The sequence below is a fragment of the Gemmatimonadota bacterium genome, assembly GCA_009692115.1.
In the GTDB taxonomy this organism is placed as follows: domain Bacteria; phylum Gemmatimonadota; class Gemmatimonadetes; order Gemmatimonadales; family GWC2-71-9; genus SHZU01.
Genome location: SHZU01000002.1, coordinates 228,505 through 286,175, shown reverse-complemented (window position 1 = coordinate 286,175; position 57,671 = coordinate 228,505). Strand labels below are relative to the sequence as shown.

Annotated in this window: 42 protein-coding genes (2 of these 42 only partly in view); 19 read left to right on the top strand and 23 right to left on the bottom strand. The window is 65.4% G+C overall.

Going from position 1 to position 57,671, the window contains the following annotated elements:
- The 10 genes from EXR94_03770 to EXR94_03725 form a co-directional block, all read right to left on the bottom strand.
- Positions 1–791, bottom strand: partial view of a 3-keto-5-aminohexanoate cleavage protein gene (locus EXR94_03770; protein ID MSR01847.1) — the 5' portion only. The gene continues 175 nt to the left of window position 1, outside the view; the window shows 791 of its 966 coding nt (coding positions 1–791); it begins with the start codon at positions 789–791; its stop codon lies beyond the left edge, outside the window.
- 26 nt (positions 792–817) lie between these two features.
- Positions 818–1,789 carry a 3-hydroxyacyl-CoA dehydrogenase gene (locus EXR94_03765; GenBank protein MSR01846.1) on the bottom strand — a complete coding sequence of 324 codons (972 nt, stop codon included), beginning with the start codon at positions 1,787–1,789 and terminating at the stop codon, positions 818–820.
- Positions 1,790–1,866: 77 nt separating this feature from the next.
- Complete coding sequence (locus tag EXR94_03760) at positions 1,867–3,642, bottom strand: hypothetical protein (GenBank protein MSR01845.1); 1,776 nt, start codon at positions 3,640–3,642, stop codon at positions 1,867–1,869.
- A complete protein-coding gene (locus EXR94_03755; protein ID MSR01844.1) occupies positions 3,573–5,705 on the bottom strand; it encodes a penicillin acylase family protein in 2,133 nt (710 codons plus the stop codon). The genes EXR94_03760 and EXR94_03755 overlap by 70 nt, the downstream gene beginning before the upstream one ends.
- Positions 5,702–7,462, bottom strand: a complete 1,761-nt coding sequence (locus tag EXR94_03750) for a CocE/NonD family hydrolase (GenBank protein ID MSR01843.1) — start codon at positions 7,460–7,462, stop codon at positions 5,702–5,704. Before EXR94_03750 ends, EXR94_03755 begins: the two co-directional genes overlap by 4 nt.
- Before the next feature lie 2 nt (positions 7,463–7,464).
- The gene (locus EXR94_03745) at positions 7,465–9,195 is read right to left on the bottom strand and encodes a CocE/NonD family hydrolase (protein ID MSR01842.1); all 1,731 of its coding nucleotides are present in this window, start codon (positions 9,193–9,195) and stop codon (positions 7,465–7,467) included.
- Entirely contained in the window at positions 9,176–11,338 is a 2,163-nt protein-coding gene (locus tag EXR94_03740) for a S9 family peptidase (GenBank protein ID MSR01841.1), read from the bottom strand. Before EXR94_03740 ends, EXR94_03745 begins: the two co-directional genes overlap by 20 nt.
- A gap of 182 nt (positions 11,339–11,520) precedes the next feature.
- The gene (locus EXR94_03735; GenBank protein MSR01840.1) at positions 11,521–11,850 is read right to left on the bottom strand and encodes a hypothetical protein; all 330 of its coding nucleotides are present in this window, start codon (positions 11,848–11,850) and stop codon (positions 11,521–11,523) included.
- A gap of 176 nt (positions 11,851–12,026) precedes the next feature.
- Positions 12,027–13,346: an amidohydrolase gene (locus EXR94_03730; protein MSR01839.1), complete on the bottom strand. Its 1,320-nt coding sequence runs from the start codon at positions 13,344–13,346 to the stop codon at positions 12,027–12,029.
- The gene (locus EXR94_03725; protein ID MSR01838.1) at positions 13,343–14,107 is read right to left on the bottom strand and encodes an SDR family oxidoreductase; all 765 of its coding nucleotides are present in this window, start codon (positions 14,105–14,107) and stop codon (positions 13,343–13,345) included. The genes EXR94_03730 and EXR94_03725 overlap by 4 nt, the downstream gene beginning before the upstream one ends.
- Before the next feature lie 23 nt (positions 14,108–14,130).
- Here EXR94_03725 and EXR94_03720 point away from each other — a divergent pair, with 23 nt between their 5' ends.
- Both EXR94_03720 and EXR94_03715 read left to right on the top strand, forming a co-directional pair.
- The gene (locus tag EXR94_03720) at positions 14,131–15,039 is read left to right on the top strand and encodes an MBL fold metallo-hydrolase (protein MSR01837.1); all 909 of its coding nucleotides are present in this window, start codon (positions 14,131–14,133) and stop codon (positions 15,037–15,039) included.
- 16 nt (positions 15,040–15,055) lie between these two features.
- Positions 15,056–16,300, top strand: coding sequence for a S58 family peptidase (locus EXR94_03715; GenBank protein ID MSR01836.1), 1,245 nt, complete (start codon positions 15,056–15,058; stop codon positions 16,298–16,300).
- Here EXR94_03715 and EXR94_03710 read toward each other — a convergent pair.
- The 3 genes from EXR94_03710 to EXR94_03700 are packed head-to-tail and all read right to left on the bottom strand — an operon-like array spanning position 16,297 to position 22,594.
- Entirely contained in the window at positions 16,297–19,935 is a 3,639-nt protein-coding gene (locus EXR94_03710; GenBank protein ID MSR01835.1) for an aminopeptidase, read from the bottom strand. The genes EXR94_03715 and EXR94_03710 overlap by 4 nt on opposite strands.
- A 9-nt stretch (positions 19,936–19,944) precedes the next feature.
- A complete protein-coding gene (locus EXR94_03705; protein MSR01834.1) occupies positions 19,945–20,823 on the bottom strand; it encodes an ABC transporter ATP-binding protein in 879 nt (292 codons plus the stop codon).
- Positions 20,824–20,866: 43 nt separating this feature from the next.
- Positions 20,867–22,594 (bottom strand): thiamine pyrophosphate-binding protein, encoded by a 1,728-nt coding sequence (locus EXR94_03700; protein MSR01833.1) that lies wholly within the window; start codon positions 22,592–22,594, stop codon positions 20,867–20,869.
- A gap of 255 nt (positions 22,595–22,849) precedes the next feature.
- Here EXR94_03700 and EXR94_03695 point away from each other — a divergent pair, with 255 nt between their 5' ends.
- From EXR94_03695 to EXR94_03660, 8 genes are read left to right on the top strand one after another with little or no spacing between them, the layout of a single operon-like run.
- A complete protein-coding gene (locus tag EXR94_03695; GenBank protein ID MSR01832.1) occupies positions 22,850–24,541 on the top strand; it encodes a methylmalonyl-CoA mutase in 1,692 nt (563 codons plus the stop codon).
- Positions 24,542–24,565: 24 nt separating this feature from the next.
- Positions 24,566–24,967: a cobalamin B12-binding domain-containing protein gene (locus EXR94_03690; protein MSR01831.1), complete on the top strand. Its 402-nt coding sequence runs from the start codon at positions 24,566–24,568 to the stop codon at positions 24,965–24,967.
- 2 nt (positions 24,968–24,969) lie between these two features.
- Positions 24,970–26,493, top strand: a complete 1,524-nt coding sequence (locus EXR94_03685; GenBank protein ID MSR01830.1) for a long-chain fatty acid--CoA ligase — start codon at positions 24,970–24,972, stop codon at positions 26,491–26,493.
- A 13-nt stretch (positions 26,494–26,506) separates the two neighbouring features.
- A complete protein-coding gene (locus tag EXR94_03680; GenBank protein MSR01829.1) occupies positions 26,507–26,890 on the top strand; it encodes a 3-aminobutyryl-CoA ammonia lyase in 384 nt (127 codons plus the stop codon).
- Positions 26,887–27,828, top strand: a complete 942-nt coding sequence (gene meaB / locus EXR94_03675) for a methylmalonyl Co-A mutase-associated GTPase MeaB (protein ID MSR01828.1) — start codon at positions 26,887–26,889, stop codon at positions 27,826–27,828. The genes EXR94_03680 and meaB overlap by 4 nt, the downstream gene beginning before the upstream one ends.
- Positions 27,829–27,844: 16 nt before the next feature.
- Positions 27,845–29,755: a CocE/NonD family hydrolase gene (locus tag EXR94_03670; GenBank protein MSR01827.1), complete on the top strand. Its 1,911-nt coding sequence runs from the start codon at positions 27,845–27,847 to the stop codon at positions 29,753–29,755.
- Between the two features lie 10 nt (positions 29,756–29,765).
- Complete coding sequence (locus EXR94_03665) at positions 29,766–30,542, top strand: enoyl-CoA hydratase/isomerase family protein (GenBank protein ID MSR01826.1); 777 nt, start codon at positions 29,766–29,768, stop codon at positions 30,540–30,542.
- A complete protein-coding gene (locus EXR94_03660) occupies positions 30,539–31,396 on the top strand; it encodes a LysR family transcriptional regulator (GenBank protein MSR01825.1) in 858 nt (285 codons plus the stop codon). The genes EXR94_03665 and EXR94_03660 overlap by 4 nt, the downstream gene beginning before the upstream one ends.
- A gap of 3 nt (positions 31,397–31,399) precedes the next feature.
- Here the strand turns inward: EXR94_03660 and EXR94_03655 are convergent, their stop codons facing one another.
- Positions 31,400–32,641, bottom strand: coding sequence for an FAD-dependent oxidoreductase (locus EXR94_03655; GenBank protein MSR01824.1), 1,242 nt, complete (start codon positions 32,639–32,641; stop codon positions 31,400–31,402).
- On the bottom strand, positions 32,638–34,707 hold the full coding sequence (locus EXR94_03650; protein ID MSR01823.1) for a S9 family peptidase: 2,070 nt from the start codon (positions 34,705–34,707) through the stop codon (positions 32,638–32,640). Before EXR94_03650 ends, EXR94_03655 begins: the two co-directional genes overlap by 4 nt.
- Before the next feature lie 69 nt (positions 34,708–34,776).
- On the opposite strand from EXR94_03650, the gene EXR94_03645 reads away from it, so the two are divergent.
- Positions 34,777–36,009 carry an MFS transporter gene (locus EXR94_03645; GenBank protein ID MSR01822.1) on the top strand — a complete coding sequence of 411 codons (1,233 nt, stop codon included), beginning with the start codon at positions 34,777–34,779 and terminating at the stop codon, positions 36,007–36,009.
- Here EXR94_03645 and EXR94_03640 read toward each other — a convergent pair.
- Positions 35,999–37,654, bottom strand: coding sequence for a class A beta-lactamase-related serine hydrolase (locus tag EXR94_03640; protein ID MSR01821.1), 1,656 nt, complete (start codon positions 37,652–37,654; stop codon positions 35,999–36,001). The genes EXR94_03645 and EXR94_03640 overlap by 11 nt on opposite strands.
- A 78-nt stretch (positions 37,655–37,732) precedes the next feature.
- On the opposite strand from EXR94_03640, the gene EXR94_03635 reads away from it, so the two are divergent.
- The gene (locus EXR94_03635; GenBank protein MSR01820.1) at positions 37,733–39,196 is read left to right on the top strand and encodes a class A beta-lactamase-related serine hydrolase; all 1,464 of its coding nucleotides are present in this window, start codon (positions 37,733–37,735) and stop codon (positions 39,194–39,196) included.
- A 4-nt stretch (positions 39,197–39,200) separates the two neighbouring features.
- Here the strand turns inward: EXR94_03635 and EXR94_03630 are convergent, their stop codons facing one another.
- The 3 genes from EXR94_03630 to bla all read right to left on the bottom strand — a co-directional run bounded on the left by EXR94_03630 (position 39,201) and on the right by bla (position 42,421).
- On the bottom strand, positions 39,201–39,554 hold the full coding sequence (locus tag EXR94_03630) for a hypothetical protein (GenBank protein ID MSR01819.1): 354 nt from the start codon (positions 39,552–39,554) through the stop codon (positions 39,201–39,203).
- Positions 39,555–39,731: 177 nt separating this feature from the next.
- A complete protein-coding gene (locus EXR94_03625) occupies positions 39,732–41,285 on the bottom strand; it encodes a serine hydrolase (GenBank protein MSR01818.1) in 1,554 nt (517 codons plus the stop codon).
- Between the two features lie 83 nt (positions 41,286–41,368).
- A complete protein-coding gene (bla, locus tag EXR94_03620; protein ID MSR01817.1) occupies positions 41,369–42,421 on the bottom strand; it encodes a class A beta-lactamase in 1,053 nt (350 codons plus the stop codon).
- On the opposite strand from bla, the gene EXR94_03615 reads away from it, so the two are divergent.
- Positions 42,403–43,683, top strand: a complete 1,281-nt coding sequence (locus EXR94_03615; GenBank protein MSR01816.1) for a sterol desaturase family protein — start codon at positions 42,403–42,405, stop codon at positions 43,681–43,683. The genes bla and EXR94_03615 overlap by 19 nt on opposite strands.
- Before the next feature lie 22 nt (positions 43,684–43,705).
- On the opposite strand, the gene EXR94_03610 is transcribed toward EXR94_03615, so the two are convergent.
- The 4 genes from EXR94_03610 to EXR94_03595 form a co-directional block, all read right to left on the bottom strand.
- On the bottom strand, positions 43,706–45,940 hold the full coding sequence (locus EXR94_03610) for a hypothetical protein (protein MSR01815.1): 2,235 nt from the start codon (positions 45,938–45,940) through the stop codon (positions 43,706–43,708).
- Between the two features lie 48 nt (positions 45,941–45,988).
- On the bottom strand, positions 45,989–48,154 hold the full coding sequence (locus EXR94_03605; GenBank protein ID MSR01814.1) for a multicopper oxidase family protein: 2,166 nt from the start codon (positions 48,152–48,154) through the stop codon (positions 45,989–45,991).
- Positions 48,154–48,633, bottom strand: a complete 480-nt coding sequence (locus tag EXR94_03600; GenBank protein MSR01813.1) for a hypothetical protein — start codon at positions 48,631–48,633, stop codon at positions 48,154–48,156. The genes EXR94_03605 and EXR94_03600 overlap by 1 nt, the downstream gene beginning before the upstream one ends.
- Before the next feature lie 71 nt (positions 48,634–48,704).
- Positions 48,705–51,140 carry a DUF5117 domain-containing protein gene (locus tag EXR94_03595; protein MSR01812.1) on the bottom strand — a complete coding sequence of 812 codons (2,436 nt, stop codon included), beginning with the start codon at positions 51,138–51,140 and terminating at the stop codon, positions 48,705–48,707.
- A 396-nt stretch (positions 51,141–51,536) separates the two neighbouring features.
- Here EXR94_03595 and EXR94_03590 point away from each other — a divergent pair, with 396 nt between their 5' ends.
- From EXR94_03590 to EXR94_03565, 6 genes are all read left to right on the top strand, one after another.
- Positions 51,537–52,277, top strand: a complete 741-nt coding sequence (locus tag EXR94_03590) for a GNAT family N-acetyltransferase (GenBank protein ID MSR01811.1) — start codon at positions 51,537–51,539, stop codon at positions 52,275–52,277.
- A gap of 42 nt (positions 52,278–52,319) precedes the next feature.
- Positions 52,320–53,165: a 1-acyl-sn-glycerol-3-phosphate acyltransferase gene (locus EXR94_03585; protein ID MSR01810.1), complete on the top strand. Its 846-nt coding sequence runs from the start codon at positions 52,320–52,322 to the stop codon at positions 53,163–53,165.
- A 347-nt stretch (positions 53,166–53,512) separates the two neighbouring features.
- Positions 53,513–54,163: a hypothetical protein gene (locus tag EXR94_03580; protein ID MSR01809.1), complete on the top strand. Its 651-nt coding sequence runs from the start codon at positions 53,513–53,515 to the stop codon at positions 54,161–54,163.
- 1 nt (position 54,164) lies between these two features.
- Positions 54,165–54,536 (top strand): hypothetical protein, encoded by a 372-nt coding sequence (locus EXR94_03575; protein ID MSR01808.1) that lies wholly within the window; start codon positions 54,165–54,167, stop codon positions 54,534–54,536.
- Between the two features lie 512 nt (positions 54,537–55,048).
- Positions 55,049–56,815 carry a D-aminoacylase gene (locus EXR94_03570; protein MSR01807.1) on the top strand — a complete coding sequence of 589 codons (1,767 nt, stop codon included), beginning with the start codon at positions 55,049–55,051 and terminating at the stop codon, positions 56,813–56,815.
- Positions 56,816–56,842: 27 nt separating this feature from the next.
- Positions 56,843–57,671: the 5' portion of a serine hydrolase gene (locus EXR94_03565; GenBank protein MSR01806.1), read on the top strand. 593 nt of this gene lie beyond the right edge of the window; the window shows 829 of its 1,422 coding nt (coding positions 1–829); its start codon is at positions 56,843–56,845; the stop codon falls past the right edge of the window.

The window sequence follows — 57,671 nt, the reverse complement described above, 5'->3', positions numbered from 1 at the left end:
TGCCCGCCCAGGAGCATCGCGAATGTGGTGATTGGGAGTTGGTTCGGCCCGACCCCCGATGTCAGCCATAGCGTGTTCTCCGGCATCTCGCGGACCAAGTGGACCACATTCTCAAACGTGGGCCAACTGGCGGTCTGATAGCCCATGACGGTCTGGATCCAGTAGGGCGCCTCGACGACGCCGTTCTTGATCAGGTCCCGCATGACCCAGCCACCGCCCGTATGATAGGTCTCCATCTCCGGCTTGACGCCGTACTTCTTCATCTCGGCGGCAAACCGATTGACCAACCCGTACGTGAACGGCAAACACTCGTCGAACTCTTGCTCCTCCCGCGGAAATGGCAACGGGGCTTTCCGGGCCGCCATCTTGAACTTGCTCATATCGGGCGTCAGGTTGAGCGAGGCCACTTCCGGGCGCGCCGGCAGGCACCGGAGCCGCTCCTCCATCGTCATGTTGGGCCCGCCGCCCGTCGTATTGTTGATGATGATGTCGGGGCACCGCTCCCGAATCTTCTGGTTCACGTCATGCCACGTCTCGGTCGTGGTGGCCGGCCGGGTGTGGTTCTTTGGGTCGCGGGCATGGACATGAACCATCGTCGCGCCGGCTTGATAGGCCCCCAAGACCGAGTCGGCGATTTCGTCGGCCGTCTCGGGCAGGTTCTCGTTGGCTTCTTTGCCCTGAACACCCCCGTTGCAGGCGCAGACGATGATGACCGGCGGCATCTTGCCGACCCGCTCCATGTATTCGTACGCGTCGGCGTAGCGCCAGAGGTAGTCGAATTTGTTTGCCATGTGAACGATCCAGGTGAATGTTGGAGTTACCGTTGCTGCTTGCGTTTGGCCGCAAGCGGCGTCGCGGCTTTGAGTTCCCGAATGCCGAGCACGAGCCGATCCCGCCACTCGCGTTGGGCGGGGAGCGTCGCGTTCATCACCGAGTCCGTTTCCCTACCCAGCCGGTCGATCAGCCCGTCGTCGAACTGAACGTTGGTATTGAGCGAAGCCCAAATGCCCTGGTAGGCACTCCCGTACTTGGTGAAGTACTGCCGGATGCCTTCATCCGCATTGGTATTGGCCACCCCGCACGGGCCCATCAGCGCCCAGCGGAGCCCCAGTCCATCACGGATGGCATCATCGACGGCCCGGACATCACACACGCCCGAGGCCACCAAATCGACGGCTTCGCGGACCAGGGCCGCCTGCATCCGATTCAGAACGAAGCCACCGACGAACTTCTTCATCAGGATGGGGGTCTGCCCCACCTCAGCCATGAACTTGATGGTCCGGGTCACCACTTTCTTCTCAGTGGCCGCACCACCCAGGATTTCCACCGCCGGCACCACGTGGGGAGGATTGACCGGATGCGCCACGATGCAGCGACGGGCCCCCGGTACACCCTCGGCAATGGCCGTCATATCCATGGCTGACGTGCTGCTACCCAGGATGGCCTTGGCCGGGGCATATCGGTCCAACTCGCGATACATCTCCTGCTTCAGATCGAGCCGCTCCGGGCCGCTCTCCTGGACATAGCCAACCCCTTTCAACGCCGCCGCGAGGTGCTCGGCCACGGTGACCCGATCCCAGCGGGCCTTGGCTTCCTTCTTTTTGATGGCCCCCCGCGCCCGGAGCGACTTGAGATCCTGGCGGAACCAGGCCATGGCCGACGCGATCATCTCCGGGTTGGAATCGAACACCCGGACCGTGCAGCCGGCCCGGGCAAACACCTGGATCCAACTCCGGCCGATGACACCGGTGCCGACGACCGCGACAGTCTTGATGCTTAGTTTCTTCATTGGATGGCGGATCCCACTGGCAGAAATCGGGAGACGAGAATGTATCCGAATACTCGGCTTCGCGCGACCCGCCCCGCCTACCGCCGCCACGACAAATCGGTCCCGGCCGGTGCCCTGCTGGCGATGTGTTCGGCCATGATGCCCATCAGATCGGCATTGCTCCAGGGCTGCCAGCCATGCCCCTTCATCGGCCGCCCATACCCAAACGCGCCGCCGTAGTAGGGGTTCGTGGTACTCTCGAGGAACTCCTCCAAGAGATAGACCGACGGGGCCAGGTAGAAGTGGTCCATGTCACCGGTGTAGACGTGGAGTTTGCCCACCAAGCTCGGTCCGACCTTGCCCCAGTTCTGCTTCAAGTAGTAGCCGAGGTCGTACCCGTTATCCCGCATGTAATGAGCAACCTCCCGGTCGAGGTCACCGGTCGACAGGTCCCAGAGCCGGCGCGGATAGCCGTCCGTTCCGACCGGACCGTAGGTCACATTCCAGGCATCAATCTGCCCGGCGGAACGGCCCTTGGTGCCTTGGGTCTGCTCCATCCGCGAGAGCTCGCGGACGTTGCCCATTGGCTGCCCGAGCGGATTCATCTGAAACGGGCGTTCGGGCAAACCATACGGCGTGTTGGGGACCCGGAACGCGCTGGTGTCCTCATAGATATTGGCCAGCTGATACCGCCGGAAATCGACCGGATCGGGATAGAACGTCCAGGTCCCGCCATAAAACTCGGGATAGTGCACTTGAAGCGCCAACGAGATCCAACCGCCGGTCGATCCCCCGGTCATCACGCGGGCAAACGGTTGGCCGATCATCCGGAAGCTCCGCTCCAAGTACGGAATCAACTCCTGGTGGATCGCATCACCGTAGGGACCGTTGTTCGCCGAGTTGACGCCATAGGAGTCATCGAAGAACGGGGTGGGATGATTGAGTTTGACCGCAATCAGCCGCGGAAAGCTGTCGGTCCGCCACGCTCGGCCGAAGTCGTAGCCGCTTTCCCGCTTGCCGCCGGCTTCCCGGCCCATCTGGGCAAACAACTGGGGTCCGGGGTTGGGCGGCTCGGTCGTAAATCCAAACGGAGCGTCCAGGCTGAAGTGGTCCTGGTGAAACACGACCGGGTACCTGGCGCTGGGGTTCCGGTCATACCCGCGCGGGAGCAGTACGGTAGCACCGAGGTACATCGGGTGTCCCCACCACCGAGACAGGATCTCGCTCTTGATCTTGATATGCTTGACCCATTCGTTATCCAGCGGCTCGGCGATCGGACTTACGATCTTGGTCAAGCTGAGCCGAATCGGCCGAGGGCTCTTGGGGTCGACCCGGATCCGGATCGCTTCGCTGTAGAGGTTTCCCGGCGAGAACGCCCAGCGTTGGCCTTCCCATTGATCCATATGGGCCCAGATGGTGTGGCCATCTGCCCGGGCAAATTTGGTGTAGACGTTCACGATGGCCTGGACCCAGTACTCGCCGGCCGGCAGCTGCTTCAGGCGCTGGTAGGGAAAGCCAATGGCGCGGGCATCGACGACAGCGGCCCGCCCCGGGGCGAGTTGTTCGAGGTCGATTGCGAAGAACGGCACCCGCCCGTCCCGCTGCCGGGCCGAGTTGTAGGCGGCGATCCGGGGCTCGGGGTCTGCACTCGCGGCGAGCCCGATGAAGAGCCGCCCGGTCAGCGGTTCGCTGCGAACCCCGGCAGGTACCGACACTTCGAATCGGAGCCCGCCCTGCGCTGCGCCGGGTCCGGCCGTCATGGTGACCAACCCGCCAATCAGGGCCCATGCTGTCCGGTGACGCATCATCGTTTCTCCTCGCCGGGCCGGTAGGCCTGTTCCAGATTGGTTTGAATGTCTTTCATTGACAACCATGCGGGTTTGAACTGGCCCTTGGCAAAGAGCGGGGCCTGGTCAAAAAAGTGCTTCGATCGAGCGTCGCCGCTTTGCCCAAACGGGGTGATCGACCGGGACCGGACCTTCGGCCCAAACTCGACCACGGAAACATAGGCCGAGCCATTGACGGCATAGCGCCGCTTCATGCCGGCCGGCTGCTGGGTGCCGATCGCGAAAATTGTCCCGACCAGCCCGCCGTCGGCTGAGGGCAACCCCAGACTCGGCCGGTCGTCGCGGTACGATTCGCCGTCCCGCTCCCGAGGACGTTGGAGACGCTGGACGTCGCCCATCGGGACCTCGGCCGTGCCAAAGTCACGGACCAAGCCCGCCCGGACGGCCTCGAGCGCGGCGATCCGAAACCACGTGGTCGTGTCGGCTCGGGCCGAGCGAGGAGCAGCCACTCGCTGGTAGAGCGTAAACCACAGCGCGGGGACCGACTCGACCCGCCCGTACCGGTCCCACCCGCCGAGTCCTGTCACCATCGACTGGATCACCGCGGCCCGGGCGGGGTCGACCGCAACCAGCTGCTGCCACTCGTGGACCAGCAGCGGCACCTCACGTTCCGCCGCGTAGAAATAGGTATCAAACGCCATGGCTGCCCACTGGTCGAACGTAAATCGCCCCGGTTGCGTCAGCAGGCGCCGGGAGGCCCGGGCTCGCCAGTTGTCCGGATGCATGGCGATGTAGCGGGGGTAGTCGGTCCGTTTCGGGTTGGCGTCCTCGGTGGTCGTAAGGAAGGGTGTCGAGTTGGTGTTCTGCATCCACCCGGAGGGCGGGTTCAGTACTTGCGGCATGTCGGCCGGCGTGTGGTATCCCTGCCAGTCGGTCCGGGGATCGGTGCCATCGACCGGTTTCGACCAATCGAAGGTCGGGTCCCGCTTCGGCACGGTCCCGGCATGAATGAAGAAAATGTTGCCTGCCGTATCGGCGTACATCACGTTGTGGTAGGTCAGCCCGTTGATGTCGAGGGCCTGCTTGAACTCGGTGAGGTTCCGGGCCTTTCCCATGGCATACCATTGCTGGAACAAGCCGCCGTGGTCGACGTTCCCGAAATTGACCGCCAACTGTTTGCCGCTCCGCTCGCCGAGGATCGGCCCGTGGTGGGTCTTCCGGAGGGTAACCGCTCGGGTTTCGAAGCCGGCTGCGGTCTTGACCCGGAGGGAGTCGCGCCACTCGATGGCCAAGCGGTGTCCGCTCCCATGCCGGTACGCCAGGGGACGGGCCGGGTCATCGAAGACCTCCTCCCAGATGTCGGCCATGTCCGAGCTGTTGACTGTGAGGGCCCAGCCCAGATGCTCGTTGTGGCCCTTCACCGGAATCGCAGTCTGGGCGTAGGCGGTCAAGCCGCTCAGGTTCCAGCCTTCGTCGCTGATCCAGTGGCTCTCGTACACGGGCAGCAATGGCGTATGGGGGTTCACGAACAGCATCGGATACCCCGAGGCGCTCTTGGCGGCGCTGACCGCCCACATGTTGGAGCCCTCCCCCTCGGGTCGGGCGGCCGGCAGGACGATCTTGGCCAGCGATCGGAGGTCAACATCGGCTGCCTCCGGCGAAATCGCGAAGGACCGATACATGGTGAACAGCATCCAACCCTGATAGCGGATCGAGACCTTCGGCGTGATCTCAGGGTGCTTGAACAGAAAATAATTGGTGCCGTCGGCCCAGGCGTCAGCCAGCGCCCGGATGGCCGGGGTGGCCGCCGCGTATTCCTCCTGGCCCAGCCGTTCAAACTCGAACGCCCGGAAGAACACGTCCCACCCGACCCCATCCTCACCGCTCTGTTCAGCCTGGCGGCCGAGCGACTGGATGTAGGCGGCTTCGGTCTCCTGGAACCGATCCTCCGACCGGGCGTAGGCCATCCCGAACATTACCTCCGCGTCGGTCTTGCCTTGGACGTGCGGGACGCCGTAGGTATCGCGATAGATGGTGACCCGACTGACCCGCTGGCGCCACCGGCCCCGGTCGGCCGCAGTCGGCTGGGTTGATTGGGCCGCCAAAGGCAGCGTCCACCAGAGGAGCACGAGCAGAAGCAGCGGCTTCATGGGCGCCTCGATCGGAGAATGTCCGGGCCGACCACCGGGAGCAGCAGCCGGGACGCCCGCTGGCCCTCATGCAGGACCAGTTGGCGGGCGACTCGAAACCCGGTATCGGTTGCGACCGGGTTACCGGTGTTTTGATTGGGATTGAACTCCGGAACGGCGGCGCTCGCCACCTCGAGTTGCACCCGGTGACCGGGCAGAAAGGTATGCCCGATGTCATAGAGGTCGAGTTCGAGCTTGGTTGGTTTGCCCGGAATCAGCGGCACCTCGCGGTCGAACCCATAGCGGTACCGAGCCCGGAAGATCGCGGTTCTGGGTCCGATCATGATGGAGCGACCATCCGGAAACACGTCGATCAGTTTGGCGGTGAAATCGGTATCCAGGGCGTCCGTCGCCATGTAGAGCTCGAGTTTCACCCGGCCCAGGACGTTTAAAGGCCGGTCCAACACCTCCGACGTATACACCAACACATCGTTCCGGCCATGGGTGGCCCTCTGGTCAAACCCGGCCTGCTGAGTGGATCCGGGGGTCGGGTTCCGAGGGTCGTAGCTATAGCGATCCGGTGGTTCGAGCCCAGGCGGCCGCCAGTCGAGCCGTCCATCACCTCGGCCGGAGTTGGCGTTGCCGCCGCTCCGGAGGTACATCGCGCGCGGCCGGGGCCGGGTCGGCGGGTATTCAGAAAAATCCGCCCACTGATTGGAGCCGGTGATGAAAACCCTGGCCCTCGGATAGTCGAAGGTTGGGGTGGCGCCCTTCAGGCAATACTCAAACCATGCCAACTGAATTGGCCGGTAGTCCACCACGCCCGCCGGGCCCCACTCCAACGCTCCGATCTTCTCGGCGCCGCCGGTCCAGGTCTGCTCATGGTTCCACGGCCCGACCAGGAGGTACTGCTGGTCTTTGACGCCCGACTTGGTTCGCATCCCCCGCCAGTAGAACAGCGCCCCGGGCTGGTTCGCGTCGAACCATCCGGTAATCGTGAGCGTCGGCACGGTCGCAGCCGCAAAATCGAGGTCGAAATACTGGAGTCTCTGCCAGTAGGCGTCGAGCGTGGAATGGTCCAGGAAATCCCGATAAATCGGCAAGCTCCGGCCCATCACGGAATCGAGGGTTCGCAAGGGCCGGTGCTTGGCGAGCTTGGCCCAATCAATCGAGGCCGGATCGATTCGCTCCTTGCCGAACCGGTTGAGCCAACTCAAGACCCAGTCGACACTGAACGCCCCGCCGACATAGGGGAGCTCGTTGAAGTAGAGTCCGCCCGCGGCGGTCGGCGCCATACACACCAAATGGGGCGGCTTGGTCCGGGCGGTTACCCATTGCGCTGCGCCCGAGTACGAGAGCCCCATGCTCGCCACCTTGCCATTGGCCCACGGTTGCGCGGCGCTCCATTCAATGGTGTCGTAGCCGTCGTTGATTTCCTGGAACAGGAACCCGAAGGTACCCTCCGAGTCGCTGGTACCCCGGACATCTTGGACCAGCACCGCATACCCCCGACCGGCGAAATACTCGCCGAGCCCCTTGGCATCCAGCCAGTCGGCCCGGCGGGAGTACGGCGTCCTGATGGTAATGACCGGGTACCGGCCGGGGGCAGCCGGCAACCACAGATCGGCGATCAGCTTGGTTCCGTCGCGCATCGGAACTCCGACGGCATCGCGCCGCCGGATCGGGGCCTGGGCGTCGAGCGCGCCCGGCACCAGCGCGAGGATCGAACCGAGCAACCAAGCCGCCAAGGCGGCCCGTCCTGGATCGCGGCCTTTCATGCCTACCTCGTCAAAGAGACTACCGGGAGCAAGAGCCGTGACGGCCGAGCCCGGTCGTGGTAGACGGATTGCGTAGCAACCCGCCAAGTCGTGTCCGTCGCGATCGGTCGGCCGGTATTGGGATTGGCATCGATGTAGGGGAAGGCGCTACTCGAGATCTCGACCCGAATCCGATGTCCGGCAAGGAAACTGTGCCCGACATCGGCCAACTCGATCCGCACCGGCGTGGCTTTGCCGGGTACCAACAGATCCTGCCGCTCGGGGCCGTTCCGGTACCGGGTCCGGATCACCCCGGTGGCTACTGGGCCCAAGAGCACCGCCTGCCCGTCGGGAGCCACGTCCACCAGTTTGGCCGTGAAGTCCGTATCGAGCGCGTCGGACGCAATCGTAAGTTCGACGAACACGCGCCCGAGCACGTGCACGGGATGGTCAAGGGCCGGAGTGGTATACACCAAGACATCGGAACGCCGCTCGATCTCCCGTTGATCGGTGGCCGGCTCGCTACTCGGCACCGGGCGTCTCGGATCGTACTCGAACCGGTCGGGCGGGTCATCGCTCGGCGCCTCGATCGACAGGGCCCCGTCGCCCTCGAGACTGTTGGCCCGCCCGCCGCTCCGGAAATAGTACGACCGCGTTTCGGTCCGCTCCAGCGGGTAGCGGTCGCTCTCGACCCACTGGTTGCTACCCATGACATAGACCCGAACTCGGGGCTCATCGAACCGCGGGCGCGTCTGCTTGAGGCACCAATCGAAGAACTTGATCCGGAGCTCTTGAGTCTTGATGATCGCGGCGGAGTCAAACCGGAACGCGCCCACGCTAAGTCCGCCGCCCAAGTAACTCCCGACATGGGTCCAGGGGCCGATGACGAGGAAGTTGTCCCCCGCCCCGCCGGGACGTCGAGACATCCCATCCCAATACGACAGCGCGCCGCTCTGATCGCCGTCGAACCAGCCGGTGAAGGTGAGGGTTGGAATCGTGATTCTCGCAAAGTCTTGATCGGTGAAATGGATTCGCTTCCAATACGCATCGAGGGTTCCGTGGGCCAGGAATTGTTGATAGAGCCGCATCGGTCGGCCCATCAACGTGTCGAGACGTACCAGCGGCCGCTGGACGAGGAGAGAGTCCCATTGGATCAGGCCGTTCAGGGCGCCCTGTTCAACCCGGCCCGACGTCATATTGAGCCACGAAAGGGCCCAATCCAATCGGAAGGCGCCGCCCTGATAGGGGATTTCATCGAAGAGGCGCCCCGAGGACACCGAGGGAATCATGCAGGACAAATGCGGCGGCCGTTCCCGAGCGGCCAGCCACTGAACGGTGCCCAGGTACGACCCGCCGTCGGTGCCGACTCGGCCGTTGGACCAAGCCTGGGCCGCGATCCACTCAATGGTATCGAATCCGTCTCGCCCCTCCGGGAAATAGAAATCGAACTGGCCCTCGGAGTCGCCGCGCCCCCTGGTATCCTGGACGACAACGGCGTAACCCGCCTTGACGTAGTTGGTCAGCCGATACCGGGTGAACTGAGACGTCTTGTCGTAAGGCGTTCGGAGCAGGACGGTCGGAAACCGGCCGCGACCATCCGGGACCCACACATTGGCCACCAATCGAACGCCGTCCCGCATCGGAATCGGGACCCCAAATCGATTGATCGTTTGCGTCGCGGCTGGTTCGGCGCCAAGGCCGAGACTCGCCGCGACAAGAATCCCACCCCAGATGCTATTGCCACAGTGCCGCACGACTCGCCTCCCAGCCTTCCGGCCGCAAGTGTTCCAGGAAATAACTGACCGTCGTCTTGAGCCCGTGGATCCCGTCCGCACCGCCGAGCACGTGGTCGCCGTTCGGATAGACCGCCATGTCAAACGGCCGCCCGGCGTCAATCAGTTTTCGCGCCAGTTGCATGGTATTGGCGACCACGGCATTGTGATCGTTGGTGCCATAGAAGATCAGGAGCCGGCTCCGGAGGGTTGCAGCCAGGCCCAACACATCACCCTTCTCGTAGCCGTCGGCGTTGGCGTCCGGCGTCCGCATGATCCGGCCGATATACTGTCGGGGTCCGTTCCGAAGATCGGTAATCGGCGCCCCGGTCACGCCCACCTGGAACACGTCGGGATACCGAAGCACCATCATCAGGGTCAAATACCCGCCGTGCGAAATCCCGGTCACGCCAATCCGCGTCGAGTCGACGTACGGGCGCCGCCCCAACTGGCGGACGGCGGCCGCTTGGTCATCGACATCGACCTGTCCCATCCGAAGGTAGTTGCCCGACTGGAACGCCTTGCCCCGGCCGAGGGTGCCCCGGGCGTCGACCTCGAAGACCAGAAAGCCAAGCTGCGCGAGTGCCGCCCGGAAATCGGTGGTCTCGAACCGATCGCGAATGGCCTTGGTATGGGGGCCGCCGTAAACCGACACGATGACCGGGTAGCGCTTGGCCGGATCGAAGTCGGCCGGGCGAAAGAGCATCCCCTGGATCGGGGTCACGCCGTCGGCCCCGCGGAGGGTCAGGAGTTCCGGGGGCGTGAGTCCGAGTGCCGTGAGCCGGGCCGGATCCGATGTCGCCATCGAGCGGAGCGCCGTGCCGTCAATGGCCCGCATCGTGACCGAAGGAGGGGTGCGGAGCGAGGAGTGCCGGTCGACGAACGCGGTCTGATCGGGACTGAGCGACACCTCGTGCCAGCCCGAGTCCCGGGTCACTTGGGTGAGGCCGGTCCCATCAAGTCGAACCCGGAACAGGTGCTGCTCGAGTCCGAGGTTGGTAACGCCCGTGAAAAAGACGATCCCGGCTTTTTCATCGATGCCCACGACCTCGTTTACGACCCATTCGCCCGAGGTCAACTGCCGGAGCTTCCGGCCCTGCCGGTCGTAGAGCGCGAGGTGACGCCATCCGGAACCTTCAGAGCTCCAGAGAAATCGTCCGTCGGCGAGGACTCGAAAATTATTGGGCGGATCGAGATAGGTCGCGCTGGTGTCGACCAGCCAGGTGCGGGTCACCCCGGTCCGAGGATCGAAACCGGTGAGCTCGAGCCGGTTCTCGAACCGGCTGACCACCTGGTAGGTCAACTCGGATCCGTCCGGCACCCACTCGAGATCGCGAAGGAACGGCATGGCCGGATTCCCCTGGGCTACGACGACATCTCGTTTCGTTCCGACGTCGTAGACGTGAAGCTCCAGCGGGGGGTCGGGGTCCACCGTAAACGGATACCGAAACCGTTCGACCGTGGCCTTCCGATCGAGGTCGCGGAGGATCGGATACTGGTGGAAGCCCCGTTGGTCGGCCTTGAGGTAGGCGATCCGCCGTCCGTCGGGCGACCACACGAACCACGGCCCCGCCCCCAGGAACCCGATCAGGTTGTCCTCCGAGGTCCCTCGGGCGATCTGTTCCTCGGCCCCGGTCTCGGTGTCGAGCAGAAAGAGATTGTCGTAGTCGCGGATGAAGGCGTAGTGTCGCCAGGTCGGCGAATACTTGCCGGGCTCGGCGGTGGCCAAATCGAGCGGACCGACTTTCGCGGGCACGGCCAGGCGGTGAAGCCGCAGGGAGTCGGTGGCAAACAGGTACGGCCGGCCGCCGGATTCGAAGCGGATCGCCGTACCGTTTCGTTCGAGGTCAAACCGGGTGAACGGCAAGTCGGGGCCCGGAAACTCCGCCCGGAGCTTGGCCACGACCGCGGCCGTGAACACCGGTGCCCGGGCCCCAGTCCGGGGGGTTATCGCAACGAAACCGCCCTGGCCGGACGCCTCATCGAGGTAACCCAGAGACCCCGGTAGCCAGCGCACCGCCTGCACCCCGGTGGTCCCGAGCACTTCCCCCTTGAGCATCGACCCGAACAGGGCCACCTTCGACTCCTGCCCCGAGAGGCCTCCCGGTTGGGTGCCAAGGAGCACTGCACCAATTACCCACGTTCTTGCCTTCATGTTCCCTCCCGAACGGATTGGCGCGAGCCCCGAGCGTGTGCCCCTTCGCGAGTTGGCAACGGGGTGGGCAGTCTGGAGATTAACGGGCCTGGGGGTGGGGTGGAAAAACCCCGCCATTGAGGCGGGGTCGCTGGGCAATGACCGGCGGGGGACTACTCCTCGGAGCCGCCTCTGACCCGGCTCCGGCGCCAGGAATGAGGCTTCTCCGCCGTCGGGAGCGACGGCCCCACCACCTGCGTGGCCCCCGCCGTGAACACGTTGTCATCGAGCCATCCGACCAGTTGGGCGTCGATCGACTCCGGGAGCTGCCCGAGCTCGTGCGGCAACACCGCCGTCCGTTTGCCCTCGTTCATCAAAAACCACATGGCGGGAAGCTCGGTTTCGCCCCGGCGATCGTTGGCGAGCCGGCCCTCATAGGCCACGAAATGGAAATCTCGACCATGGTGCCGGATTCGGCGCTGTTCGGATTTGAATTGGGACATCGGCGATCTCGGTGGGAGTCCTGCGGCGACCAGCCCCGGAAAAGCCGGCGTCGGTCCATCCACATCAAAGCCACGGGGATAATCTAACCCCGTCGGGGCCCGGCTCCCACCCCGGGCCATTCTCGGACCCCGCCTCCCGACGACCCGGCTCGCCGTTAGGCAGATTCGACCCGGGGCTATTCGAGGGTGATTCGATAGAGCCGCGCCGCGTTGTCCCGCATGACCAGGCGGGCGATGTCGTAGGCGCGGTCGCGGGAAATCTCCCCGTCGGCCATCATGCCGGAAAGGGCCATGGCGAGGCCCTTCCGTCCGGCCACACTCCCGAGCCAGCCCCACTCCTCCCACCCGACCACCTCGTCGTTCGGATACGCATCGGACCCAAACAGGATCCGGTCGGGATAGGCACTCAGCCATTCGCGGAGCACGCCCGCCAAGGTATGCGCGGTCAGCATGTTGCTCAGAAACGAGAAATCCGCATACACGTTAGGTCTGGCAAACAGCGACATCGTGTTCCGGGTATTCGGCCAGCCGCCGTGGACGATCACGAAGTTCGTCCGCCGAAGAGAGGAGTCGTTGAGCGCCGGCTCGAGCAACAGCGGATCGCTGCCGGCGGCCTCGAAGTATCCACCCGCGCCGTCCGCGGAGTGGATATGCACCGCCATCCCGAGCCGCCCGGCCTCGCGGCCGATGTACCGGAACAGGTAGTCCTGCAGCGGCCGGTACCGCGCCGGCGAGGGAGCCCCGCCGGTCCGGTAGCGGTCATACACTGCCCCCGCGTCCGTGGCGGACGCTGCGCCAAAATCGAGTTTCCGGAGATAGGCCGCCTCGAACTTCACTGCCACCGCGCCGCCCGCCGCCATCCGTTCAAGCGTCGGGGTCACCACTCGGCTGAGATACGCCCCGAACGTGGCCGGCAACGACTTGACGCCGAGATCCCCGAGGTAGCGCCGAAGGTTCTTCTCGGTTTTCGGAAACAGGTCGGCTCGGTCCGGCGTGGTCTGAAGGGCCTTGGTATCGAGCGGGAACAGCAACGGGTCGACAAACGACACCCACCGGAATCGGCGCGACGTCACGCCCCGGTCGAGCGCCATGCGGTTAGCCAATTGGACCCCGATCCCGAGCCGGTCGAGCACCCAAGCCGGGTAGTTGTCGCCCTGCTCCGCCTTGGCCTTGCTCTTCAGGGCCTTGAGCTCGGTCAGATGGGACTCCGATCGGTCGGTATAGCGGTACCCGTAGAGGTCCCGCCAGGCCTCGACCAACTCCGGATTGTCCGCCGACAAGCGGAGTGGAAACGCAAACGGCGGAAAGCCGTCGATCGGCAAAGCATCGAAATCCCGGTCGCCCGGCGCGGTCGACACCGGATGGGCATGATTGTCGATGGCCCTGAGACCGCGAACATAGGCGAAGAGCGCCGAGTCGATCGGCGTTTGGGCCGCCGCCCCGGCCACCGCTGCCGTCAGGAGCCAGCCCGTAACCAGCGCGGTCCGGCTCATCATTCTTCCCACTCCGCGTTCCCATCGACGGCGATTTCCTGGCCGGAGATGTGCTTGGCCTGATCGCTGGCCAGAAACGCGCAGAGATCGGCGATTTCGTCCATCTCAATCCAGGTCCGCATCGAAACGTATTGGAGGGCTTCCTGTTCCAATTGCGCCGCCGGAATGCCCTTGTCGGCCGCCACCTTGGCCAACACCCCCCGGCCCCGGGCGTTGTTCATGAACCCCGGCAACACCGTGTTGCAGCGAATGTTCCAGGGACCCAGTTCACGAGCGCAGTTCTTGGTCAGGCCCAGCACCCCGACCTTGCCGGCCACGTAGGCGGCACGCTTCGGGAGCATCGTCCGCGCCGAACTCGTCGACAGGTTGATAATGCAACCGCTCCGCTGCTTTTTCATGTGGGGCACGGCGTTCTTGATGGTGTAGAACATCCCGCCCAGATTGACTCGAATGCAGTGGTCCCACTCGTCGTAGTCGAGGTCCTCGATGAACCCCCTTGGGCCGGCAATGCCGTGGTTGTTGATCAGGACGTCGATGCCGCCCATCCAGCCGAGGGCTTCGGCGAACAGCGCCTCGACCTGCTTCGGCTGGCCGACATCGGCCACGCTGCCCCTGGCCCCCGGCAACGTAGCCCTGGCGGCTTCCACCGCTTGCGGATTGACATCGCAGATATGGACCTGGTGGCCATCGGCGACGAACCGCCGGGCAATCGCCAGTCCAATGCCTGAGGCTGCCGCCGTAATCAGAATCCGCTGCGCCATGATTGCCGACTCCTTAGATTTCTTCGATGACCCTCACTGACACCACGATCGACGTCCGCCACCTTGGGCGAGAAACGTACGTCGCCTCCCAGCTCTTGGCCACCGACGCCGGCCCCGTTCTTCTCGATACCGGGCCCGGATCAACCCTCGAGACCCTGACCGCGGAACTCGGCCGCCTCGGCGTCCGAATCCAAGATCTCCACGCCATTCTGCTCACGCACATTCACTTCGATCACGCCGGCGCCACCGGGCTCCTGGTGGACCAAAACCCCAACCTCGTGGTCTATGTCCACGAACTCGGGGCCAAACACCTCATCAGTCCGGCCAAATTGGTGGCCAGCGCCACCCGCGTCTTTGGCGCCGACATGGACCGGTTGTGGGGCCCGTTCTTACCGGTGCCGGCGGCTCAAGTCCGCCCCCTGGTGGGCGGCGAGACCATTCGAGTGGGGAACCGGCGGTTCGATGTCCTCCATACCCCGGGGCATGCCGTGCATCACGTGGCGTACTACGATGTGGCCGACCGCACAGCCTATGTCGGCGACTGTGGCGGGATCCGATTACCGCAGCTGCCGGCCACCATGCCGGTCACCCCGCCACCCGACTTTCACCTCGATGACTGGCTCGCGAGCATCGACCGGATTGAGGCCTGGGCACCTCGTCGGCTCTTCAGCACCCACTACGGCTTTCACGAAGATCCCCCGACCCAGTTCGCCGACCTCCGGCGAGGCCTCCATGAGTGGACTGAAGCAGCCCGCCGTCTGCTCATGGAAGATCTACCCGACGAGGTCCGGGCTGACCGGTTCGATGAACACGTCACCCACTGGCTGGCCGGCAAGGCCGACCCAGCGGCCGTCCAGGCCGCCCGGGAGTTCTCCGGGTTTCGAGCCAGCTACCACGGCCTGGCCTGGTACTGGAAGAAGAAGCTCGAATTGTAACGCCGAAAGGACCCCCATGAGATTCCTCCTCCTGCTCACGGTGCTTGTCGCTCCCCTCGCCGCCCAGTCCCGGCCTCGTGGTCGCGACCTCGGCATTCCCTTCCCCGGGCGCCCTGGTCCCGCCAACGCGATCACCGACGTACCCGGCGTCGCGGTCGGACACGCCACCATCATTCGGGGCTCGGGCAAGTTGATCCCCCACCAAGGGCCGGTCCGCACCGGGGTGACCGCGATCCTTCCTCGGCCCCGCGGCGACTGGGACTTCGTGATGGCGGCGACCTTCAACCAGAACGGCAACGGCGACATGACCGGGACCAATTGGGTCAAGGAATCGGGCTTCCTCGAGGGCCCGATCCTGATCACCGGGACCCACAGTGTCGGCACCGTCCGGGACGCCGCGATTCAATGGCAACTGGCCCGGGGCCGCGAGCTCCTGTTCACCTATCCGCTGGTGGCGGAGACCTTCGATTTCCTCAACGACGCCAACGGCGAGCACGTCAAGCCTGAGCACGCGTGGGCGGCCCTCGACAGCGCCCGGACCGGTCGGGTGGTCGAAGGGGCGGTAGGGGGCGGGACCGGGATGGGGTGCAACGGCTTCAAGGGCGGCATCGGGACCTCGTCCCGGGTGGTCCAGGTCGATTCGGCCACGAGTTTCACGCTAGGCGTCCTGGTCCAGTGCAACTTCGCCGGCGACCTCCACATCCTCGGGGCGCCGGTAGGCCGGGAGATCACCGACCTCCGGATCTGCACGGTGCTGGACGGACCGTTGAGCCGGCCGTGGACCCGGGGCATCCGCCGGTGCGACGGGGGTGGGGGTGGCGATGGGCGTGGGGCCGGTGACGAGCCCGCCGACGGACCGTTAGGCCGAGGCTCGATCATCGTCGTGGTGGCGACCGACGCGCCGCTCCTGCCGCATCAGCTGGAGCGGGTCGCTCGGCGGGTGGGCATGGGGCTGGGCCGGTTGGGGAGTTGGGCCGCCAACGGGTCGGGCGACTTATTTCTCGCGTTCTCGACCGCCAATCGGGAGGACGCAAGGGCCGCGGGCTACGCCGGCGGGATCGCCCCGATCGCGACGATCAAGATGCTCGAGAACGATCGGATCGACGGATTCTTCCAATCCACGATCGACGCAACTGAAGAGGCGGTCGTGAACGCGATGCTCGCATCGGAGACGATGACGGGGGCGGACGGGATCCGGCTCTACGGACTGCCGGGGGACCGGGTGGTGGCGGCGCTCAAGAAGTACGGCCGGATGCCCTAAGGCACCACGGCACTCTCCACCCTCGCCACGTTGTCGCTGGGATGGCGGTCCACGTACTTGTTGTAGGGGTCGACCCCCGCGAACTTGGGCTCCTGATCGACGACGACGGTGAGCGTCTGCCGACCGCTGCGCACGCGCCCTCGTTCCACCGACAAGACGCTCGCCTTGGTGTAGCCCGTCGTGCCCGGCTCGGCCGCGAATACTCCAATGTCGAAGGCTTCGTCGAGAACGGCCTCGGTCTCGACGCCCTTGCCGTCCGCGTAGAGCTTCCGGGCCTCGACCTCAATCTCCACGTTCCACTTGCCATCCGGCCGCTGGCTGGAACGCGCGCTGGCGACCTTGAGATCGTAGAGCGTGATCTTCTCAAACAGGTCCGTGATGAGCTGCTGATGCTCGGGCCCCGCCTCGGCCCGCAGGCGACTCACCAGTTCGAGCGACCGTGGATACGGCGGGCCCTTGAACGCAAAGTCACGGAGCAGAGCCTGCAGCGCGCGGTTGACCGCCGCCTCGCCGATCTGGTCCTTGAGCAGGTACATGACCAGCGCCCCCTTCTGGTACCCGATGTACGCCTGGCTCTGGCCGTTGACGCGCTGGAGCGGCAACTCCTCGACCGCCTCGCTACCCCGGCCGTTCAAATAGCCGTCGAGCGACCGTTTGAGAAATCTGCGGATGTTCTCCGGCCCATAGAGCCGCTCCATGATCATGAGCGCCGAGTACTGCGCGAGTGTCTCCGAGAGCACCGTCATGCCCTGCATATCGGCGCTCACGACCTGGTGAAACCACCACTGGTGGGCGGTTTCATGCGCGGTGATGTAGGTGACCAAGTCCGCGTTCTCCGGTCTCGACGTGTCGAAGATGAAGCCGGCGGCCTCCGAGTGCGCGATGGTACCCGGGAACGACTGGGCGAAATTGCGGTAGGCTGGGAACTCGACGACCCGGAGCTGCCGGAACTGGAACGGGCTGAAATTCTCCGAGAAGTAGTCCAGCGATTCCTTCATGAGGGCGATCATGCCCTCGACGTTGTAGGCGTGCGCAGGATGATGGTAGACCGCGAGCGCCACGTCCTTCCAGCGATCCTCGCGGACCGCGTACGCGGCCGACTGGATCGAGAAAAAGTTGTGGATCGGCGCCTCGGTGCGAAAGTGCGCGACCCGCCGGCCGTCAGCGACCTTGGTGTCGACCAAGTAGCCGGGCGCCAGGATCGTTTGATCCGCGACCGTGGACACTGTCAGGTCGGCGTTGACCCAGTCGCTGTCGCGCCTGAGGTAATGGAATCCCCGGGCGCCTTCATCCTCGAGCTTCGCCGGTCCGAGATCATCCGGCAGCCCGTACTTGCGGCGCTTGGAGCGACCGCTGATCCGATACTGGCGGTCCACCCCGAGCGAGGGCGTGATCTGCAGGTTATCGAGGAAGGTCCCGTTCGCGACGACCCGGGTCTCGTTGTTCGAGTTGCGGAACCCGTGCTGCTCGCGGACGGTCTCAAAGCGGATCTCGCGCCGCTTGCCGGGTGCGAGGGGTACGTCGAACGTATAGATCCGGTAGTTCATATCCGGCAGCTCGCGCGTCAGGCGGGCGCCGGTGACCTCGAGCGAGCGCATCTGGAGCGCGCCCACGTCGATCGGGCCGATGAATGACTTCACCTCGAGCGCGTGCGGCCATGACACGTGCACCTGGCTCAATGCCGAGTCCGTGCGGTTCTCGATGACGTAGGTGCCGCGGGTGACGACCCTGGGCTCCTCTGGAAAGATGTCGATCGCGAGGGTCACGTCCGTGATCCGCGGCTGCGGTGCGGATGCAAAGGCGGCTCGCGCCTTCTCGTGCGCCGCGAGCCACCGCTCACTGTCGAGGAAGGTCCGATACTCGTTGACGATGTTGGTGTTGTAGTAAATGAACCCGCCGAGGGCCGCCATGACGACGGCGGCGGTGGTCATGATCCACCCCGCCGGCCCGGCCAGCCGGGCCGGGACACCCTTCAGGCGGACGAGCAGTGGCGCAGACACGCCCCGTCGCCACAGCGCGTAGGCGAGTACGGCGAGGACCGTGGCGCCCGCCGTCCAGTACGCGTGGAACCAGGCGGCATACCCGGCGAACGGGCCCTGGCCGTTCATGTCCGAGAGCGGCACCGGCGGGGTCGAGCCATAACGGTAGAGGTTATGCTCGAAACCGAGCCCCGCGAGCGTCAGCTGCGCGACGATGAAGAGCAGCATGACCAAGAGACCCACGAACTTGTGCGGCACGAGGGTCTGGACGAACACCGCGAGCACGGCGTAGAGCACCATGTTGACGAGCCACGGCAGCACATACCACATGAGGTAGTGGCTGAATTCGAACGTGGTGTAGCCCTTGAGCGCCTGGACCGAGACCGCGGCGGCGACGCTGATGAGCGCCGTCGAGAACAGCACGATCGCGATTGCGAGGATCTTCGGCACGAAGAACGCCACATCCGACGCCGGCGTCGCGTCGACGATCTCGTGCACCCGTAGCTCACGGTCGCGCCAGACGAGTTCACCAGCGTAGTAGGCGGCGATAACCAGCGGGATGACCGTAAACTGCTCGATGAGGGTCTGAATCATGACGCGGGTGACCGGGAAGATCGTGCTCACCGAGTCATCGCCGGCCAGCCACAACCCGACGATCGCGTTGATGAACGCGATGCCGAGCATGATCACGTAGGCGGGGCTCCGAAGTGCGGTCAGCATGTCGAATCGGGTCAACGCGGCGAGGGGCCCCCAACCCAAGTCGCGATGCGAAGACGGTCCGGCGGGAAGCCGGCGCGCCGGCGCAACCGCCGGCCCGACGCCCTGCGCCCCGCGGTCCACCTTGCGCCCCTTGGCCAGCCATCGGCGCTCCGGGCGAAACACCCGCCACGCGAACCCGAGCAGGGCAAAACTCACGGCGAGCCAGAACGCGCGGTTCTGGAGCATCGCCCCCTGCATCGGCGGCAACAGCACGTTCCGCTCGCTCGGGGTCCAGTTCCGGGTCACCGCGCGCAGGGCCGACAGACCGAACGGATCGAGCAACGCGGCCGTGGAAGCATACTCAGCTCGCCGGAAGTAAATCACCGTCACGAGGTAGAGCATGATGACGACGAGCGCCCCGATGTAGGTGGCGAACATCGAACGCGCCGCCGTTGCCAAAGCAAAGAGACCCGCGCTCATGATGAATAGCGTCGGCACGCAGAGGACGAAGTACACGTACAGGTAGTCGCCGAGCCGGAAGGGACCGACCGTCTCGGGATCGAGCCACGGCATCGCGGCGCTGATCATGATGCCGAGCGGCACGCTCAGGAACGCGAGGCACCCGGCCCCGAAGGCACCGGTAAAGCGCCCGAACAAGTAGTCGAACCGCGAGAGCGGGGTCGCGTAGATGATCGGACCGAACTGGGTCTCGTCGTCGCGCACCACGACATTCGCCACGAAGGCCGTCACGATGAAGATCGCCCACAGCACCATGACGAAGGAGACCAGCGCGACCGTATAGGGCGAGTTTCGGACCACTTGGCCGCCCCACCCGATCTGGAGATTGTCGGCCCCGACAAGCGAGAAGGTCAGCAGGAAGAAGATCAGGCTAGTGATCCAGAATGCCGGCGACTTGAGCTGGTAGCGCAGCTCGAAGCCCGCAACGTGACGTAGCATGTCAGGGCCTCAAGCCGCGCGGCGCTTGGGCGACAGCGTCGAGAAGTACACGTCCTCGAGCCCGCCTTCAGCGGGCTCGAAGCCCTCGCCGGGATGCTCGTCCGCCAGCACGTGGATCAGGGTGCGGCCGCCAAACAGCCGGGTGGCGATGACCTCGTGGGCCGCCCGGTGCGATTCGAGCTCGGACTTCCCGATCGCCTTGCGCCAGACCCGGCCCCGGAGCTCCGCGATGAGATCGAGAGGTGCGCCTGCGCGCACGATGCGACCGCCGGCGATGATCGCGAGCCGCTGGCACAGGTCCGTCACGTCCTGCACGATGTGGGTCGAGAGGATCACCACGATGTTTTCGGCGGTCTCGGCGAGCAGGTTCAAGAACCGGTTGCTTTCTTCCGGATCGAGACCCGCCGTCGGCTCATCGACGATGAGGAGCTGCGGCTGGCCGATCAGGGCCTGGGCGATGCCAAAGCGCTGCCGCATGCCGCCGGAAAAGCCGGCCAGCGCCTTCTGCCGCACATCGAACAGGTTGACCTGGTGCAGCAGCGCTTCAACGACCTCGCGCCGCTCCCCCCGGGCTCCATAGCCTTTGAGCACGGCCAGATGATCGAGCATCTCGTAGGCCGAGACCCGTGGGTAGACGCCAAAGTCCTGGGGCAAGTAGCCGAGGGTGCGCCGCAGCAGGTCGGGTGTCGCGAGGACATCGATCGAGTCGAAGCGGATCGCCCCCGACGTGGGCACCTGCAAGCTGGCGATGCAGCGCATCAGCGTCGACTTGCCGGCGCCATTTGGGCCGAGGAGCCCGAACATGCCGCGCGGGACATCGATCGACACCGAGTCGAGCGCACGGGTGCCGTTCGGATAGACGTGGGTGAGCTTGTCGATCTGGAGCATTGGAGTCCTCGCAATAGTGGGTAGCGCAGAGCGACCGGGCTTTTCATCCGAGCGGAGGCCGCTCCAACATCCGTCGCTCCGCGTCGTCCCAGGACTGGGTTGCGTGAAGCGGCGGGACGTTTGCCAGTCCACTCCTCGTATCGGGTGACACGGCATCGCGGGTCACCGCGACATCGATGACCGCCGGCAGGTTGGCAAGGCCTCGCTCGAGCGCGTCCGCCAGGTCCACGGCCCGCTCCACGCGCTCCCCGTGGGCCCCCAGCGACCTGGCGAGCAGATCGTAGCGGCACGGCGATAGCTCAGTCCCGAGATCCTGGTCCGGATACTTCATCAGTTGATCTTGGCGTTCGATGTTCCAGGCGTCGTTGTTCGCGACCACGAAGAGCGCCCGAGCGCTCGTGCGTACTGCGGTTTCGACTTCCATCGCGCCAAACCCGAATGCCCCGTCGCCGATCAGGGCAATGGTCCTCCGAGAAGGGAACGCCAGAGCGGAAGCCACGGCGTACGGTACCCCTGACCCCAGACATCCAAACGGCCCCAGGTCAAGATAGGTCCACGTCCGAAGCCCAATCCGAGCGAACGACAGGATGTCTCCGCCGTCCACGATGCAGATCGTGTCGCTGTCAATGATTCGGTTGATCGCCTCGATGAGCGTCAGCGGATGCATCCGCCCGTCGGCGCCCGGCGGCCGCGTGGTCAGGCTCGGCGTCTTGATGCGCGTCTTCTCGACGTTCGCAGCGATAAGCTCATCCTTCCAGGCCGTATCGGCCTCCGCCGGTCTAGCGCCGGAATTCGCGAGAGCCTCCAGGGCTCGGTCCACGTCGGCGCAGACGGCGACGTCGCCACATCGGTTCTCAGACAGCTCCTCCGCACTGCGACCGATTCGAATGAAGCGCGCGGATTCGGAGAAGACAGCACCCGAGCCGTAGGCGAGCTCGAAATCCAGGCGTCTGCCAAGGGTAATCACCAAGTCCGCTTCGGCCATCGCGCGGGCCCGCAGCGCGGGTACGGCGTGAGGGTTGTCCGGAGGGACCACACCGCGGCTCTCTCTGGTGTCCAAATACAGGCACCCGGAGGCCTGCAGGAACCTCTCTAACACCGCTCCAGCTCCCAGCGCTCCCCGGCCGCCGATTGCGAGCGGCCGCCGACTACTGCGAAGAAGTTGCGCGGCAAGCGCGATGCTATCATGGTGAGGCAAGCGGGCAGGGCGGACCACCGGCATGAACCAATGCCGGTCGAGATACCAGTCCGGCATCTCCTGCGCGAGGAGGTTCGGGGCGAAGTCGACGTACCCGGGTCCCGGTGGTCCGTCGCTGCCCAACGCGATCGTCGCGGCCATGTGCAGGCCGGGCAGTACGTGACGCGCCTCGGAGATTTCCCGAACGTAACGGCACACCGGACGTACGAGGTCAGCCTGCGGAACCTCCTCGAGGGCTCCCATGCCCGCCTGCGGATCGGGTACCCGCGCCGACATGACCAGGAGCGGCGTCCGCGACAGATAGGCGCTCGCGATTCCCGTGACGGCATTGGTAAGGCCCGGTCCGGCCGTCACCAAAGCGATCCCGATTCGTCCGGTGAGGTCTGCTTCAGCGTGCGCCATGTGGACCGCGGCGCATTCGTGTCGCGCCGAGACGATGCGAATTCCAAGCCGGGCCAACTCACTGCAGATCGGCTTCACATGCGAGCCGGGCAACGTGTAGACCCGGCCGACGCCTTGTCCTGCGATGAAGCGGGCTATCGTCGCAGCGACCGTCGCAGGTCGAGCAGACATGAGAACCTCCGACAGCGGTGGGTCTGAGCGGCACCGCGGACAAGCTAGCGAAACCAGGCGGTAGGATCAAATGCTACTAATAGCTCTTATGTGAAGCATTAGACGCGCTGACATCCGCTCACCCTGAGAACCGACGTACAACACTTTCTAATGCCTCTCATAAGAGGTATTAGTAGCATTTGATCCTGTCGACCCCTTTCGCTACCTTACCCGAGTTGCCGTCCGACCCCCGTTTTGGGAGAAGAGGAGCGTGACATGAGCCAACCGCCCGAGCCGAAGTCGCACGGTGAGGCATCGACCGATGCCGCGACCTGGAAGCGCACCACCCTCGCCGCGAGTCTCGACCGGCTGCCGAAGCGGAAGGAAGCGTTCACGACGCTTTCGGGCCTTCCGATTGACGATGTCTACACGGCCGCCGATGTCCCGAGCGGCGATGCCGCCAAGGTGATCGGTCTTCCCGGTGAGTACCCGTTTACCCGCGGCGTGCACGCCACGATGCACCGCGCCCGCCCGTGGACGCTCCGCCAAGTGGCGGGGTTCGGGACCGCGGAAGACACCAACGGGCGATACAAGTACCTGCTCGCCCACGGCGAGACGGGATTGTCGACCGACTTCGATCTGCCGACGCTACTGGGCTACGACTCCGATCATCCGATTGCGGTGCCTGAAATCGGCAAGATCGGCGTGGCCGTGGACACGATCGACGATGTTCGGTTGCTGATGGCGGACATTCCGCTGGACGAGGTGTCGACCTCGTACACAGTCAATGCCTCGGCGTTCGTCCTGATCGGCATGTATCAGCAGGTCTGCCAAGAGCAAGGCGTGGCGAAGGAGAAGATCACCGGCACCTGTCAGAACGATATTCTGAAGGAGTACACCGCCCAAAACGAGTACATCTACCCGCCGGCCCAGGCGGTGCGCCTGGTCGTCGACACGATGGAGTATGCGGCCAAGACGATGCCGCGCTACAACCCGGTGAGCGTCTCGGGCTATCACATCCGCGATGCGGGCGCCAACGCGGTACAGGAGCTCGCCTTCACGCTCGCCGCGGGGCATTGCTACGTGACCGAGGCCGTGACACGCGGCCTATCGGCGGATGCGGTGGCGCCGCGGATTTCGTTTTTCTGGAACATCCAGAACGATTTCTTCGAGGAGATCTGCAAGCTCCGGGCATCGCGCCGGCTGTGGGCGCGGATCATGCGGGACTGGGTCGGCACCAAGGATCCGAGATCCTGGATGATGCGGGCCCATTGTCAGACCTCTGGGGTCAGCCTGACCGCGCAGCAGCCGGACAACAACATCGCGCGGACCGCGATCCAAGCGCTCGCGGCGATCCTCGGCGGGACGCAGTCGCTCCACACCAACTCGAAGGACGAGGCGTTTCAGATTCCCTCCGAGGGCGCGATCAAGATCGCGGTGCGCACCCAACAGATCCTGGCGCTCGAGACCCGGGTGGCCGACGTCGTCGATCCGCTGGGTGGCTCCTACTACGTCGAGAACCTGACGAACCGCCTCGAGGAAGAGGCCGAGGCGTTGATTCGGCAGGTCCTGGATCGCGGCGGCATGGTCCAGTCGATCGAGGACGGCTTCATCCAACGGCACATTGCCGACTCCGCGGCGGCTTTCCAGCACGATTTGGAGACCCAGAAGGAGTTCATGGTCGGGATGAACGTCCATATTGACCCCGAGGAGGCGCTGCCGTTCGACCCGTTCGAACTCGACCCGGGGCTCGGCGAACGGCAGATCAAGCGGACCCAGGGCATCCGGCGCTCGCGCGGCCAAGCCGAAACGACGAGCGCGCTTAAGGACATCAAGCAGGCCGCCACGTCCGGCGACAACGTGATGCCGGCCGTGGCGCGGGCCGTGAAAGCGCAAGCCACCGTGGGAGAGATGTGCGATGTACTCCGCGAGGTGTTCGGTACCTATCGCGGGCCCATCGTCTACTAATCGCGCTGAGAGGGGCAAGGACCCATGAAGCAACAGCCGTTACGTGTCGTGGTGGCAAAGCCGGGACTCGATGGGCATGACCGGGGCGCGAAGATCATTGCCCGAGCCTTCCGTGACGCCGGCATGGAAGTGATCTATACCGGAATCTTCCAGACCGCCGAGATGATCACCCGCACGGTGGTGGAAGAGGACGCTGACGTGCTGGGCTTAAGCATCCTGTCGGGAGCCCACTTGCACTTCGCCGACGAGATCTGTCGCGCCATTCGCGCCCAGGCGGTCAAGGACGTGCTGGTCGTGATGGGCGGGATCCTTCCGCCACCCGACATTCCGAAGGTCAAGGCGTTTGGCGTGGCCGAGGTGTTCGGCCCGGGCACCCCGACGGCCAAGATCGTCGAATACGTTCGGCAGTGGCAGGCCAGCCGGTGAGGATGGCGGAACGCGGTAGCGCGCCGCGGCTGGATGCCCTGCTGGCGCGCGCGGCGCTGTCCGAACCGAGCCGCGACGCGGTAATCTACGGCGGTACCGCGTGGAGCTACGCCGAGGTCTACGATCGGGCCCGCCGCCTGGCGGGGGCGCTGACGACGCTCGGCGTCGAGAAGGGCGACCGGGTCGCCTATTGGGCCCCGAACCGGCCGGAGTTCGTGGAGGTGCTATTCGGGGTTCCGATGTTAGGCGCGATCACCTCGCCGCTGGATCACTGGTGGACCTGGAATGACGCGTTGGTCGCGCTCGAGCAGATTCGTCCGAAGGTCCTGATCGTCGGGCCATCCCAGGCCGCCGCGATCAAGGGGTGCGGGACCGCACTCGAGGCCGCCGGCGTTAACTGCGTGCTTTCTCTCGAAGATACCTACCCGACCCACTTGGCCCGGGCGACGCCGCTCGATTCGCTGACGCCGGTCGTTCCAGCTGATCCCGCCGTCGTTTTCTTTACCTCGGGCTCGACCGGACGCTCCAAAGGGGCGGTGCATACGCACGGGAGCCTGCTGGCGGCGGCCCTGACCATGGGCCTCGAGCTCAGCCTCCGGGACGGCGAACGCACGCTCCATTTCCTCCCGCTGTTCTCGTCGTGCATGGAGCACCTGATTCCGCTGACGCTGGTGCGCGCGACCCATATCATCCTACCGGAGTTCAACGCACCCGCCGTATGGGAGGCCACCCGGATCTGGGAGGTCACTCACTTCGACGCGGTGCCGACGACCCTTCGCCGCCTCCTGGAGGTCGCTCCAACCGCCATCCCGCCATCGCTGCGGACGATTTCTTATGCGTCGGAAACGATGCCGGCACCGCTGATTGCCGCCTTGATCGAGCGGATGCCCGGCGTCGCATTCGTTCAGTTCTACGGCATGATGGAACACCTCTGCCTCACGGTCATGAGCCCGTCCGATCAGATCCGAAAGATCGGCACCGTGGGCCGCCCCATGACCGGTGCTCGACTCTATCTGCTCACCCCGGATGGCGGCGTGCCGGGGCCGCAGGAATCCGGCGAGATCGTCGCCGAGAGCCCGACCTTGTTTGCCGGCTATTGGCAGGACAAGTCGGCCACGGCGCAGGTCATGCGAGGGGGCGGGATGCGAACCGGTGATATCGGTCGGTTTGACGAGGAGGGGTTCCTGATCCTCGAGGGCCGGATCAAAGAGATGATCAAGACTGGCGGCATCACGGTCATTCCGACCGAGATCGAGAACGTGCTGTTGACCCATCCGCACGTGAGCGAGGCGGCCGTGGTCGGGGTTCCCGACGACCGGTGGGGCGAGGCGGTTCACGCGTTCGTGACGCTGTCGCCAGGCGCCACCACGCTCGCGGTCGAGTTGATGTCGTTTTGCCACGAGCGACTCGCCGGCTACAAGCGCCCCAAAGTGATTCATATCATGCCGGACCTACCGAGGACGGGGATCGGCAAGATTGCCCGGCGCCAGCTCCGGGATCAGGTCTTCGCTTCGAGGTCGGCCTAACATGAGTGCTCCAATGGAGAGTCTGATTCGGCTCCGGATGTCCACGGCCGACGGTCACTATGCCGGTGGCTTGGTGGATGGCGCGCGCATTCTTCAGCTGTTCGGAGACGCAGTGACGGAGGTGCTCATTCGGCACGATGGCGACGAAGGGCTGATGCGCGCGATGCAGAGCGAGTTTCTCGTCCCCGTGCGGAGCGGGGACTACCTCGAAGTCCGGGCCACGCTTCGGGCGGTCGGCACCACCTCGCGGACCTTTGAGTGCACCGCCTACAAGATCATCGAATTGGCCGACCCGTCCGATTCAGCCGCCAACGTGCTGGCAGAGCCGGCGCTGGTGGTCAAGGCCACCGCCATCGCCGTGGTGCCCGCTGGCAGGCAGCGCGTGGTTAGGCGATGAACGACGTCGGGCAGCTGCTCGAGGGCGCCCGGCAGGGCCGGATCGCGTATATCGCGAGGCTCCTGTCCATCGTCGAGAACGAGGAGCCCGAAGCGGCCGACATCATCCGGGCGACCTACGCGCAAACGGGCCGCGCCATCGTGGTCGGGTTCACCGGGCCTCCTGGGACCGGAAAGAGTACCCTCGTCTCGGCGATGACGGCGGGGTACCGACAAACGGCTGAGCGCGTCGCGGTCGTGGCCGTGGATCCGTCGAGCCCGTACACCGGCGGCGCCATTCTCGGCGATCGGATCCGGATGCGGGATCGCTACCTGGATGCGGGTGTGTTCATTCGGAGCATGGCGAACCGGGGCACATCCGGAGGCCTGGCGCGGGCAACGAAGCGAGTCGTCGGCCTGCTCGATGCGCTGGGTTTCGATGTCGTCTTGGTCGAGACCGTCGGGGTTGGACAGCAGGAGATCGAGGTGTCACGGGTCGTTGATACCGTCTGCCTGCTGACGATTCCAGGCGCGGGCGACGACATCCAGGCGATCAAAGCCGGCATCATGGAAATTGCCGATGTCTTGGTGGTCAACAAAGCCGATCGGCCCGGCGCGGACGAGACCGTCAGGGACCTGACGCAGATGCTGACCCTCGGTGCCTCACGGCTCGCGTGGAAGCCACCCGTGGTCAAGACCTCGGCGAAGGACGGAACCGGCATCGAGGACCTGATGGCCGCGATCGACAAGCATCGGGCCTGGGCCGCGGAGAGTGGCGAGGCGCGCCGGCGCCATGCGGACGCGATGCGGAATGAAATCCAGATCCTCCTCCAGGAGCGGGTCCTCCGGGATTTGGCGCTTCGGTTGGGCACGCAGCAGCTGGACGACGCGGTGCTGCAAGTCGTGGACAAGACCTGTGATCCATACGAAGCGGTCGAGGCACTACTGAAGGTCACCTGACCAAAAGGACCACCCCATGAGCCCGCAGCACATCCGATCCTTCGCCCTGGGCCTCGTCGCGGCCGCCGGCCTCAGCGCGGTGGCGACACCGGCGCGCGCGGCAGTGAGCCAGACCTTCAACGATGTCCCCAAGGCCTTCAAGAACAAGGTTCCCGATCTGGCCTACGCCAAGCGGATCGTCTTGATTCCGATGCGCGACGGGGTGAAGCTCCACACGATCATCATGATCCCCAAGGGCGCCAAGAATGCCGCCATCGTATTGGAGCGGACGCCCTACGAGGCCTCGGCCACCCCTGACTACCTCGTGCAGGCGGGCTACATCCGGGTCCACCAAGATGTCCGCGGCAAATACGGATCCGAAGGCGACTACGTGATGACCCGTCCCCCGCGCGGGCCGTCGAATCCCACGTCCGTGGACCACGCGACCGACGCTTGGGACACCATTGACTGGTTGGTGAAGAACACCCCGGAAACGAATGGCCACGTGGGTATGATCGGCGGGTCCTACGACGGGTTTACGGCCGTTATGGCCCTTCTCGAGCCGCATCCGGCGCTCAAGGCCGTGGTACCGCAGGGTCCGGTGGTCGATGCGTGGATGGGGGATGATTGGTTTCACTACGGGGCCTTTCGTAACCTCATGCTCGGCTATATCCAGATGCAGACCGGGCAGCGCGGCGCGGGCGCGGTGACGCTGAGCGACAGTTACGACAAGTATGATGAACTGTTGCGGGTGGGCTCGACCGGTGACTATGCGCGGGTCCACGGCCTCGAGCAGCTACCCTGGGTGGTCCGCACCATGGCCCATCCGGCCTACGACGAGTACTGGGAGAGTCAGGCGCTCGACAAGCTGCTCGTTGCCCGAGCGCCGAGAGCAGTCGCCACGCTCTGGACGCAGGGTCTCTGGGATCAAGAAGACATGTGGGGCGCCAATCACGCATGGCTGGCCCTGAAGGCGGCCGGTCGCCAGGCCAACAATTGGCTGGTGCTGGGCCCGTGGAATCACATCCAGGTCCACGGCGACGGTTGGGCCCTCGGCCCGTTCCGCTGGAACGGCAACACCGCAATCCAATATCGCCGCGACATCCTGATGCCCTTCTTCGACGAGCACCTCCGCGGCGGGCCTCCGGCCAAGCTGGCGCCGGTGACGGTGTTCAACACGGGGGAGGACCGGTGGGAACGGTTTGAGAGTTGGCCCACCGTGTGTGAGCGCGGCTGCGCCGGCGGGATGACGCCGTTATACACCACTACCGGCTTCAGTTTGTCCTTCGAGCAGCCCACCGTCTCGGACGGCGGCGATCCGTACATCAGCGATCCCGCGAAACCCGTCCCCTTCATGCCCCGGCCGGTGCGCGATCCCTTTGGCAGCATGACATCGGAAACGCTGGGCTCCTCCTATGACCCCTGGAGCAAATGGCTGGTGCAAGACCAGCGCTTCGTGGACGGCCGTCCCGATGTGCTGGCGTATGAGACGGCGGTGCTGACCGAGCCGGTCCGGGTCCAAGGCATTCCGGTGGCCGATATCCGCGCGATGACCACGGGCAGCGACGGCGACTTCGTCGTCAAGCTGATCGATGTCTACCCGGCCCAAATGCCCGCCCAACCTCAGCTGGGCGGATATCAGCTGCCAATTTCCATGGACATTTTCCGGGGCCGGTACCGGGAAAGCTTTTCGAATCCGACCGCCATCCCGGCCAATACGGCGCAGCGCTATCGATTCGACTTGCCCAACGTGAACCACGTCTTCAAGCCCGGGCATCGGATCATGGTGCAGATCCAGTCGACCCTGTTCCCGTTGTATGACCGCAATCCGCAGACTTTCGTGCCGAACATCTTCTTTGCCAAGCCGGCGGACTACCGGAAGGCGGAAATCACGATTCTCCGCTCCAAGGCCCAGCCGACCGCCGTGTGGTTACCCGTCGTGCACTAGAGGAGGTCGGATGGTGGTTCACCGCACTGGCAGTACCGTACTCACCGACGACCCGTTCGACGGCGTTCGCGTCGTCACCCTGAATCGCCCCGCTCGGCTCAACGCCGTCACGCCGGAGTTGGTCCTAGACCTCACCCGGGAGCTCAATCGGGCCAACCAGGATGACCAGATCCGTGCCATCGTCCTGACTGGGGCTGGCCGGGCGTTCTGCTCCGGTGACGACCTGAAGGAGTTCGAGTCGCAGTTGGCCGGCGATACGGCGCTCCCCGGCTTCGTCGACCGGATTCAGGACGTCACCCGCGCCATCGTCCTTGGCCAGAAGCCGGTCATCGGTGCGATTCACGGCTGGGCGGTCGGGGCCGGATTGGAGTGGGTCATCAACTGCGACTTTGCGATCGCGGCCGAAGGCACTCGCTTTTTCTTCCCGGAAGTGAAGCTGGGCCTGTTCGTCACCGGCGCCGTTACCGCGTTGCTTCCACGGTTGATCGGCCCCCAGAAGACCCGTGAACTGATCTACTTTGGCGAACGATTCGACGCCGCCCAAGCGCTGGAATGGGGACTGCTCTGGAAGGTCGTCCCGGAAGCCCAGTTGCGATCTGAGGCGATCACCTTGGCCCGGCGCCTTGCAGAGTTACCCGCGCAGCGCGTCGCGGACCTGAAGCGGATCCTGGCGCTGGCGCCGTCGTCCAGCCTGGAAGAGGTCATGGCTGCCGAGGCATCCGCAACGGTTCAGGGTTTCCTGGATCCGGAGAGCGCTCGGCGGGTGGCGGAAAGACTGGCACCGTGACGGCTCATCTGGAAATTGAGCTGCTCAGGACCTTCACCGTGATCGCGGAGACCCGGGCACTCAGCCGGGCCGCTCCCCGGGTGGGACGGACCCAAGCCGCCATCAGCATGCAGGTGAAACGGTTGGAACAGATCGTCGGTCAGTCCTTACTGAACCGAACCGGACGCGGCGTCATCCTGACCACCCAGGGCGAGCGACTCCTAGTTCACGCCCAGCGAATCCTGCGCTACCACGACGAAGCCATGGCAGAACTATCCGGCAAGGGTTTGTCCGGGACGATCCGTTTCGGGTGTCCGGACGACTATGCGGCGGTGTTCCTGCCCCACTTGCTCCGCGGTTTTGCGCGGCGGCACCCGCAGGTCATGGTGGAGGTGTTTTGCGCCTCCACGCCGCGGCTCCTCGAACGACTGAAGACCCATGCATTGGATCTGGCCCTGACGTCCTTTCCGGAAGACGAGAAAGGCGAAGCCATCATTCGCCGCGAACCGTTGGTGTGGGTGGGCTCCATCGGATCCAATGCCGTGAGCCAGAAGCCGCTGCAACTGGCCCTGGGAGACCGCGACGCGATCGACCATCAGGCCGCCCGGAAGTGCCTCGAGCGGGCGGGAATAGCCTACCGGGTCGCCTTCGCCAGCGGCAGTGTGGCCGGCCTGACGGCGGTGGTGAGATCCGGCCAAGCGATTGCGGTGCTGACCCAGACGGCGGTGCCAGCCGATCTGCACATTCTGCCCCTGGATAGCGGCCTACCCTCGTTGCCCAGTGTGAGCATTGCGTTGAAATTCGAGAGCGACCAGCCGGCGGCACTCGTCAGCGCGTTTGCCGACCATGTTCGAATGGTTTTGCCGACGATTTGACATCTACCACCGAAACCGGCCGGGGTCGAACGGCTTGGCGATCGGACTTCCTTCGCCGGTCATCAGATCGGCCATCACTTCCCCGGTGACCGGGGCCAGGGTGACGCCAAGCATCGCGTGCCCGGTGGCCAGGAACAGATTGTCGAATCCAGGTACCTTGCCTAACATCGGGAGGCCGTCCGGCGTCAACGGCCGCATCCCCACCCATTCGGTTCCCTCGGCTTCCCCAAGCGGCTCCGCCAGGTAGTCGCCGATGCCCTTCCGGATGCCGCGGACCCGGCGCCGGTCGAGCTCCGTGTTGATCCCGGACAACTCCATCGTCCCGGCAAACCGCACCGAGCCGTTGAACGGCGAACATCCAATCCGGGCCTCGCCCAGATAAACGGGCCGGGTCAACTTCGGGCCACCGCCGTTTACGGTGATGCTGTAGCCCTTGCCGGCTTGGACCGGGAGCGGCACCCCGAACAGTTCGGTGACTTGGCCGGACCAAGCCCCGGCGGCCACCAACACCTCATCGCCCGACAGCGACCCGCTGTCGGTCTCGATCCCCGTGACCCGCCCGCCGGTCCGCGCCGCCCGGACGACCCGCACCCCGCTCTTGACCTCGACGCCGAGCTCCCGGAGCTTCGCCAGGTATCCGGCGGCGAGGGTCTCCGGGCGGACGTGGGCCTCCTCCTTGACCAGGAATCCGGTCGTGACGGCCGCTGACACGCCCGGCTCGAGCCGGCGGATGTCGTCACCGGACATCCGGTCCGGCACCGAGTAGCCGTAGTTCTTGTAGTAGTCGAACTCCCGGCGGAGGTTCTCCATGTACCCCTCGTCCTTGAAGACGAAGAGCAATCCATCCCGATGGAGTTCGAAGGCCACCCCATCGCGTTCCAGCTGGGCAAAGGCCGCGTGGGTCGATTGATTCAGCGAGGCCACCGCATTGAGCCCGGCCACGAAATCGCGGGGATTGCAGTACCGCCAGAACCGCCAGAGCCACCGGGCCAGTCCCGGGGCAGCCACCGGAGAGATATAGAGCGGGCTATCGCTCTTGAGCATCCACTTGATCGACGTCAACGTCAGGCCCGGGGCCGGAATCGGCGCCGAGATGGAGGGCGTAATCCACCCGGCGTTGCCCTTGGTACAGGCTTCACCGGGGAGGCCCATATCGACGACCACCACCTCGCGCCCGCGACGCCGGAGCGAGTAGGCACAGGCCAACCCGATCACGCCGGCCCCAACGACAATGGTTCGACTCATCGATTGCCCATCAGTTTGCGGGCAAAGAACTCTGCCGTGGCATGGTAGACGCGGTTCCAATTGGCATACGTCAGAAAGTCATGAACGTCGTCCGGGAAGACGAGTTGCTCCGGTTCAACCCCCTGCTTCCGGAGCGCTTCGACCAGCCGGACCGTCTCGTTGAAGTTGACGTTACGGTCGTCGTCGCCATGAACCAGGAGCACCGGGGACTTCCAGGTATCGACCCATCGGAGCGGTGACGATTCGAATGCCAACCGGGCGGATTCGGGCCGCTCGAGCGGGTTGTAGCTCGGCACGAAATTCTGGGTCCCGGAATTCCAGTCGTGCACCCCGTGAATGTCGACACCGGCGGCGAACAGATCGGAAGACTTGGCCAGACCCATCGCGGTCAAGTAGCCCCCGTACGAACCGCCCCAGAGGCCGATCTTGGCCCCGTCAACGTCCGGACGACCGCGAAGATAGCCGCCCGCCCCCAGCACGTCATAGTACTCCGAGGCACCGGTCGCGCCGAAGTTCAAGGCCTCCCGAAACTCCATCCCGTACCCCACACCGCTCCGATAGTTCACCGACAACACTACGTAGCCCTGACTGGCCAACCACTGGTTCATGGCGTAGGTACCGTGATAGTAGAACATGTAGTGGAAGCCAAGCAGCATTTGGCGCCGGGACCCGCCGTGGAAGAACGCAATCGCCGGCCGGCGTTCCCCCGGTTTCAGGTCCGGCGGCAGAAACAACTGTCCGTGGATCAGCAGCCCGTCGGCCGAGGAGAACACCACCTGTTTTGGTTCAACCAAGCGCTGGACGGGAAAGTTAGCCGGCATCGCCTCCGGCGCCAACGCCCGAGCTTGGCCGCCAGCCAGAACAGCGACATGGGATGGGTGCTTGGCGTCCGAGCGAAGGAAGGCGATCCGCCCATCGCTCATCGGGCGGGGGGCCCATTCAATGCCGTCCGTCGGGAGCAGCGCCACCGGGGCGCCGCCGGCCACCGGCACCCGGAAGAGATCGCGCCGGTCGATGTCCCCGATGTTGCTGTTGTAGATGACCGACTGTCGGTCGGGCGTCATCGCGAGGTACTCCACTTCGCCGGCGCCGGGCGTCAAGAGCACCGCGTCACCACCCGAGGCGGCGACCGAATACAGATGGGCCCAGCCATCCCGCTCCCAGGGGAAGACGAGCCGGTCACCGGCGCCCCACAGCAGACTCGGCCCCTCGATCTGGTGCGGCGCGCTGCCGCGGCCCTCGGCTGCCCGCCACGCCTGGCTGGCCTGCCCGGAGGCCACGTCGCCGACCCAGATCGACCACGGCCGGTTGGTCCGCATCGGCCCGAAGAGCGGCGGATCGAATCCAGCCGGAATTCGAATGAACCCGATCTTGTTCCCGTCGGGCGACCATGCCGGGGCCCCGTCGCGATCGGCACTCGGGGCGATCCACCGGATGATCTTCCCCGGCAGGTCGAAGACCCCGATGAAGGCATGGTCGCCGCGATTGCTGGTAAACGCGAGCTTGCTCCCGTCCGGCGACCACGCCAACTCTCCGGCGGCCCCCCGGGCCTTGAAGAGTTGTTTGCCCTCGCCTGCCCCAGTCACCGGGGCAACCCAAACTTGGCCCGCCATGGTATACGCCACCCAATCGCCCTTCGGCGACACCACTGGGCCCGAGGCATTCCCGACCTTCACCGGCGGCCCGGCGGCCAGGGCTACTCGCCAGATCGCCTGCTCTTGGCCGCCTGGATCGCTGGTGGGGTTCGGAATCTCCCCCCGCCGGTTGGGATCGCCTCCCCGCACGTAGAAAATCGCCTTGCCATCCGGCGACACCACGACGTCATCGATTTCTTGCCCGTCGTCTTGGGAGTAGCTGGTCAGCTGCCGACCCTTGAGGTCAGCCCCGCTCGCAACCCAGACGTTCCGAACTCCGCGGGTGTTGTGAACCCAGGCGACGGTTCCGCCCCCCACCGCCAAGGCCTGCGCGAACGGCGCCCCGGTGATCTGTTCGATCGTGATGGACTGCGCGCTGGACGAGCCAGCCACGAGCACCACCCCCATGAGACCAATCGATCCATTCCTCATCGTCGCTCCCGGTTGCACTGCGGTCAAACCCGAACCACCTTTGCTGACCATTCCCTTCAACGAGCTCCCATGACCGATCCGAATCGGCAGCCAACCCGCTTGATCGTGTTGCTATCGCTCCTGAGTCTCGTCGGCTACGCCCTTCGCTCGAACATTGCGATTGCCCAAGAACTCATGGCGCCCGAACTCGGCCTCACCATGGCCGACATGGGCAGCATCAGCGCCTGGGGATTCCAACTGGCCTACGCCCTCTTCCAAGTCCCCGCCGGTTTCCTGGCCGACCGCCTCGGCGCCCGAGTAGTACTCGGGCTCGCGGTGGTGGGCTGGGCGGTCGCGTCGTTCGCCACTGGCCTGATCGGCGGCGGAGCCGGCGTGTTCCTGTCGCTCTTTGCCGCTCGGGTTCTGCTCGGCATCTCGCAGGCGGCCACCTATCCCGCCGGCTCGATGGCCATCAGCCAGGCCGTCCCGGTTGAACGACGATCCACCGCCAACGCCATCTTCATCTCCACCGCCCTGCTCGGCTCGGCCCTGGCGCCGCTCACCCTCGCGCCGCTGATGGTCCAAGCCGGCTGGCGGGCGGTCTTTATCGCGAGCGGCGTGGTTGGCCTCGTCGCGGCCGGACTCTGGTTTCTGTTTGCGCCCCTCCCCAAACGTGGCCTCGGGATTGCCCTCCCGCTCCGGGAGCAAGCCAAACAGGCCTTGTCACTGCTCAAGCATCGGGATTTGATGCTGCTCTCGACGGCCTATCTGCTTCACTCCGCCGTATTTTTCGTCTTCATCTTCTGGTTCTTCCGCTATCTGACCGACGGCCGAGGCATGAGCCTGCTGGCCAGCGGCGTCTGGGGAAGCATCCCCCCGTTTACCGCGTTTCTCCTCGGCCCGCTCGGCGGGTTGGCCGCCGACCGGCTCGGCCGGAAGTTTGGTCAGGGCCGGGGTGCCCGCCGCGTCGCGATGGGATGCCTGTTCGCGGCCGCGGCGTTCGTGGTGATCGGCGCCAACCTGTCGAGCCCGTTCCTGGCCATCGGGGCATTGTCCCTGTCGGTGGCCTGCATCAGTGCCGCCGAAGGCCCGTTCTGGACCACTGCCACCGCGCTGGGCCGCCACGCCCCCGGCGCCGCGGGCGGGGTCTTGAACCTGATGGGCAACCTAGGCGGCGTCATCTCGATCTGGGCCGTGCCCCGGATGCGCGACCCGCTGGGCTGGACCGGCCTCCTGGGTGTCTGGGCCGGAGTTGCCGTCGTCGCCGCATTGCTTTGGATGGCCGTTCGGGTCGAGCGAACCGCGCCGCCCGCTACCGCCTAACGAAGCCCACGTTCTGCATCCGGCCGGCGCTGACCCGATACCCGGTCACCTTGCCGGCCCGGTCGCGTTCAAACTGGACCCGGGCTCCCGCCACGCCGAAGCGGTCCTTGGCAATCGGCTGCAACGTTGCCCAGGCCGCCCACCGGGTCCGGGCCCGCAAGGTGTCCCCCTTAGCCTCGATGACCGACCAGGTATCGAGTTCATCGCTCGCGTAGCGCCCGACGAAAGCCTGGAGCTCCGCGGCCGTGTACGCCGGCGGCGGGCTGAGCCTGACGACCGGGTCCACGATCCCAATGGCCTTTACCGTCATGGCGGGTCCGGCGGCGGTCATCCGGAACGCGACCTGGTCGGCGATCGGTGAGGCGTCGAACGTCGAATCGTCGATCGCCGCGAGAGGAATCACCTGCCCGAAGACGCTCATCGTGAGCGCCGCGCCGTCCCTCGTCACCCGACTTACCGCCCCGGGCATCAGCTCGTAACTCCCCACCCACCGGTCCAGCCGGTCGGCTGCGAGGGTCGCGCCGGCGGCTTTGGTCTTCGGTCCGGCCACCGGGGCCAGTCGGTCGGCCAGATACAGGTCGGCCACCTGGTGGGCCATCCGCTCAGGCTGAGCGGTGTAGTCGTTGCAAAGTACGGCCACCGAGAAATGCTGGGCCGGGAACCGCAGCAACTGGGCCCGGTAGCCGATGAAGGAGCCGCCGTGCTCGATGACCGGCTGGCCGCGGTACTGCCCGGCCATCAGGCCGAACGCGTACGTCTGGGCCTCACCGGTGTTGAGCCGCCCGGGCGTGGTGACCTGGTCGACCAGCGCCGCGCCTCGGGTTCCGAGCCGGTTGGCGTAGAAGTTCTCGTCCCATCGAGCCAGATCCTGAATCGTCGTCAGCAATCCGCCGTCGCCGACCAGGGCAAAGCTGGTCCGGACGATCTCGAACCCGCCGCCCGGCAATGGCTGATACCCTTCGGCGCGCCGCCCGACGATTTCGGCATTGTTGTCGTGGAAATGGGTGGCCGTCATCCCGAGAGGACCAAAGATGTTGGCTTCGGCGAACTGACGGAGGGTCTTGCCACTGGCCCGGTGTACGATCACCGACAACAGGAAGTAGCCTGAATTCGAGTATGAGTAGCGGCTCCCCGGTTCGAAATCGAGCGCTTTCTGCCGGACGATCAAATCGAGTCCCACTTCCTCGGGGATCTCGTCGGCAAAGCCCCGCCCCGAGGTACCCCAAAGACCGAGGTAGTCCCGCAGGCCGCTGGTATGGTGCACCAGATGCCGAATCGTCACCCGGTCGGCCCCGGCCGGAAGCTCCGGCACCCATTTTCGGACCGGATCGTCGAGCGAAATCTTCCCTTGCTCGGCCAAGAGCGCCGTACTCATCGCGGTGAACTGTTTCGAGGTTGAGGCGATGTAGAAGACCGTGTTGGTCGTGATCGGGACGCCTTGGTTGAGGTCGGCCATCCCATAGCCCCGGCCGAAGATCGTCTGCCCGTTCCGAAAGACGCCCACCGCGCAACCCGGCGCCGTGGTGTGGTCGTACTTGGCGAAGATCGCGTCGATCGCCTTGGGGTCGGGATCAGCCGCGGAGCGCCCCGGTGCCCCGCCGATGAGAACGAGACCGAGGGAACTGAGCCAAGTGGAACGGGTCATGGCGATCCGGGGAGAAAAGGGGATGTATCCAATATCGTGGGCAAAAGGTAACTTCAAGCGACCCCCACAGGCCACCCAATGACCCGGTCCGTCCTCCTGCTCCTGTTCCTCCTGGCCGGCAGCACCGCCCTGCCCGCTCAAACCGCCGACCGCTTCGCCCCGATCCGCGCGTCGATCAAACGATTCCTTGATTCCACCAACACGGCGTCGGTCGCCGTCGCGGTGGCCAAGGACGGCAAGATCTTGTGGGAAGAGGGATTCGGCTGGGCCAACCGCGAGAAGATGATCGGCGCCACCCACCACACGATGTACTCGTTGGCCTCGATCTCAAAACCGGTCACCGCGACCGGTCTCATGATCCTCGTCGACCGCGGCCGGGTCGCGCTCGATCAGCCGGCTAACGATTACCTCGGATTGGGCAAGCTGACCGGGTTGGCCGGCGACGCGTCGCGGGCCACCGTGCGCCGAGTGATGGGCCATACCGCCGGCCTCCCGCTCCACTACCAGTTCTACTATGCCGACCGGGGGTACGGCCCGCCGACGATGGACGAGGCGATCAGCCGGTATGGGAATCTGGTGTTCCCTCCCGGCAAGCTCCACGAGTATTCCAATTTGGGGTTCGGCATCATCGACCACATCATCGAGCGAGCCTCGGGTCAGCGTTATGCCGACTTCATGCGGAGCGAAGTCTTCCTGCCGCTCGGCCTGACCCGCACGGCCATCGACATCCCGCCCGGCATGGAGGACTTCGCCGCCGAGCGCTATGACGGGGACCAGAAACCGATTCCGTTCTACACCTTCGACCACGTCGGCGCGTCGGCGGTGTACTCGAGTGCCCACGACCTGGTCCGGTTCGGGATGTTCCACCTGAAGAACAAGCTCCCGGACCAGCGGCCGATCCTCAAGCCCGAATCCGTCGACCTGATGCACCTGCCGGTCGCGCCGGCCTCCTACGGACTCGGCTTCGGAATCGCCCCTGACGACATGGGCTTTCTCAGATTCGGCCACACCGGCGGAATGCCTGGCGTCGCGACGGCGATGAATCTCTACCCGACCGAGAACCTCGCCATCGTGGTCCTCGCCAACACCGGAATCCGGCCCGACTTCATCGCCCAGGACATTGCCGCCGCGCTTCTGCCCCGGTATGCCGACTCGTTGCGGGTACGCCGGGGCCGGCCGGCCCCGGCCCCCCGCACCTTCGCGGCGACGCCGGAGTTGATCGGCCAATGGTCCGGTACGATGCGGACCTGGGACTCGACGGTGGCGGTGCGTCTGCTGGTCAAGCCGGATGGCGACATTCATGTCTGGTTAGGGAAGCAGCCGCGGGCCATCCTCAACGAAGTCAGTTTGATCGACGGCCGGCTGTCCGGGCGGTTTGGGGGCGAGATTCCGACCGGGGACGCCAAACGATGGCCTCACTTCGTGAGGCTCGGGTTGCTGCTGCAGGACGGCACGCTCAAGGGCCAGGCCAATGCGATGTCGGTGACCGACCCGATCATGTACTCGCTGGCATCCTATGTCGATTTAAAGAAACAGCCCTGATGGCCTAACGGCGGGGGAAGTACTCCCGGTACCGATCGATGAAGTCGCCGACCAACTCCAGGGCGGCGGCCCGGACCGACTGGTCGAGCCCGGGTCGTTCCACGACGTTCGAGAGCATCCGCCCGGCCCAGACCGTCGTCCAGCTCGGCGCATTGCCGACCCGGTCGCGGTAGCCGAGTTCCAACCGGGCGGTATAGCCAACACCGAACCGAGCCCGGCCCGCACCGGTCGCCAGCCGAACGTCGAGCCGGAGGGTGCAGCAGTCATCGGCGCGGGGGTCACCCCGCTCGTAGAGAATGTCGGCCCGGGTCAGTTCCTGGCGCACGATGTCTTCGAGCAGCCGGGCCCAACCGGCCATTGTCGCCGGGGCCCTGGACGTCGGCCCGAACGCTGATCGACTGGATTTCCTCGAGGGCGTCGTGCGAGTAGCTGACCTGGGCAAGGGCTCGGCCCGACGCCACCACCAAGACCCCGAGAGCCAGCAGGAGAGTCCGCATCCCTCGGAGTATCGGCACCCCACACCCAGGACATGAGGTCATTCGGGAACTCGCTTGAAATGGGCCGGAGCCCAGAGGTACAGATCCGCCTCAGCGGCCCGTCGGGTCACGTCGATCGTGAAGTTGAGGTAATTGGTTTCCCGGGCCGGATTGTCCCAGACCGCGCGGAAGGTGTCGAACTGCAGATGCTCGAGCCGGCCAACGAATTCCGGCCCGAAGCGCGCCCGGAGGACCCCGTTCTCCATGGTGACCGACAGATCACCGTAGGTGGGTTCCCGATAGGTGCCGACATAGCCCGCGGGCGGCAATGTCGGGCTGGTCCCCGCCACCAGCTGCCGGGTCCTCTGTTGCTCCTCCGCCTTCCCGGCCGCCTCCGCCCCTCTGCCGAGTTGATGATATTCGCCGCTCCAGTCTCGATCGGGCGCCTGCAGGTAGGCATCGAAGACCCGCATCATCACGGCCAGCGGGAGTTGATTGCCGTTGAGGTTGCTCAACACGACGATCCCGATATCAGCCTCGGGCAGGAGCCCAACCATGGCGCTCATCCCGTCGATGCCACCGCCGTGTTGGAGCAATTGCCGGCCCCGATAGTCGCTCATGATCCAGCCCAGCCCGTAGGCCATAAAGTGGCCTTCCGGACTCATCATGGCCCAGGAGCCGTCTCGCTGGATCAGGGTCTCCGGTTTCCGCATCATGTCGAGGAACGACCGGCCGACCAGCTGGCGGCCGTTGACCGCGCCCCCGCCCAACTGGAATTGCAGCCACCGGGCCATGTCCCGCACGTTCGAGTTGATGCCGCCGGCCGCCGCGGTGTTGTCCATGTTGCGCCACGCCACCGGGCGGGGTTCCCCGTCGGTCGGGTCGTGCGGTGTCGCGACATTCCCACCGGCCGGGAGGGACCGAACGCTGGTGACGGTCGCTGGCATCCCGAGCGGGTCGAGGATCCGGGTCTTCACTAGATCATCCCAGGACTGCCCGGCAACCGTGGCCGCCACCTGCCCGGCCGCGATGAACATCACATTGCTATAGTCGAAGTGGGAACGAAACGGCCATACCGGCGCAATCGTCCCGGCCCGGCGGACGATCTCATCGCGGCCAAACTCGCCGGTAGCCCAGAGGAAATCGCCGCCGGCGAGTCCGGTTCGATGGCTCAGCAGATCCCGCAGCGTCACCTCGCGGGTGGCGACTGGATCGAAGAGCCGGAAATCCGGCCGGTATCGAATCACTGGCTCGTCGAGCCCGAGCTTGCCTTGCTCGGCCAGCATCCCGATGGCGGTGGCCGTGAAGGTCTTGGTGGCCGAGCCGATCGCGAAGAGCGTTTCATCGGTCACGGGGTCGGCCGATCCAACCCGCCGAACGCCGTAGCCCCGGGCCAGCACGATTTGGCCTTTGTGCACGACCGCCATCGCCAGGCCCGGGACCTTCCAGGCCCGCATCGATGACTCGATATACCGGTCCAGACCGGCCAGGGGTGCGGGTTGGGCCCGTCCGGCTCGCGGAGCCCCGCCCGCCATCAGCATGCCGGCAGCCATCCAGATCCGGCCTCGGGTGGAACAAACCATGGTCACGCCACCAGCCGGGATTCGAGCCATCAATGGGTCAGATACGCCAACGGCCACGGCGATAACAGGCCCTGGTGGTCGCCACAACCCCACCTAGCCGGTCCGCAACCCACCTAACGCCCGGGGTGGAACAGGAAATAGTCGTAGGCGGCGCGCGCCGCTTGGGCAATCGCCCGTTCCTGCTCCGGTCCGTCCTTCGTCGACTGCTTGACGAAGGCCGTCACGATCAAATGGCCGCCCCCGCCCGGGAGCTCGATCACTCCGACGTCCGCCGCCACCCCAAGGCCCAGGGTCCCGGTCTTGTGGGCCACCCGCACGTCCGGGGGCAGCAGCCCCTTAATCCGGGCCTGACCGGTCTGGCACCGATACATGATGTCGATCAACAGCGCCGTGCTCTCCGGACTGAGCGCTTCGCCCCGCCAAATCTTCCGGAGCAACGCGGCCATTCCTTTGGGAGTCGCCGTATCCCGCGGATCATGGTAAAACACCTCGACCGCCGCTTTCCGCTCGTCGTCGGTCACTTGGCGGGACAGCTCCCGAAACACTTTCGGGGTCAGCTCCGACTCCGGCGGCAGGTTCCGAACCCCGACCGCGTCGGCAATCAGCGCCACGGTCGGCCGGTCGACGGAGATCCCCGACACGCCGAGGGCCCGGAGCCGGGCGTTGACCGGCTCGCCGCCGCCGGCCAACCGAAGCAAAATGTCAGTGGCCGAGTTGTCGCTGATCAGCAGCATGAGCTCGAGCAGATTCCGGACCGAGAGCGAGACCCCGGGATCGTCGAACAGGTTGGTCAGGGTCCCGCTGCCGGGGTGCAGATCGCTCGGCTTGAGCGTGACCATACTGTCGAGCCGGAGTTTTCCCTGGTCCACGAGGGTCAGCAGCTGGACGGCCACCGGCACCTTGAAACTGCTCGCCATCGGAAACTGGTCGTCGCCGCGGACGTACAACTCCCGGCCGGTTTCGAGGTGGTGGATTCCGATGCCGAGCACCCCGCCGGAGAGCGGTGCCACCCGGTCGATCTCGGCGGAGAGGAGGTCGAGGCGATCTTGGGCCGCGAGGGGCCCGCCAAGGATCGAGGCGAGGACAAGAGCGTAGCACATCTTCATGGGTCGTTGGTTCCGGCAAAGGTTGTCCCCTATCTTACACCATGGACGTAATTCAGGCATCCATTCCGCTCTTTTTCGCGCTGATCAGCCTCGAACTGCTGGTGGCCCGGCGCACCGGCCGGCATCTCTACCGGCTCAACGATTCGATCAGCGATCTTTCGTTAGGCACGGTGAGTCAGTTGGTCGGGATCTTCGTGGCGATCGGCACCATGATCGTCTACGGGGCCGTCGAGCAAGCAGCCTCGATCCCGCGGTGGTTGGGTCTCCCGGACTGGAGCGACCGAACGCCCTTTCCCGCCACGGACAACCTCTTCGGATTCGGCCTCGACGTCTGGGCACTCGGAGCCTGGGTTACGGTGTTCGTTCTCGACGACCTGGCGTACTACTGGCTCCATCGGATGTCTCACGAGGTGAACATCCTCTGGGCCGGCCATGTGGTCCATCACTCGAGCGAGGAATACAATCTGACCGTGGCGCTCCGGCAGTCGAGTCTCCACGGTCTGATGGGTTGGGTCTTCTACATGCCGCTCGCACTACTGGGCATTCCGGTCACCATGTGGGTGGTCTGCCACGGCCTCAACTTGATCTATCAGTTCTGGATCCACACCCGGGCCATCGATCAACTGCCCGGGCCGTTCGAGGCCATGATGAACACCCCGTCGCACCATCGGGTTCATCACGGGGTCAACCCCCAATACCAGGACCGGAACTACGCCGGGGTCTTCATCATCTGGGATCGGCTGTTCCGCTCATTCGAACCCGAGGTCGAACCGCCGGTCTACGGCATCACCAAGCCGCTCGGGAGCTGGAACCCGGTCTGGGCCAACCTGCACATCTTCGTCGAGATTGCCCGGAAGGCATGGCGGGCAACGGCCTGGAAGGACAAACGCCGAATCATCTTCGGCCGCCCCGGCTGGAGCCCCGCCGAGCTCGGCGAGAGCGAACACCCGACCCCGGTCAGCCCGGCCACCTATCACAAGTTCGACCCACCGGTCGCCCGCCCGTTCCAGGCCTACGCCGCCGCCCAATTCGGTGCCACGATGATCGGAGCCGTCGCCCTCCTCGCCGCGGTCAAAACGCTGCCGGTCGGCCAAACCCTCGCCGGCGCCTTCTACCTCATCCTGGCTCTCAGCAACGTGGCCGCCGTCCTCGAATCCCGCCGCTGGGCCCCGATCAGCGAGACCGTGCGACTCATCGTCCTCGCCGCCGCCGCCGCCCTGCTCTTGGCCCAGGGCCGCGGCCCAACCCTCCTGATGATCGGTTGCGTAGCCTTCGCCCTCGCCTCCACCGCATGGATTGTGGTGCTCGGCGCTCGGCAGTGACCGCCGAGTGCCGAGTGCGGAGCTACAGTATTCCGTCGAAATAGAGATCGAAGCGCCAGCCCTTGGGGCTTCGGAGGCCCCGGGCCAGGTCCAGGCGGACAAGGCCGTCGAGGACGCTTAGGCCTAGGCCGGCGCCGAGGAGCGGCTTGCCACGGGCGAAGTCGGCGCGAGGGCCGGCCCAACCGATATCACTGAACGCGGTCAGACGAAACGCGGGGAAGCTATTGGCCACTTCGGCCCGGCCACTCCAGTAGGCCGACCCGGAGGTGACCCCGCCGGCGTAGCCGCGGAGGTTAGTCGGGCCGCCGAGGTAATGGCGGCTCTGCACCGGCACGGTCCCGGTGCTGCTGCCGGCCGAGGCTCCGAAGGCGACGGCGATGGGCCCGCCTGGAGCGATGTAGGCCCGAAGGCCGGCCGATCCCTTGCCGAAGTCGAAGTCGCCGGTGGCACCCTCAATCGACACATCTCCGCCGAGGGTGACGGAGCGAGACACCGGGCGGTCGAGCCGGAGATTGAGCCGAACCCCGAGTTGGTCGGCGGGGTCCGCGATGATGTTCGGCCGGAACCCGGCATCGCTTCCGAACAACCGGGGCACTGAAAACGTCGTTTCGGTCTCTGCCCGGGATTGCCGCTCCGCATAGGCCCGAAGGCTCCACCATCCCGAGACCGTGTTCTCCGCCAGCAATTCGCCCCCGCCAGCGCGGAAGTACTGGCCGTCGTCGCGATGCGCCATGAGCCCGAAGAATGAATTCACGGCGCCGAAGGGCCGGGTCTCGGGATTGGCGGCGGCGAGGCGGCGATAACCCGCCACCCGGAACCGGGTCCGGCCCCCGGGCAACGTGGCCACCCCCTCGAGGTTGGGCCAGCCGTCGGCAATCCCGAGCCGGCCTCGGCCCTCGAGGGAAAACCGCCCGAAGTCGGCCTTAGCGGATAGGCCGAGGGAGAGTCCTTCGACCCGGTTGTAGCGAGCTTTGTCGAGCAGCGAGCCAAGTCCTTGGGGGAGTTCCAGTCGGCTTGACCACGGCGTCTTGGGAAGCCCGCCGATGGCGTCGGCCAGGCCCCTGATCTCGGCTTCCGAGATCATATCGCCCAGTTTGAGGATCGATTCGCCTAACGTCGGGCTCGTCAGCAGACTGACGGTGTCGGCGGGAACGACCACGACCAACGTCGAGTCGTTGTTCGGCCGGGTGCAACGGCCGATCCGGACTCGGACCGTTCGGCGGTCTTCCCGGCTCCGGCCAACCTGCTCGGTGGCCTCTTTGATGCATTCGTCCACGACCCGCCGGACACTGTCGGCCCGGGCCTTGCGAGCCACGGAGTCGACGGGGCCCTCGGGTCCGCGGCGCCGGGTGGTACCGGCCGGCCGAAAGGTACTAGCTGGATCAGGCGGGGTCCCGCCCTCGACCTCATAATCGGCGTAGATCCGTTCCATCCGAAGCGGCATCCCGAGCCACGAGCCGACCGCCCCGACCGCATCGAGCGCGACGTACCGAAGCATCCACCACCGATTTTCGTAGAAGCCGTACTCGAGGGTCACGAATTTGACTTCGCCCGAGGCGTTGACCCACTGGGGCACGTCGTCACGATCCCCGGGGTCGGCGTCTCGCCGGAACTCGTACGGACGCGCCGGACGGAACACGGCCCGGACCAATCCGTAGCTGTCGGCATCGAACCAGAGCGACCCCGACATCAGCCGCCACTCCGACCGGCGGGGCGTAACCTTGAGCTCGACGAGCCGGATTCGTTTGCCGGTCGGGAGCGAGATGACGGTGGAATCCCCGATGGCAAAGCGGTAGTCCCGTTCCCCGCCCTCGCGGAGCGGGTAGACGAATCCAGCCTCGTCGTCATCGAGCCCCACGACGCGGAGGTAGTCCTCCGCGGGGTTGATGACGAGCCATCGGGTTTGGCTATCCAGGTCATCGGGCACGTGGTCGCCGCGGGTAACGACTGGGAGCGCTTCGCGGGCCCCGGTGACTTCGACCCGGCTTGGACCATCGCGGTGCCATTCGATCTTAGCGGCCAGTTCCTGACGGAACAGCATCCGGTCGCGCGACAGCGCCTTGATGCCGGCGCCAAGGCGTTGGGTGACCGTGGCGCGGTAGGAGGTCACCAGGCGTTCGTTTCGCTCCCGGGCCTGCCGGGCTTGGGTCACCAACACGCCGGTCGCGGAATCGGCATAGCTCCCGGCGGGGGCGGTGCGAGTGGTGTCTTGGCTGGACAGGACGAGGAACAGCACGAGGGCGGAGGGGAGCATCATAGCTTGCCTGGTACGTGCCGGGCGCCCTCGCGGTTTCGGCCCGGCAGGTCAGCGAACCTCAAAGACTCCCATCATCCCGGTTTCGAGATGTTCGGCAATATGGCAGTGCATCATCCACTTGCCGGGGTTCGACATCTCAACCAGCAGGTCCGCGGTCCCGCCGACCGGCAAGAGCACGGTGTCTTTCCACACCAAATTGCGGGTCGGGACGTCGTTGTGAGCCAGGACCAGGAAGCGCTGGCCATGGAGGTGGATTGGATGGGACATCGGATGGAGCGAGCTTCGGTCGTTGCCGATCCGGATCTTGACGACATCGCCCAGTTTGAAGGTCCAGTCCACCGCCATGTTCTCCTTGCCGGTCGCCGGGTCGCGGAGGACCCACTTGGTCTCCCGGGCGGTTGGAAGCCAGTCCATCATCGGCATGGTGCCGCTCCACTCCACCGGATGGGAGTACATCACATCCCGCCGGAGCATTTGCATGACCCCGAACGGAAGGTCGCCGAGCCGGAGCGTCAGAAACAGTTGCTTGTCAGCCGGCTTGGCAAACCAGGGCCGGTACTTGGCAATGTCCGTTACGACGTCGCGGTTAATCCGGAGCCGCTGGTAGCGGCTCGTCAGATCGGGCGTCATCGGGGCCCCAGCAGCGGTGACCGTCCCCAGGGTGTCGTACTCCGCGTAGAAATTCCCCACGTTGTGATCGATGGCCTGGATCTGATTGATCAGCGGGAAGCTGCCGGCGCCGGGGAACCGGACGTCCACGATGTACCGTTGGGCCGGTGCGATCGACACGTGATCCGTCCACTCCTCCCGTTCGTATCGGCCAACGTCCGCGCCGGCCAGTTTCATCTGGGCCCCGGGAATTGTCAGGTTGAACGTCCGGGTGTTGGCCACGTTGGTGAAGTAAAACCGAACGATTTCATTCGGTCGAACGGTCAGTCGATAGTGCGAATCGCCGTTGGCCAGGAGAAGGTTGCCGAATCGGCCCATCAGGGCGTGGGTGGCGTCATCCTTTCCGTAGGGCACCAGGCCCGCCTCGCCGAGGAGAATGTCGTCGAGCATGACGGTCTCTTCCCGATGGCTCGGCCCGAACGCATCGGGCCGCTTGGGCCGGACCAGGATGTTGCCATAGAGTCCGAGGTCCTGCTGCACGTCTTCCCGGATATGGGGATGGTACCAATAGATCCCGGAGTCACGGAACCGAATCCGATAGGTAAACCCCTGGCCGGGCTCGACGGGGTCCTGGGTGACCCCGGGCGCGCCGTCGCTCCGATTTTCGAGCCGGATCCCGTGCCAATGGACCGCCGTCGGCATATCGATGGCATTATGAAACCGGACCACGACCGTGGCCCCTTCGTCGACCTGGAGCAGCGGCCCCGGGTATTGCCCGTTGTAGGCATACATCACCAGGGTCCGGCCGTTGATCGTCCGGCGAACCAACGACGCCGTCAAGTCGAGGGTGTCGCCGTGCCGGAGGCGAGCCACCGTCCGCGGTGTGGCCTCGGGCAAGGTCGTCGCGTCGAGCCCCGCTCCCGGCAGGAACGGTTCAACCGGCGGCACCAATCCATCGACGCCGGGCATCGGCATCATCGGAATTCCGGCCCGCGCGGGCGGCATGGACCACTGGGTACCCCCGTGGTCCATCCCGGCCATATCGTGGCCCGCCGAGTTGGAATCCGGAGCCCGGTTGATCATCAACATCGAATGCTGTTGCATCCGGATACTCGGCGACATACCCCGGAGCACCAGCCGACCGTTCCGCTCGGTCACATCCGGCCGGGCTTCCGCCGTCACGAAGATCAGGAACTTGTCGAGGCTGATTTCGCCGAGGTGGTTCCGGCCGTTCAACACCGCACCGAACGGAATCATCGGATCGAGGGACGGCGATGTGACCCAGGCGACATAGCTGGTATAGGGCCCGAGGGTACTCGGGGCCGGGAGCCCTCGGAGGACCAGCGTCGCATCGAATCGCTGGTTCCCGACTCGATTGGTCGCGACGTCGAAGGGCGAGTCGGCTCGGCCGAGTTCCACGGTAGCCGTTGCGGAGACGGGAATGTCCGGCCGGGCGACCAACTCCAGGCAATAGAGATCTTGACTGGGCCGTAGCCGGTCACCGGCCTCCGGGCCACACAACAGCGGCGGAGCGGCTTCTGGTATCGACCCGCCGAGCAGGAGGGCGCCCCCCGCCACTAGAGCGGCCCAACCGCGGGGCCGCATCAGGGCTTCAGGTACTTTGCTGGAATCGGATTGGCCACGGACTCCTGCTCCCAGAGCACCGTGACGATCCACCAGCGGGTGCCGTCGTCGAAGAGCTGAATGCTGTTGATCCCGCGGGCGAACGGCTTGTCATCGGCGGCCAGGCGGCGGGAGTCGTAGGCGCTGAAGACCTGGACCACTTTCCCGTATTGCTCTACCGTCCGGCCGATTTCGCGCTCGAAGAACCCAGTTGTTTCGAGGTTGCCCCCGGCGGTCTTGATATAGTCGTCGGCGCTCCACACGACCAACCGCCCTTTGCCGGCGGGATCGCGGCCCGTGGGCATCAGCCGGGCACCCGGGGCAAACAAGGAGCGGAACCGATCCCAGTCTCGCTTCTGGCCGGCCGGCCCGGAGATCACGTGGTACAACGCTCCGACAATGGCGTCGATGGAGCTGACGTCTTCGGGCTTGGCGGCCGGCGACGGTGCTTGGGCCGCCAGCGGAGCTAGGTCGGCCGTTAGAGCCACCACCCCAAAAGCAATTCGAGCAAACAGATGGCGCATCGGAAGTCCTAAGGATTGGGCTCGAGATCGGGCAGTCCGATCGGACTCCCGGGCGGAGCATCGGCTGCCGGAATCAGTTTGGTCGGATCGTAGGGGCGGGCAACAAACCGGCGGATGTCGGCGGCGAAGAGCGCCCGGGCGGCCCGGTTTTCGGATGAGCCAAGAGCGGCCCGGACTGGACGATCGGCGAGTTGCAGGAGCTTCTGGGTGGCCACGGCCCGGACCTGACTCATCGAGGCCGAGGCGGCCAACGACATCAACCGGTCGACCACGACTCGTTGCACGGCCCGGCCAATTTCGGCCTCATACGGCGATGGCGCGGTGGCGTCGAAGGTCGCCGCGATGACCCGGTCAATGACCAAGTCGAGCCCCGGTTGGCCGGGATCGAGGGCCCGCTGTTGCACCAGGCGCGCCGCCCGTTCCGGATGGAAGAGGAACTGGACGACCATGTCCGCGGCGGCCGCGGCCGGGCGGATCGCATCGAAGACCAGCCCAGTGGATCGATCGAAGAGTTCACGATGGGCCGGGTAGGTCTCGGGCCGGGGCGGGATTTTGGCCAGAATCCCCCGTGGAAGCGCGAGTTCGGAGGTCTTGAGCGTGGCGAGTACGGACGCCAAGGCCGCCAACTGGTCCTGGGACGCCACCGGCTTGACGGGTACGACCCCATCGCCCCGGAAGGCGTAATCGTACCACTGCCCGCCGATGACCTTGGTGGCCGCCTCGACTTGGTAGCGATGATGGAGGTAGAGCGGGACCAGGACTTCCTCGAGGGTCGCCATCGGGGCGCCCCGGGGAATGACCCGTTCGCCGAATTGCTCCAGTGCCACCCGGCGCACCGTCATCATCCGGTCGAGTTCCCGAGCGACGTTGGTACCGTTGTCCCAGAGATGGGTTTCCGGATGGGCGCTACCCGCGGGCCTGGCGTCCTGGTCAGTCAGGAACGTGAGGCCCCGGAACCGGGCGGCCGCGATGATGCCGGCCAACCCCGCCTTTTCATCGGTGCCGGGGGGAAAATCCTGATAGCCGAACTGGACGGCCTCCTTGTCCCACGCTCCAATCCCCTCCTGATAGGCCTCTGAGAGGTCGATTCGCCCGTTGGTGAGTTTGACGTAGGGATGCGGGTAGTCCATGACCGACGCCCGGCCTTGACTGCTCGAGATGTAATTGTGTTCGATGCCTAACGTGTGACCCACCTCATGGGCGGACAACTGCCGAATCCGGGCCAAAGCCATCCGTTCCGCCTCGGCCGCCGTTTCGTCGCCGGTGAGGAAGGGGGCGGTCAGGCCCTGGGCAATCAGAAAATCCTGCCGGACCCGCAAGGAACCGAGCGACACGTGCCCCTTGATGATCTCTCCGGTGCGGGGATCGGTCACCGTCGCGCCGTAGCTCCAACCGCGGGTCTGCCGGTGAATCCACTGGATGACGTTGTACCGTACGTCCATGGGGTCGGCGCCTTCAGGCATCAACTCGACCCGAAACGCGTCCCGGTACCCGGCCGCCTCGAAGGCCTGATTCCACCACCGGGCACCATCCAGCAAGGCGGTCCGGATCGGCTCCGGAACCCCCCGATCGAGATAGTAGACGATCGGGGCCACCGGCTCGCTCATGGCCGCTCGAGGGTCCTTCTTCTGGAGCCGGTGCCTCGAGATGAACTGTTTCTGAATCGGCGCGCTGATCGGGGTGGCATAGTCGGCGTAACTAATCCCGAAGAAGCCGCCTCTCGGATCGCTGACCCGGGGCAGATACCCGGCGCCCGGGAGGGCCACGAAGGAGTGGTGCTGGCGAACCGTAACCGCCTCAGGACTCGCCGCCACATCCCGGACCCACCGGCCGGGATTGTCGCTCAGGAAAGTGAGGGTGGCCTCGATCTCAGAGTTCTTGGGGAAGCCCCGGGTTCGTTCGAGGTAGAGAGCCCCCCGCGACGGATCGAGCTTGAAGGTACCCTGCCCGCTCCGGCGCATGGCCCCCACCACGTCGTAGGCGTCTCGCATCACGAAGTCGGTCGCGTCGATCAGCACCGCGCCGTTCGACTCCGCCTCGACCTTGAAACCCCAGACGACGGACTGGGCGAATGATTGCTCCACCGCCCGCCGCTCATCAGGATTGTCGGTCACCGCCCGAAACCCATAGTTCAGTTGGATCAGGAGGACCTTCGGCCCGACCCGCTCGAACCGAACGACCCGCTCGCCGCCCAGCTGACCTCGGTCGAGGCCGATGTCATTCGACCCCACCCCGGTCGGCAAGGAGTTGAGGTAGAGCATCTCTTGGCCCAGCCGCGCCACCTCGAGCCAGAGCTTGCCAGCTTGGGCATCCCAGTACATCGGCACGAAACCATCGAGGCGTTCGAAGGCCTTGACCTTGTCGCTGATAGCGGGAACTTGAGCCTTGACCAGCGGCGGCAATACCAGCGAGAAGGCAGTGGCGAGCAGAAGACTTCGACGCATCCAGGTCTCCGGGGCAATGGGACACAACCTCCAAATTTGGCCCGGTCGCTGGCCGCGCGCCAGAGCCATCGGGTGACGGATACCCGTCACCCGGATTGGGCCGGGAACCGAAACGCCCGCCCCCACGTTGTGCCGTATTCCAAGGATCTATGATTCGCCATGGGATTCGTTATCGGACTGGCCTGGGCCGCCAAAGCGTACCGCTTGTGGAGCCGGCCCCAATGATCCGTTCCCTTCGCCATCTGCCCCGGTGCTGGGCCGAATTTTTGTTGGTCGGTGGATTCTTGGCACTGGCCGCGGCCCTGGCGGATCGGTCGGCCGGTTCGCGGCCGTGACTCTCGCCGCCCATCCGACCGCCACCGCCGAGTCGATCTTGATCCGGGGCCTCCCCGACGCATGACCGGCGGCAAGCTCGGATCGACGGCGCTCTATCCGGCCTGCCCGGGAGCCATTCCGGGCCTGCAGGTCGAAGCCGGTAGCTATCTGGTCCGCTTTGCCCGGACTCCCGACGATCTCGACCGGGTCCTTCGCCTCCGGTATGAGATCTTCAATCTGGAGTTAGGCGAGGGCCTCGACGAGTCCCACGCCACCGGCCGTGACGAGGACGAGTTGGACGCCCGCTTCCAACACCCGCTGATCCAGCGCCGCGACTCCTTGGCGGTGGTCGGGACCTATCGAATGCAGACCGCCGAGATGGCGCGTCAGGGTGGCGGATTCTATGCCGATCCGGAATTCGACCTCTCGACCCTGCCCGACCCCGTTCGGGATGCCACGGTCGAAATCGACCGGGCCTGCGTGGCGAAGGACCACCGGAGTGGCCGGGTCCTGCACCTGTTGTGGCGCGGACTCGCCGCGTACCTCGAATGGAATCGGAAGCATTACTTCTTCGGGTGTTGCTCGCTCACGAATCAGGACCCCGCCATGGGCGTGGCGGTCCACCGGCACCTCGAGGCATCAGGCTTTGTGCACCCGACCCTCGAGGTAGCGCCCCGTCCCGGGGGCCGTTGCGAGTTGCCCCCGGGTCACCCGCTCCCGGGCCGGCGTTGTTCCAGTCTAGCTCCACCTCGGCGCCAAAGTGCTCGGTCCCCCGGCCATCGACCGTCTGTGCAAGACCATCGATTGGCTAGTTATCCTTGATACCAGGGAATTTGACCCAGCCACCTACCGCACCCTTTTCCGGTGACCTCCCAAGCCGACGTCCGACACGAACTGTATGGCGGCAATCTCAAGCAAACCCTCGGGACGCTGCTGCGGACCGGGGCCATTCGCCCGGTTGTCCGTCTCGGCGCCATCGTCTGGTGGACCGGGGGACTTTTGGTGTTCCTGGTGGCCGGGATGTGGTTCGCCTCGCCCTGGCCTCGGCGGCGCCTCTGGTGGCGGAACCGAATTGTCAGCCGATGGGCTCGGGGCATGGCCTGGATCGTCAACATGCGGGTGACCGTTCGCGGGTCCCGGCCAGAGCCCCCTTTTTTCCTGGTGTCCAACCACGTGAGCTATTGCGACATCGTGCTCTTGCTCGGCCAGGTCCACGGCGTCTTCGTGGCCAAGAAGGAGCTCAACGAGTGGCCGGCGATCGGCTATTTGACTCGCTTGGTGGGGACGATCTTCGTCGATCGGAATAGCCGCCGGGACGCCAAGCGGGTCCTCCAGACGATCGACCAGCGAGTGGCGAGCGGCGACGGGGTGATCGTCTTTCCCGAGGGAACCAGTTCCAGTGGTGATGACGTCCACCCGATGCGGACGGCCCTGTTCGAGTGGGCCGCCCAAACCGGGAAGCCGGTCGGCATTGCCTCGATCCACTACACCACCCGCCCCGGGATGCCGTCGGCCCGGGAGGCCGTGTGTTGGTGGGGCGACATGAGCTTCGTGCCCCATGTCCTCCAACTCTGCCAAATGCCGGGGTTCGACGCCACCCTGCATTTCGGGGATGAGCCGGTGACCGGAAACGATCGCGGACTGTTGGCCGTACAGGTCCGGGAGGCGGTGGCCCGCAATTTTGTTCCCCATCGAGTCGAGGCACCGTAAGATCCGATGATCCGTGCCAATGACCGGTGCCTTGAGCAGGTCCTGACGCTGCTCGACGCGCTGGATGACGCCCAATACGCCAACCGCCGCGGCAGCTGGTCCCCCCGGTCGGGGCCCAGCTCCGTCATGTCGTTGAGCACTACCACAGCTACCTGTCGGGCCTCCCGGAGCGGGCCATCCCCAACTGGGCCGCCTCCTCGGTTGGCCGGGAGCTCAAGTTCCTGGTGAGCCACTCCGTTCATCACTTTGCTCTGATCAGACTCCTCATCGTCGGCGACGGGATTATCCTCGACCCCGACTTCGGGATTGCCCCTTCGACCGTGAGCCACTCGCGGGCCAGCCGTTAGGTGTGCACCCTGAGCTGGCTGCCGGACCCAGCCGGCTACTGGGTCTTCTTTAATCGCGATGAGCGCCGGACCCGCCGTCCCGGCCGGGCCCCGGTCCGCCGGCGGATTGGCCCGGTCGACGCGGCCGAGCGGGCGGCGGTCACGGCGGAGTTGGAGGCGTTCGACCCGGGCGCAGTCAAACCGAGTGTGGCGGTGCCGTTGGTGTTCCACGACGGTCTCCACGCTCACCTCCGCCTATACCTGCTCGGCCTGCTGGCGGCCAGGCGGAGCGACGTCGCCGACCTCCAGCGTCGGGGGGAAGCACTCTCCGAGCTGTCAGTCCCGCATGGCGCAGAAGTCTTGGCCGAACAGTTAGCCCGCACCTTGGACGCCGAGACCCTCCGGCTCCTCGGCCGGCCGGCCGATGCGCTCGCCGCACTCGAACGGCTCCGGACCGACATCTGGTTCCAATTCGCGGTGGGCTCGCCGTTTTACGCGGGGACCTATCAGCGGTTCCTCCGGGCGGAACTCTTGGAGGATCTGGGCCGGCCCGACGAGTCCTCGCGCTGGTGGCGGACCATCGCCCAACTGTCGCCCTATGACGTTATTTTCGAGCGAGAGGCAACCGCCCGGGCCGACCGGCTCGGACTTCCCGCCTCCACCACCAGGTAAGATGATGCGACGACACCTCACGTTAGGCATTCTGGCGGCCGGCCTGGTGATTCACACGACCGGCTGCGTCGCCTGGCATCCGCAGTCGGTCGGCACCGAGACCCTACTGGCCGGCGAGCCGGTCGAGGTCATCCGGATCAAGACCGCCTACGAGCCCAATATGCTCGTCTACCGGCCGAAAATCGTCGCCGACACGTTGACGGGCCACCGGACGGCCACGGCCATCCAGCGGTTGGCCATCCCGGTTCGGGATATCACCGAGGTATCGACCCGGTACCGGCACATCGGCAAGACGTTGCTGGCCGGCATCGCCATCGTCGGCGGCGTGCTCACCTACGGGCTCCTCCAGAGCCTGAACGGATCGACTCCCTAGTCGATATGCCGTGCGAGTCACGGCGCGGTCACGGCCCCCGGCGATCTTCGCTCAGCGATCAGATCCCGGAGGCCGTTGGATGCGATTCAGGTCGATTGTCCGTCCGACCCGTAGGTCATTCCCCGGCCTACCTTATGCCGATGTCACGACAGTCAGACGATTGCCGCCGGCCAAAGCGGTAACGATCAGCGCTCCAAGACACTAGCGGCCCAGCAGCGCCGCTTTAAGGTCAGCGTTGAGAGCCTTCGCCGAGGTGTGGTACCGCCGACGTGGCACCGGGCGGGAAGATGTGTTGCTCCGGGGTATCGGGTTTCTGGCCCTCCCGAGCCGAGAACACTCGGGCCTCGGTGGTGAGGCCATCCCCCGGTTCGCGTCCCGTCATGGCGACCGCTTGGCCCGCGGGCTATTATACCCGTGAACCGTCCGATTGTCGCAATTGAGGTCCGTTCACCTCCGGTTGGCACCACGCAGATCCGACGGACGGGCCGCTTCCGCAGCAGGCCAGGAGTCCCATGGAACACGTTGTATCCCGGACCCGGCAGTTGTTGAACCGCGCTACGCTCTGCATCGCGGTGACCAGTTGTACCGCAGCCGGCGGGGCGCCGGCCGACGTCGCCGCGCAGGACGAGCGCCGCGTTTCATCCGACTCGACCTTCGATCTCGTCATCACCAACGGCCGGGTCGTCGACGGAACCGGCAATCCCTGGTTCGACGGCGACGTCGCGATTCGCGGTGACCGGGTGGTTCGGGTGGTCCGCCGCGGCATGTTGGGCAGCGCCCCGGCCCGGCGTCGCCTCGACGCGACGGGCAAAATCGTCGCACCCGGCTTCATCGACATTCAGGCCGGCGGCCCCTACCTCACCGGCGACGGACGTGCCGTGAGCAAGCTGACCCAGGGCGTCACCACCGAGATCATGGGCGAGGGCTACACCTCGGCTCCAATCAGCGAATTGACCCTCAAAGATCTGTCGGCCTCGGGGCCGCAGGTGGTTGCCTCCGCGCGCCGATTCCAGGGCGACCGGGGCTTCGACGCCTGGCTCCGGGCCATGGAGGCACACGGGGTCTCTCCCAACGTGGGCGCCTTCGTCGGTGCCAGCACGCTGCGGCAGTACGGGATGGGCCTCAAGATGGGTGCGGCCGTCGGTGCGCCGCTCGACTCGATGCGCGCCGCCCTGCGCCGCGCCATGGAAGACGGAGCGTTCGGCCTCGGCTCGGCGTTGATCTATCCACCCGGGAACTTTGCGGGCACTGAAGAGCTGATCGCAGTCGCGAAAGCGATGGCGCCCTACGGCGGCCTCTACATCACCCACCTGCGTTCCGAGGCCGACCGGGTGCTCGAAGGCATCGACGAGGCGCTCCGAATCGGCCGGGAAGCCGGCGTGGCGGTGGAGATCTATCACCTCAAAGCGGCGGGCATCAAGAACTGGAACAAGATGCCGGTCATGATCGCCAAGATCGACTCGGCCAGACAGGCGGGTCTGGATGTCCAAGCGACCATGTATCCGTACACGGCGGGCGGCACCGGCCTGGCGGCCTGCCTGCCGCCCTTTGCTTCCGAGGACGGCAAGCTGATCCAGAGGCTTTCGGATCCGGCGGAGCGAGCCCGGATTCGGGCGGAGGTGGCCCACCCCACCAGCTACTGGGAGAGTCTCTGCGAGCAGGCCACGCCGCAGGGGGTACTTCTCACCAGGCTTCGGAGCGAGGCGAACCAGCAATGGTCGCAAAAGCGCCTCGCGGACGTTCTGGCGGGAACGAAGAAAGATTGGCTCGATGCCGTGATGGACCTCCTCCTCGCCGAAAAGGGCAACATCGGCGCGATCTACTTTCTCATGAATGAGGACAACGTCAAGTCGATCCTGAAGCAGCCGTGGATGATCATCGGCACCGACGCCGCCGGGATGGATCCGGACAGTGCCAAAGGCGGAGGCCACCCGCGAGCCTACGGGACCTATCCCCGGATCCTCGGCCAATACGTCCGCGACGAGGGCGTCGTTCCGCTGGAGGATGCGATTCGGAAGATGACGGGGGCCGTCGCCGAGCGGTTGCTGATCCGCGATCGCGGCCTCCTCAGAGAAGGGATGTATGCGGATGTCGTGGTCTTCGATCCCGCCACCATCCAGGAACACAGCACGTTCGAAAAGCCGCACCAACTGTCGACCGGCGTGGAGTACGTATTCGTCAATGGGGTCGAGGTGGTTCGGGAAGGCAGACATACTGGTGCCAAGCCGGGCCGGGTCGTTCGCGGCCCCGGCTGGCGCGGTGCCGCGGACCCGCAATAGCCACCATTCTATTTCTAGGAGCCCTCCATGATGAAGCGAATACTCGGATCCGCCGGCCTGATCGTCTCGCTGGCACTCGTAGGATCCCGGGCGGCGGCCCAGGCGGGGCGGTACGATCTCGAACGAACCAAAACCGTGTTGACCGGCATCATCGAGTCCGCGCTCGCGCAACGGGGCATTCCTTCGGTTTCGATCGCGCTGGTCAAGGGCGACTCCATCGTCTGGAAAGCGGCGTTCGGTTACGCGAACATGCGGACCAAGACCCCGGCGACGACCGAGACGATCTACAGCACGGGATCGAGCTTCAAATCCGCCACGGCCACGGCCCTGATGCAGCTGGTCGATCAGGGGAAGCTCAAACTGGATGACCCGGTGAACCGATATCTCGAGAACAGCCGGGTGCAGGACCGGCTCCAGAGCGAGAAGCCGGTCAACGTCACCCACGTCCTGTCGCACTGGTCCGGGCTCATTGCCGGGGCGGTCACCAAACCGATCTGGCGCCGGGAGCTACCCAAGACCCTCGAGCAGATGGTATCCACGCTCTATACGGTCCGGGCCCCTGAAACCCAGTTCGAGTACAACAACTTCGCCTTCGGATTGGCAGGGCTCATGGTCCAGAACATCTCAGGCGTCGAGTACGAGAAGTACCTCGTCGATAGCCTGCTCAGGCCGTTAGGCGTGACGACTCCCCATCCGGTGTACCCGTCCCCCGAGATGGTCGAGGTGATGGCACTGCCGTACAGTCCGGGCGGGGCGACGGGCCAGCCCAGACCGGTGGCTCAGGTGCACTTCGACGTGTACCCCGCTGGCGACATTTACTTGAGACCAGAGGACATGGCCCGATTCCTCGGGGCGC

Coding starts and splice junctions, on each gene's coding strand:
- EXR94_03765 (MSR01846.1), bottom strand. CDS start 1,789: ATGAAGAAACTAAGCATCAAGACTGTCGCGGTCGTCGGCACCGGTGTC.
- EXR94_03760 (MSR01845.1), bottom strand. CDS start 3,642: ATGGTTGTCAATGAAAGACATTCAAACCAATCTGGAACAGGCCTACCG.
- EXR94_03755 (MSR01844.1), bottom strand. CDS start 5,705: ATGAAGCCGCTGCTTCTGCTCGTGCTCCTCTGGTGGACGCTGCCTTTG.
- EXR94_03750 (MSR01843.1), bottom strand. CDS start 7,462: ATGAAAGGCCGCGATCCAGGACGGGCCGCCTTGGCGGCTTGGTTGCTC.
- EXR94_03735 (MSR01840.1), bottom strand. CDS start 11,850: ATGTCCCAATTCAAATCCGAACAGCGCCGAATCCGGCACCATGGTCGA.
- EXR94_03730 (MSR01839.1), bottom strand. CDS start 13,346: ATGATGAGCCGGACCGCGCTGGTTACGGGCTGGCTCCTGACGGCAGCG.
- EXR94_03720 (MSR01837.1), top strand. CDS start 14,131: ATGACCCTCACTGACACCACGATCGACGTCCGCCACCTTGGGCGAGAA.
- EXR94_03715 (MSR01836.1), top strand. CDS start 15,056: ATGAGATTCCTCCTCCTGCTCACGGTGCTTGTCGCTCCCCTCGCCGCC.
- EXR94_03710 (MSR01835.1), bottom strand. CDS start 19,935: ATGCTACGTCACGTTGCGGGCTTCGAGCTGCGCTACCAGCTCAAGTCG.
- EXR94_03705 (MSR01834.1), bottom strand. CDS start 20,823: ATGCTCCAGATCGACAAGCTCACCCACGTCTATCCGAACGGCACCCGT.
- EXR94_03700 (MSR01833.1), bottom strand. CDS start 22,594: ATGTCTGCTCGACCTGCGACGGTCGCTGCGACGATAGCCCGCTTCATC.
- EXR94_03695 (MSR01832.1), top strand. CDS start 22,850: ATGAGCCAACCGCCCGAGCCGAAGTCGCACGGTGAGGCATCGACCGAT.
- EXR94_03690 (MSR01831.1), top strand. CDS start 24,566: ATGAAGCAACAGCCGTTACGTGTCGTGGTGGCAAAGCCGGGACTCGAT.
- EXR94_03685 (MSR01830.1), top strand. CDS start 24,970: ATGGCGGAACGCGGTAGCGCGCCGCGGCTGGATGCCCTGCTGGCGCGC.
- EXR94_03680 (MSR01829.1), top strand. CDS start 26,507: ATGGAGAGTCTGATTCGGCTCCGGATGTCCACGGCCGACGGTCACTAT.
- meaB (MSR01828.1), top strand. CDS start 26,887: ATGAACGACGTCGGGCAGCTGCTCGAGGGCGCCCGGCAGGGCCGGATC.
- EXR94_03670 (MSR01827.1), top strand. CDS start 27,845: ATGAGCCCGCAGCACATCCGATCCTTCGCCCTGGGCCTCGTCGCGGCC.
- EXR94_03665 (MSR01826.1), top strand. CDS start 29,766: ATGGTGGTTCACCGCACTGGCAGTACCGTACTCACCGACGACCCGTTC.
- EXR94_03655 (MSR01824.1), bottom strand. CDS start 32,641: ATGAGTCGAACCATTGTCGTTGGGGCCGGCGTGATCGGGTTGGCCTGT.
- EXR94_03650 (MSR01823.1), bottom strand. CDS start 34,707: ATGAGGAATGGATCGATTGGTCTCATGGGGGTGGTGCTCGTGGCTGGC.
- EXR94_03645 (MSR01822.1), top strand. CDS start 34,777: ATGACCGATCCGAATCGGCAGCCAACCCGCTTGATCGTGTTGCTATCG.
- EXR94_03640 (MSR01821.1), bottom strand. CDS start 37,654: ATGACCCGTTCCACTTGGCTCAGTTCCCTCGGTCTCGTTCTCATCGGC.
- EXR94_03635 (MSR01820.1), top strand. CDS start 37,733: ATGACCCGGTCCGTCCTCCTGCTCCTGTTCCTCCTGGCCGGCAGCACC.
- EXR94_03630 (MSR01819.1), bottom strand. CDS start 39,554: ATGGCCGGTTGGGCCCGGCTGCTCGAAGACATCGTGCGCCAGGAACTG.
- EXR94_03625 (MSR01818.1), bottom strand. CDS start 41,285: ATGGCTCGAATCCCGGCTGGTGGCGTGACCATGGTTTGTTCCACCCGA.
- EXR94_03615 (MSR01816.1), top strand. CDS start 42,403: ATGGACGTAATTCAGGCATCCATTCCGCTCTTTTTCGCGCTGATCAGC.
- bla (MSR01817.1), bottom strand. CDS start 42,421: ATGCCTGAATTACGTCCATGGTGTAAGATAGGGGACAACCTTTGCCGG.
- EXR94_03610 (MSR01815.1), bottom strand. CDS start 45,940: ATGATGCTCCCCTCCGCCCTCGTGCTGTTCCTCGTCCTGTCCAGCCAA.
- EXR94_03605 (MSR01814.1), bottom strand. CDS start 48,154: ATGCGGCCCCGCGGTTGGGCCGCTCTAGTGGCGGGGGGCGCCCTCCTG.
- EXR94_03595 (MSR01812.1), bottom strand. CDS start 51,140: ATGCGTCGAAGTCTTCTGCTCGCCACTGCCTTCTCGCTGGTATTGCCG.
- EXR94_03590 (MSR01811.1), top strand. CDS start 51,537: ATGACCGGCGGCAAGCTCGGATCGACGGCGCTCTATCCGGCCTGCCCG.
- EXR94_03575 (MSR01808.1), top strand. CDS start 54,165: ATGATGCGACGACACCTCACGTTAGGCATTCTGGCGGCCGGCCTGGTG.
- EXR94_03570 (MSR01807.1), top strand. CDS start 55,049: ATGGAACACGTTGTATCCCGGACCCGGCAGTTGTTGAACCGCGCTACG.